This is a genomic window from Allorhodopirellula solitaria (genome assembly GCF_007859855.1).
Lineage (GTDB): Bacteria > Planctomycetota > Planctomycetia > Pirellulales > Pirellulaceae > Rhodopirellula > Rhodopirellula solitaria.
Map to the genome: position 1 here is coordinate 208,419 of NZ_SJPK01000007.1, position 57,671 is coordinate 266,089.

Sequence of the window (57,671 nt, forward strand, 5' to 3'; positions counted from 1 at the left end):
GGCACGTCCTCCTTGCTCCAGGTCTTGCCGCCGTCAGTGGAGTGTCGCGACATCAGTTCGGCGGGTGCGTGATCGCTGGTGCCGATAAACTTCGTGTAGATCAACAGAAGTCGCCCATCCTTGAGTTGGATAAAATCGCCTTCGCTATTGCGAGCGTTCTCAGGCCGGGGAGAAATCCGCAGTGGTTTTTCGATCCCCGGGACAACGCCCTGAGGGGCTCGTGGCTCCGCACCAGTGGCCGACACCGCGAAGCAAGCCGCTACGGTAAGAACGGGGATCAGAGAACAGCAGTTTCGAATTAGCATCGTGTCGACAACCTTTTCTAAAAGTGAAGTAAGGGACCTTATAGAACACCAAAGCGTTCATACGCCGCGGTGGCAGACATTCCACCCTGCACCGCGATTCGCATCTCGTTCTCTGCGGTGGCTTTGTCCCAGGCCGCCAGGATAACGTCGCTCTGGATCGCTCGGGGCACGATCGCGATCCCGTCATCATCGGCAGCGATCAGGTCACCGGGATGGACGGTAACACCGCCGAGATTGATGGGCACGTCGTAGGCACTCACACGCTGCCGATGCTGACTATCGTAGGGATTCGCTCCACGGGCGTAGACGGGGAATTTCAGCTGACGCATTTTGTGTTGATCCCGCACCGCACCGTCAACCACGGCGCCACAACAGCCTCGATTCACCGCGGCGCTGGAAAGCAGTTCGCCCCACACGCCCGATCGCATCGAGCCATCGGCGGCACAGACGATGACGTCATCGGGTTGGCAGGAGTCGATGGCCGCCAGCTCCAATTCATAAGGGTTCGGATCTTCGTGGCTGATGTCTTCCCAAAGCGTCGTCTTGGCGTTGCCGATCAGGAGCGTTCCGCTTGTCGTCAACGGCGTGATCGGCAAGCACGGCGACTGATCACGATAGCCAGCCGTATCCAGTGCATCGCACAACAGCGCCACTGTCAACTTTTGACGCAGCTCGTCGAGCGGTATCGGCAAAACCCCGATCGCTGGCGACGGCGGGTTGGTTTGGTTGGATTGCCGTTGCCCACTATCGTCCTTGGCATGGGATTGATCGGGATGCTGATTCGTCATGAATGAAAAGCGGCTAGTCCGCCTCCTTCTGTTGCGTTTGAAGCGATTTAGAAATTGATTGAGCCCCAGCAAGTAGCTGAGGCACCCATTTAGCTTGGATATTGTCGTCTTGGATCCGCACCGTCGGGACCGACAAGCTGATTGCGGCCGCAATCCCTTCGGAGTCGAAGACCGGCACACCGATGCAGGTTACCCCGATATCTGTTTCGTCCTCCTCGATTGCAAAACCGTCCTTCTTAACCTGTTTCAAAATCTTCCTAATCTCGGCTTCGTCGATCACGGTTTTGGGAGTTCGTCGTTCGATCGTTGCATGGCGAAGCAAAAACTCCTGCCGCGCCTCTGGCAGGAACGACACAATCGCCCGTCCGAGCGAGGTGCTGAAGCAGGGGTCGCTCATCTGCGGCGAAACCGCTCGTCGAAGCGTTTTGGTTGTTTCGATCACGTGCAGGTAAAAAATCTTTTCGAACCGCAAAATTCCCAAGTTGATTGTTTCGCCAGTCTCCTTGTTCAGTTTTCGCATGACCGGGTCGGCGACTGAGACCCAATACGGATCGTTTGCTGCCAACGCCAGCCGTTTCACCATGCCTGTTTGTCGGTACGTGCCACTACCACAGTTGGCGGTGTATCCGAGCGTGCAGAGCGTTTTGAGCAACCGGTGAGCTGTCGATTTAGGCAGGCCCACGAGGGCGGCCAGCTCGTTCAGCGAAACACCCTCCGGGCGACCGGCCGTTGCTTCCAGAATGGCGAATACTTTTACCAAGTGAGCGGATTCCATGACTGATCGTCTCCTAAAGTAGCGTTCCGCCATGCGGAACGATAGCCCTTGTCGCGGTGATTGGCGAACTGAACCAGAAATTGGCTTTAGCACAGTAGACATTTGAATGCATTTTCCGTCCCGTGCAACCTGTGTTCCTCTTGACGGAACGGACTTGGCTGATTCGAATGCAGCCACGACCGGAAGCTGAACGCCTCGTTCGGCCCAAACGACATCGTAATCCGGCCAGCAATTGAAGTCTCATGATTCCTACCGAAAGCGATTCGATGACGTACTACAAGCCCCGCGTGTTGATCGCCGGCTTGTTCCACGAATCGCATACTTTCATCGAGGGGCGTACGCGGTGGTCCGAGATGACGGTCCACCGCGATGATGAATTGCTGGATCTCTGCGGCGATTCATCACCGCTGGGAGGCGTGTTGGAGTTTGCCGCAATGGACGGTTGGGAAGTGCTGCCGTCGATCTCCGCCACTACCACGCCAGGACCGACACTCGATGATGACGTGTTGGAGAACTATTGGTCCGAATTCCAGCAGCGCGTGGAGCGGTTTCGTTCCGATTGGAGCGTTCCTGCAGCTCACGGGATCGATGGTATCTTTCTGGTGCTTCACGGCGCATCGGTAGCAAGCACGGTCACTGACGTCGAAGGGGAACTGCTGACCCGCATCCGCCGCATCGATGGCTTCGCGACGCTTCCGATCTTTGGCGTCTACGATCTTCACGCCAACTTTTCCGACGCGATGGCGAGGCACGCCAATTGCCTGCTCGGCTACCGAGAGAACCCGCACAGTGACGCACGGGCGACATCGGTTCGGGCGGCGAAGTTGCTTAGCCGGTCTCTGCGATCGGGCGTTCAGCCTCATCAGATCGTATCACGACCGGGCATCGTTTGGCCGCCGACGGGGACCGCCACGGCCAACGAACCGATGGCCGGGCTCATGGCGAGGGCACGCCAGCTCGAGCGAGCCCATCCCGATTTCTGGGCAATCAGTGTCAACGCTGGATTTTCGTTTGCCGATACGCCTGAGACCGGCGTTTCCTTCGTGGTTTCCACTGCGGGTGATCTGCCGGAGGCCAATGCAGCGATCGCAGCTCTCAATGATCTGGCACTCGAAAACGCAGCCTTAGGGAACGTCGTCGAACCGCCGCTACCAGTCGTGATGGAACAACTGGAGCAATTGAAAAGCCTCGGGCCACTCGAGGGTTTGACGTTGCTAATCGAACCGGCTGACAACATTGGTGGCGGTGCGCCGGGCAGCGGCATCACGACACTTCGCGTTTTGCTCGATGCGGGTTACACCGGAGTTGGTATCTGCTTGTGGGATCCGCCTGCGGTGGATGTCGTCTCGCAATCGAAAGTTGGCGACACCTTCACGCTCCCGCTCGGTGGTCGAGGCAGCGATCTACTCGACCCCTCTCTGAGGCTCCGCTGCGAACTACTGCGGGTCGGCGACGGTGTGTTCGAATTGGAAGACAAGAACAGTCATTTGGCCTCGCTGGTTGGCGATCACTTCGACATGGGTCGAATCGCCGTTGTTCGTGCAACTGATCCGCACCGCCCCGGTGGAGAGGCAACCGTGTTGCTGACCACTCGTCGCACTCCGCCAATGGATTTGGGCGGATGGAAGCTCGTCGGAATCAATCCAGAGTCATTTTCAATCATGGTGATCAAGGCGGCGGTTTCCCATCGTCAGGCCTACGACCCGATCGCGACCCGTCAGTTTTGGGTCGATACGCCGGGGCCGTGTTCTTCGCGGCTGGAGTCGTTGCCGTTCCAAAAGATAGCCCGTCCGATTTTTCCGCTCGACCCACTCGTCGAAAGCAAGCAGAAACCGTCGTGCGGTTAACAACCTAACCATTCTTAATATTTTCACTTCGAGATTCAACCGATGCCCAACCCTGAAGTCTCCTACCCTCGCGACGCTGACACACCGGTTTCCCACCTCCCATTCAGCCCCTGTGTTGTCGTCGGTAACCTCGTTTTCGTTTCGGGTCAAGCATCCGTCGACAAGACCGGCAAAATCATCTCGGGTGATATTGAAAGCGAATTTCGTCTGTCGATGCAGAACGTCGAGGCCGTTTTGAAAACGGCTGGCACCGACTTGGCTCACGTAGTCCAAACCCGCAACTATGTTCGCGACGAGAACGACCTACCGAAATACAACGAGTTGTATGCCGAGTACTTTACCGACGCCAAACCGGCACGCACGACGATCACTCAGTGCTTGCCTCAAACTCTGCGGTATGAGATCGAATGCATTGCCGTCCTACCGCAGTGAGCCCCCCCTTCGCACGACACACGGATGAAACCATTGCATGGCATCACGAAGTTCGAAACTTCGACATTACCTAAACGGATAACTCACCATGGCCACGATCGACTGGATTATCCTGTTCGCCTATGCGTTCTCGACAATTGGGCTGGGGTGGTATTTCGGTCGCAAGCAGGAGAGTGCGGACGAGTACTTCGTAGGCTCGGGAAAGATGAACCCGATCCTGATCGGTGTTTCACTGTTCGCGACTTTGCTGAGCACGATCAGCTATCTGGCGTTGCCGGGTGAAGTTGTCGGCAAGGGCCCGATTTTCTTAACGAACTATCTCGCCTATCCGTTGATCTACCTGTTCATCACAATGGTTTTACTGCCCGTTTACATGCGTCAACGGGTCACCAGCGCGTACGAATTGCTAGAGCATCGTCTGGGACTGAGCATCCGGCTGCTGGGCGCGACGATGTTCTTGCTGATGCGATTGGTTTGGATGTCGCTGCTGGTTTATTTAACCGCCAAGGCGATCGCGACGATGATCGGGGTAGGCGATGAGATGGTCCCCTGGATCGTCTTGGTCACTGGCGTCTTCGCGATCACGTACACATCGCTGGGTGGTTTGAGTGCAGTGGTGATCACAGACCTGATGCAGACGGTACTACTCTATGGCGGTGCGCTATTGGTCCTGGGAACCATCACCTGGAACATGGGCGGGTTTGGCTGGTTCCCGACGCAATGGCAATCAGAAGTTTGGGATCGCCAGCAAATTTTCAGCTTGGACCCAGCAACTCGTGTGACCGTGTTTGGATCGATGCTGTCGGTATTCCTGTGGACGGTTGCCACCGCTGCCGGAGATCAGGTTTCTGTTCAGCGATACATGGCGACCGAGGATGCAACAGCTGCGAAACGGGCGATCGCGATCCAGTTGACCGTTGCAGTGGTTGTGGGAATCACGCTGGGTTTGGTTGGGTTTGCATTGCTGGGATACTATCAGGCCAATCCGGATTTCCTGCCAAGAGCAACCACACTGCGATTGCAAGCTGACGAATTGTTTCCTTACTTCATTGCGAACCGCCTGCCCCCAATTGTTACCGGATTGGTGGTGTCGGGACTGTTTGCCGCCGCGATGTCCAGCATCGACTCGGGCGTCAACTCGATCACAGCCGTGGTGATGACCGATTTTTTGGAACGCTTTGGATTGAAACCACAATCCGAAGCAAAACACCTGATGTATGCGAGGTTGTTGGCAGTTGCCATCGGTGCCATCGTGGTTATGGCAAGCAGCCTGATAGAGCATATTCCGGGGAACTTCATGGCGATCACCAACAAAACCGCGAACCTACTCACAGTCCCGATTGCGTTGTTATTTTTCTTCGCTTTGTTTGTGCCGATCTCAAACGCAATCGGAGTTTGGATTGCCACCATCGCGAGCGTTGGCGTGGCCGTATTAATCGCCTTCTCAGGATTGTTCTTTGGAATGAATCCCGAGACGGGCAACGATCCCATCAGCTTTCAATGGATCGCGCCTTGCGCATTGTTGACCGGTGTCGTCGTCGGCCTCATCGCTTGTAAACTATTCCACCGAGCGGAGACCGCAGGATAACTTCGTCCACTGCCCTCGGTGCGTCACCCTATATCGTCGCTTCTTTTTTCGTCAGACATTCAGCTAACACCACCACACTTATTGATTGAGACAATGAGAAAAAGTAAATCGCTTGCAAAGATACGCAATGGCGAGATGATCCGCACTTGCGTCGTGGGGCATTACATTCCCGCTTATGTCTGCCACGCCGCACGGGCAGGATACGATTGCATCTGGCTCGACTTGGAGCATCGATCGATGACGATGCGCGAGGTAGAAGCGTTGCTGGCGTTCTCACATCTGTACGATATCGACATTCTGCTTCGCCCACCCACCCTGGAGAAGACCAAGCTGTACCGTTATCTCGAAGACGGTGCCGCTGGACTGATGATCCCGCATGTATCGACTGTCGAGAAGGCCGAGCTGCTCGTCGATGCTGTTAAGTTTCCTCCGCTGGGAGATCGTGGACTTGACAATGCCGGACTGGACGCTGATTTCCATATTCACGACGCGGATGAGTACATCGCCTGGGCGAACCGAGAGACGTTTTTGTGTGTGCAGATCGAAACACCGGAAGCAGTCAAAAACGTGGATGCGATAGCGGCCGTGGAAGGAGTCGACATGCTTTTCGTCGGTCCTGGGGACCTCGGTCTTCGACTTCGTCAAAGCGGAGAGATGTCGCTCGACGAAGCGTGGGAGATCATTGCCGCGGCATGTCGCAAACACAACAAAGCATTCGGCGGCCCGATGGTCGCTGAGGGTGAGATGCAAAAAAGAAAAGACCAGGGTGCCCAGCTGTTGGTCAACAACGGCGAATTCCACAGCTGGTCCACCGTTCTTCAACAAGATAGCCTGAAATTTGATGCGCTCCGATAAGATCGTTTGCCTCGACTCGAAACGCGCGCTCGTCACGGGGGCGGGCCAAGGTATCGGTCGAGGCTGTGCCATCGAACTCGCGCGGGCGGGTGCCGATTTGATTCTCAATGACCGCCCCGGCAGTCGAGATCTCGTGCAAACTGCCGAAGACGTTCGCGCCATGGGGCGTCAGTGTTGGACGGTGGAGGCCGACGTGTTTTCGCCCAGCGGTTGCGTCGGACTGATTGACTCAGCGATCCGACAGGCGAGCGAAATCGACATCCTGATCAGCAATCCGGCTTACGGTAGGCAGGATGGCTTTTTAGATTTTTCGGCAAGCGAGTTTGACAAGGTGATCGACGCGACGTTCAAGTCCGGCTTTCATATCGCCCAAGCGATGGCCCGCCACCGCGTGGAAGTAGGTGGCGGTGGAAAGATCCTGTTCATCACCAGCGTCATGGCAGAGATGCCGTTTGAAGGGAGTACGCCGTACTGTGCTGCCAAGGCGGCGATGAACCAGCTCACACAGAACATTGCCGTGGAGTTATTCGCTCACCGAATCAACGTCAACGCAATCGAACCGGGCTGGATCGATACGCCTAGTGAACGCGAAAAATTCTCCGATGAAGTCGTCGATTCGGGCGGAGCGGACCTTCCGTGGGGGCGGCTGGGCACACCGACAGATATCGGCCGCGCCGCCGCCTTTTTAGTGTCCGATGCTGCGGACTACATCACCGGCGTGGTCCTCCCGGTCGATGGCGGGTTTCGATTCAAGGACATGCGCAGCGTTTCTCAAGTAGCACCCCAGAAGTGATATGAATATGACTGATGTCTCGCTGTTTGAGTCTCGAGAGTTTGGCGGTGATCGTGAGGGGCCGCGCCTGTTGATCACCGCTGGAATTCATGGCGATGAGTATCTGCCGATGCTCGCGGTGAAGGAGTTGATCGATCGGTTTGATGCCAGCCTCACGCTCCGCGAGAACCTGCAAGGCACCGTCACGCTGATTCCGATTGCCAATCAGGCAGCGTACGAACGAGGTCATCGATGCGGTTTGGATAACATCGACCTGGCCCGCGTCTTCCCGGGTAAGCCCGACGGCAATCCGACACAGCAACTTGCGTGCGAGCTGAGCGATCAGATTCGCAAGTCCGATTTTTATATCGATCTGCATACCGGAGGTACCGAATTGTGCGTCCTCCCATTGGCAGGATACACCCTGCATCGGGAGCCGTCCGTGTTGGAACAACAACGTCAAATGGCGGTTGCGTTTGGGCTACCGTTTGTCTGGGGAACGTCGGCCGACTTGCCTGGGCGTTCGTTGTCGCTGGCTGGCGATTCGAAAGTCCCCGCGATCTATGTCGAGTACCTCGGAGCGCACCGTGAACTTGCTGAAGCCTTGTCGGGGGCCGCGCAATCGCAGACCCCCGATCATCCGCTGGTGTCCGGCTGTCTGAATGTCATGCGGCATCTAGGAATGTTGCCTGAAATCGCTGAGCTACCCCCTGTGGCCTGCGACGTTGTCGAGGACGAAAGACCAGAAGCGGGACACATGCAGGTTGCTCACCCAGCACCTACGACCGGGTTTTTGGTTTCGCATGTGGAACTCGGTCAATCCGTCGTGGAGGGAGGTTTGTTAGCGGAGATCGTTGACGCAACCACCCAAACTACCCGACAGGTCTTGTCACAGCAGAATGGCAGAGTAATAGTCATTCGCGATTATCCAAGGATTAACCAGGGCGACGCCGTGGCGGTGGTTGTCGAAAGCGGTAAAGCAGAATGAGCGTTTGGAACTGGAGTGATCGCTACTCACCCACCGTCGACCAAGACCTTCAGGTGACACTTGGCGAAGGACAGACGGCGTGCGTCCGATCCCGCCGGATTGGTCCCGCATTGGGAATCAAAAATCTGTACTTCAAGCTCGAATCGACCAACCCAAGCGGATCGTACAAAGACCGCTTTGCCGCGTTGGCGATCAGCCACATGTTGCAGCGTGAGCAAAACACCTGCCTGGCGACGTCGAGTGGAAACACCGGTGCAGCATTAGCCGCTTACTGTGCTGCTGCAGGTATCCGATGTCAGATCGCCGTTGTCGAAACGGCACCGTTGGCGAAGCTGCAACAGATGATGGCTTATGGAGCCGAGATTCAGAGAGTCCGAGGCTTTGGAACCGACTCGGCGATCACCAACCTGGTCTTCGATCGATTGCAGCAACTTGCCGCACAGCCACAATGCGAGTTGCAGATCAGCGCGTATCGCTACAGTCCGCTGGGGATGCAGGGGGTCGAAAGCATCGCGTTTGAAATCGAAGCACAGATTTCTGACTTGGGCCGTTCGGTCGACCACGTCTTTTGCCCGGCCGGCGGGGGCGGATTGACGCTAGCAACAGCTCGCGGCTTCCAAAAAACTTCCGCAAGACCCGCGGTGCATTGCGTTCAACCGGAAGGGAACGATACGATCGCCAGCCCACTTCGTAATCGCTGTGATCAAGCCACCGATGTGCAATGCACCACGTCGATCAGTGGCTTGCAAGTTGCGTCGGTAATCGATGGTCACGACGTGATCGCTTGCTGTAGCAAATCGAAAGGCACCGGATACACCGTCAGCGATGCTGAAACGTTTGAAGTCCAAAAGCGATTGGCGCAAGAAGAGGGCATCTTCTGCGAGCCTGCGGGGGCTGTCGCGATGGCAGGAGCACTGAACGCGTTCCGCAGTGGCCAGCTGGATCCCGAGGCAACTGTAGTCTGCATTGTTTCGGGCAGCGGATTCAAAGACGCGACCTCGATCCAACAGATGAACCAGCGTTCGAGATGTGAACTTGTTGATGTGGATGATCTTTTTCAACCTCTAACGATGAGAAGCTGAAACCGGTTCATCCGGGTGTATCGTAGATTGGTTCGCAAGATTCCTGGACATGTCTGCTGGCGTTCCTTCCCACCATCGCGGTAACACAGTCCTTAACGCAATCAAGCCTGCAAAGGACGAGAGAGCCTGCTCGCGTGGATGACTCAATTGAATAAGCTCACCCATGGCCACGTCGTTGCCATCATCGGAAAACACTCAGACAAAGCTATGATCGTGCCGCCGGCAAAGCGGCCATCTTATCCGGCCACGAACTGACTGTAGCATAGTTGTTCCGATTGGCCGATTCGAATCAGACTGACAGGCGAGATGGAACTGAATCGGAGCAGCCACAGGGAGCTGCCGCCATCCCAGTGATCCGCTAGGGGACCTTAATTCGCTTGGTGGCGTCCGCCGGTAGATGAAACAGCAACATGTCCGGACAAGGCTGCGCAAGTGGCGTTTTGTCCTGGAAGTAGCGGTTTCGCTGCAGCGTCATTTGATAAGATGAGATCAGATAGTAACCGGGCCGACTTGGCCAAGCGAACATCTCGTCGCGCTCTTGCCGCCATGCGGCGGAGGTGAAGACATCTTCCTGGTCCGCGAGCAATTGTTCTGGACTGCCGAGCGACGACCGGAACAACACGGTCATCGGTCGCTGCTCAGGGTGCTCTTTGACCCAATCGACCATCCGGTATGTGCTCTGCCCCCAATCAACGTTGCTGTAGCTCAAGTGCCGCCAACCGTTGTTCGGGCCGCCCGCGAGTGGATTGAAGAACGTATGCGCCAGGCCGAGATGCGTGGCATGGAACCAGATCGTTCCCGATAAACAGACTGCCACCAATGCGTAGGCGAATCGTTTGGGAAAAACGATCATCACACGTGAGGCGAGAACGAACAAAAAACCATAGGCGGGGAGGACGTAGCGAACGTGATGGGTGAACCCCGTTTGGGAACTGATCAGAATCCTGCGAAACCCAGTCGAGCGTGCCTACTCAAGTTTTCTGTATACGACCGCGCAGGGGTTTGAGCCGGAGACTTCGTTTGCGGCGGCACTCGATGCCGAGTCTCAACGGATCGAAGCGGGATGGCATCATATTTGGCATTACACCGAGATGGGGTACTACTGCCAACAACTCGCTCCTTTTCTCGAGGCCTTTGGGCGTGAGCGTGTGATGGTGCTAATCTACGAGCAGCTATGCCAATCCGATCCCGATTTGATTCGTAGTGTCGCTGAGTTTATCGGCGCGGCGCCAGAGCGGTGCCCCGACGATTGTTCCATCGTGAACACTTCGGGGGTACCGCGTCATGAAATGATCGGGCTATTGGGAACCGCGGTACACCGCTATCCGAAGATGAAGTCGATACTCAAGCGAGGTTTGCCCCACCGGTGGTTGGAACAAGCTCGTAGCGCGGGATTACGAAAGCCGCCGATGAGAATGCGGGACCGGCAACGTCTCAACGCCCTTTTTAAACGAGAAGTGACCGACTTGGAGCAACTGCTTGACATCCAGTTGCCGCAATGGCAAACGTAGGCGTTCAAGCAGGAACAAACCATTCGTTGTCGACACGATCAATTGTTGAACAGTTGACGAACGCCGTAGGTGAAGAAGGTTCCAAGACCGAAGTTGATGACTTCCTCTTCACACTTGTACTGCAGGATCAATGTATCGCCGGGCTGGACCAACGGTCGGCTGCGGGGATCATTGACCGCTTTGGCGAGGTCCACCTCGATGGCGACCTGGCCCTTGCAGGGGGTATTGCGAAGGATGTAGAGCATCCCTGGGGCGACGCCGAGGTTTCGGATGCCACCAAATCCACCGCCGCCGCCACTACCGCGGGCTTCTGAACCGATGCCTTGTCCGGCCAGAGCCATGGCTCCGAGGACGTCGAGGTCATAGTCACGCGGCAGCAGGTGCTGTCCTCCGGGCAACAATCCCCCAGTATAGAAAACCTCGGTTTCACGGCTTTCGATGTACACAATATCGCCGTCGTAGAGCGTGATGTCCTCTTCGGCGATGTTCGGCACGACACCCGGACTCACACGCAGTGGAATACGCAAAATCGAAGGATCATCGGGCATCTCGGGTGGACAGTAACATGGGTCGACCATCGCCGCACGCTGGGACGCCCAGTAGTTGCGAAGGAACTCGGTGCGTTTGCGTTTATCCGCTTCGGACGCCCGTAGCACCATGACTTCGTTCTTGGCCGTCAAACCCGGCAACCCGCCGGTTTCCACCAAGGCGTGCAAAACATCATTCTTGTAGGCGGGAAGTTTGACCAACCCACCGGCTGCCGAGCGGTCGCTACCGCGAATCGTCTCATCGCCGCCTCGGCCTCCGCCGCCCATGGCATCCTCTCGCACGACGATCACGTCGAACGTGCGTTCTTTGATCAGAGTCACGATCGGTCTCGCTTTCTCTTCTCGCAGAATCTCGTTGTCGATGTATGCCTGACGAATTTTCTCTCGGACCTGATCGAGGGTCAGACCACTGACCTCGAGCGGTTCAATCAGCGGCAGGGCGAGCGTCCCGTCATCTTGGACCGCGATCGGGTAACCGATCGATGGCGGCAGGGTGCTGTTCTCCTCGGGGAAGTTCACCGGCGGTGGCTGCGGCGGCGCATTGGGTGCATTGAATGGCAACACACCCTCAATGTAGACCCCCAAAATATCGTCCGGGCCGAGCTGGTAGTCGCGCGGCGGTTCACGCGACAGATTGGCAATGTCGACGGGAACGAGGTCGTTCTTGGGAGGCGGAAAGAATTCCGGCGACAATCGATTGGCGGGAATGCCATCGATCGGCTGCGTTAAACTGGTACAACCGGTTAGGGATGTGGCCACCGCAACGGCGAGACTGCACCCGATTGCCGAGCGAATCATTCGCCCAACGTGCGACTGAAAATCGTTGGTGTTCATCCGAGAACTCTCCAGAACTTGATATGTGTTTTTTCGGGTGCAGAACCGAGTGTTTAACGTGAACCGCTGTCTTGTTTACCGAAGATTTCTTCGATGACCGCGTCAATCTCGGCTTGGCTTGGCTCGCTCACTGCACTCGGCCGATCGCCGATCGAGTCGCTTGCAGGCGCGTTTCGTGAGGGTGACGTGACCGCGGTGGTATCGCGTGGCACTAACTCGAGTTCGTCAAACTCGGCCGTAGACTTCGCTGTCAACGTCGACCCCGTCCCACCGGATATCTCGTTCCAAAATTGCTTCTCCTGAGCAGTTAGCTTTGTCTCAGAGGATTCACTGGAACGGTTATCAACCCCGAAGTCGTTCGTGTAAGGATCGACTTGGATCTCTACTGGCGGGACTTCGGCAGGCTCGATCTCGAGCGGCTGGGGAGCTGCCGGTTTCGCATCGTCGAAGGCGCGATCGAGCTCGGAACGAGCTGGATCGGGAGACGGAATCTCCTCCGCTGCTTCTACTGGAGCGTTCTCAAGGCTGCGTTGGGCGGGTGGTTCGGCCAATGTCGGCTGCCCACCATGGCTGTCTTCGATGACAACGCCACCGGGAACCAAAGTTTCGCCTTCATCGAGCACCACACCGGGTGGCAAACCTCCCGATCCCGTGGGCGGAATCGGTGTGACCGCCGGAGTCGGCGAAGCCGTACCGGTCATGTTCATCGAGTTCGTATTGTTGGGCCGCATGCCGTTCAAGCGAACGGTGTTGTAGTTGCCAATGCCATCCTCTTCGGCCGCTTTGGCACCGAGCGGGAAGCCTTCGTACCAAGCATTGACTGCCGCTTGGCCGCTACCGCTTTGGTAACGCCAACCCCAGTACTCCGAGGAAATCACCGTCGGTGTGCAACCGGCCCCGCCATTGGCGACGTCGATGTAACCGGCGATAAAGCCGTTTCGGAAGTCCTTGAGATAACAGTGTCCGTGATAGTTGGGCTTCACCCGGAACCAAGCTCGGGTCGCCATCACCTTGTTGCGGTGACTGATCATGAAGTCGTCGATGCAGTCACAGTGCTGGATCTTCTTCTGCAGACCACCGAGCATCGTACAACCGGTCATCCCCGTGGCGGTCACCCCCAATGCGATCCCGAGGGCACAGCGTTGCCAGTAGCGGCGACGTGCTGTGACAGCGGCGACGGCGTCGGGTTGCGATGTCGATTTCTTCATCATGGGCATCATTGCCAGTTCCCCTTGCGGTGGAGTGGTCGACTCCGCGTGTCGATCACGCGATACGTCTCCTGCCACCATCTCGCCCCCCAAAGGCTGCAACGGCGTTCAGAATTGAGAACCTGACCCTTTTCGCTGCTCACGCGGCGATCAGAGTCTTCCTTGCCCTGTTTATCGCCCTTTCAATCACATCGGTTTAACCAAAAGCTCCGGAAATACGGCCCTCGATCGTTGTGCCGCCATTGGCGAGCGTGCCGGTTGGGGTGCATTCTTACCTGAAAATCGCACGCCAACGCCTGCTCACCTCCCCCGAAGCACCCCCTCAACCAGCTCCACTGAGGGGTCTCTCTATGAAGTCGATGACCAAAAGTCACGATTGGAGTGTCTCCGGCCGATGATCCTCAAATCTCCTAGTTTTCTTCTACCAATGCGGCCCCTGCGAGCTAAGTTGAATAGATCGCGGACCATTGGCAATCACAAACTAAGGAGGGTGCAGGTAATGTTTCGGTCCAGTTCATGCACTTTTGCTGGGTTGCTAACTCCAAGTTCATGGTTAGTTCATTGAGATGACATTCGCTCTCGTTTTCGCATTTTTGGCCGCGGCCCTTGCCGCGATCGCGCTGGTACCGCTCGTCCGGTTATTCGCGCTGCACATCGGATTGGTTGATCAACCCGATACGGAGCGGAAACTGCATGCTCGCCCGATTGCGTTGGCTGGAGGATTGGCCGTCTTCCTGAGCATGCTCGCCGGCATCTTTCTCGCGCTCGGTTTCCAAACCGGCTGGACCTATGAGATCCCGATCGGTTTTGATACCCAACCATGGCTGGTCTTGCTAGGAGCCTTGGTCGCCATCCTGGTGGTGGGTTTAATCGATGACAAATGGATACTCCGAGGGCGTCAGAAACTGTTGGCGCAGTGTTTAATCGCCTTGGTCGTCGTCGGCAGCGGCACGTCCCTCAATGAAATCAGCTTGCTCGGCACCGAGATCCCGCTGGGGATCTTCGCGCTCCCTGTCAGTGTGCTGTGGCTATTGATTTCCATCAATGCACTCAACTTGCTCGACGGCGCCGATGGCATGGCGACCACGGTAGGGGTCTTCATCTCGGGCGCGTTGGCGGTGATTAGCTTCCTGCACGATAGCCCGGCATTGAATTCCATCACGGCGTTTGCTCTGTGCGGTGCTCTGCTCGGGTTCCTCTTCTACAACCGGCCCCCGGCCTCCATTTTTCTCGGCGATGCGGGCAGCATGATGGTGGGTCTCCTCGTCGGAGTCCTGGCGATGTGGTGTCGTCAGAAAGAAACGACGGCATTCGCCGCAGCGCCGCTGGCAATCCTCGTCTTGCCGCTGTTCGACTCGGTCGCCGCCATCACCCGCCGCTGGCTCACCGGGCGCAGCCTCTACACGAGCGACCGCGGCCACATGCACCACTTGCTCAACGATAAGTTTGGCCGCGTGGGAACATTGTGGGTGGTCGCAGCGGCCTGCACGGTGAGCTCGACAACGGCAATCGCCTCGGTGTGGCTACAGCAATCGTGGCTCGCACCGGTGGGCGCTCTCCTCGTGCTGGCTGTTTTCGTCAGTACCCGCACATTCGGGCACTCTGAGTTCCGGCTGGTCGCGGGACGCGCCTGGCACCTCATCCACTCGTTCTTACTACGGCCTGCGGTTTGTGAGCAGCAGAAACATGAACGCGTGCTCAAGATCCAGGGTGATGGGCCCTGGCAATTCGTCTGGGAGCCACTGATCGACTTCGCCGTCCGCCAGGAACTCGCCAGCGTCAAGATTGACGTCAATATGGCGTGGTTGCATGAGAGCTATCACGCGACCTGGCGAAGCGTGCAGCTCCCCGAACCCGCCCTTCAAAGCGTGGTGCGAATTCCCCTGTTTGCGGCTCGCGGCAGTGGTGAGCATGCCGAACAAGTCCCCATTGGACGCCTGGAGATCATTGCTGCGTCCAATGCCGACTCCTTGAACCGCCTGTCCGACTTCCTCGAACACGCCGCTGAGTTGCAATTGCAAGTCAAACAGGTTGTCAGCCGGATTGAAGAAATCAAACGCGGCGACCCTATCTCGGATCTGCCGTTCCCCTGGTATCAGGAACACAACTCGGCGAGTGCCTAGATCAGCTCATCGAGTTGTTTGGTGAGATCGGCGAAGTGATCGAGCGTTGTCTTGACCGCATCGGGCTGTGTCATGTCGACCCCAGCCCCCTTGAGCAGATCAAGCGGATCCTGACTGCAGCCGCCACGCAGGAAACCCAAGTAGTCATCGAGTTCCTGTTGACCGCCGCCGAGTACCCGTCGACTCAGCGCCACCGCGGCACTCAACCCGGTCGCGTACTTGTAGACGTAGAATGCTCGATAGAAGTGAGGGATGCGAAAACACTCGAGTTCGAGCGAATCATCGATCACGAAGTCGGGACCAAAGTACGCATCGAGCAGTTCACGGTACACCGACCGCAACGACGCCACCGTCAGCGGCTCTCCCGCTTCAGCCATCTCATGGGTCCGCTTTTCAAATTCAGCGAACATCGTTTGCCGCACGACCGTGGCCCGCAATCCGTCGAGTTCATTGTTGATTAAATACGCTCGCTCGGTGTCGTCTTGAGCGTTTTCCAGCAAATGAGCGGTCAACAACTGCTCATTAAACGTGCTGGCGACTTCAGCGACAAAAATCGTGTAATTGTAGTACTGAAACGATTGGTTGGATGCGGAATACCAACTGTGCATCGAGTGTCCGGCCTCGTGGGCGAGCGTGAACACATCGTTGAGAACCTCCTCTTTGAAGTTCATCAAGATAAATGGATCGCCATCAAACGACCCACAGCTGAACGCACCACTCTGTTTGCCACGATTGGGATAGCGATCCGACCACCGCCCGCGCAAGCCAACTTCGAGGGCGCCGACGTACTCGCTGCCGAGCGGTGAAAGCGACTCCAAGATCACATCCACCGCCTGATCCCACGTGTGGTGTTTCTTCACGCCCGACAGAATCGGCACGTAGGTGTCGTAGTGATGGAGATCGGATAGTCCCATCTTCCGCCGCCGAACATCGAGATAATGATGTACGGCGGGCAAGGAATCTCGCACCGCCGAAATCAGATTGTCGTAGACGGTCGTCGGTACGTTGTCGGGAAACAGCGATGCCTCGAGACTGCTGGAGTAGTTGCGTGCTCGAGCATAGTAGACGTCGCGTTGGATACTGCCGCTGAGCGTGGCGGCGAGCGTGTTGCGGTGATCGTCGAACACCCCGTAGTACTGATCGAAGGCAGCTTGGCGGACCTCGCGATTGGGGCTGAGCAGGAACTGACTGAACGTCGCATGGGATAGCTCGATCGTCCGACCGCTGTCATCGGTCAGATCACCGAATTTCAAATCCGCGTCGTTCAGTTGCCGGAAGGCGTTACCCGCCGCACCGGACATCTCGCCCTGCATCGCCAACAATCGTTCTTCGCGGTCGCTCAGCGTGTGGGGGCGATATCGGACGACTCGTTCGAGCTGCAGACGAAAGGCGGCGAGTTTAGGATCGTTTAAAAACGAATCCATCTTCTCCGCCTCGATCGCGAGCAGTTCCGGGCGAACGAAACTCGCCGCCTGCGACGCTTTGACAACGAGATTCTGAAACCGCAGCTTGCGCGCCTGATGATCGCTATCGCCCTGGTCTTCGCTAGTCCGCAAAAAAGCGTAAGTCCCCAATCGCTCGGCGACGCGGTCGATCTCTAAATCGAAGGTGAGAAACTCGAGCAGCGTGTCGACACTCTCGCCCAAACGCCCCTCGTACTCGGCAAAACGATCCATCTGGCCAGCAATTTTGTCGAAATCCGCCTGCCAATCCGCCTCGGTTTCATACAGGCTGGCCAGATCCCAGCAATCTTCAGCGGACACATCGCTTCGCAGCGGCAGTTTGGTCGGGGCGGTAGTGGCGGTCATCTGGCAATCCGTTGGAAGTGAGAATTCAAATCGAAAGATGAATCATCGTCGACCAATCCGCCAGCGCGTTCAAGAGGCGTCTGTAAAAATGGCCGCCCCGCCGACCACCGAGCGCCACTCGAACTCAGTCCACGCTGCTTCCCCACCAGCTGGCGTTGGGTTGGTAATCGGGCTCGAGCATTTCGGCATGGGCGCGTTCCAAGCGTTGCTTGAAGGGCCCCGCGATCCGAGCCTGGTTCGCAGCAGCCTTCTCGGCGTCGTAGCGAGGATCGGGCGTCGGAAATTTGGCGTCGACGGACCGCAGATAGGTGAGCAGCGCGTCTCGCATGCGGCGAACGCGAACGGGCTGCTCGGCCGCGATATCGTGCTGCTCCGAAGCATCCTGGGCGAGATTGTATAATTCATCGCGACCATCGAGGTGATAGTGGATCAGTTTGTAGTCACCCAAACGCATCAACGACGAGGGCTCGCCACCTTGATTGTCGTAGTGTGGATAGTGCCAGAACAGCGGCCGTTCCCGCAGCATCGGATCCGGCTTATCCGCCAACAGATTCCCCAGCGATTTGCCGTCGGCGTGTTGTTCCGGCAGCAACGGTAGCCCTGCCAAGTCCAATAGGGTGGGATACAGGTCGGCGCCGCTCACGGGCACGTCACAGGTCATGCCGGGACGGGTGAGCTTGGGATAGCGGATATAGAGCGGTTCACGGATCCCGCCCTCCCATTGCCGGCCCTTGCCACCGCGTAGCGGCAGGTTGCAGGTCGAGTAGGCATCGCCGGAAGAGACGCCGCCATTGTCGCTGGTAAAAATCACGATCGTGTTGTCTCGCTGCCCCGACGCATCGATCGCCTCGAGCACGCGCCCGACCGCGTCATCGAGCAATTCCATCATGCCAGCATAGATCGGATGATCTTGAACCTGGCGCACCGGCAGCGTGCGGTCGATTTGGAAACGGTTACCGTCGGCGGGCGGTGCAGGAGCGGCATCGCGATACTTGCTCCACAACGGCTGGGAAGTTTGCACAGGACCGTGAACGGTATAGAAAGCCAACATGGCAAAGTACGGCTCGGGTGAGTCCTCGGGATCGGGATGCGAGATGAAATTGGCTGTCTCATCGGCGAGCCGCAGTGTTAGCGATTCACCTGCCGGCCCGTCGCTGAGCTTGGGGTTCTTGTAAGGCGAAAAGTAGCCGCCTGGAGGTGATCCCTTGGAATGGCCACCAAAATTGATCGCGAATCCATGGTCGGTGGGCAGGGACCCCTCTCCACCGAGATGCCACTTGCCCGCAAAGAATGTCCGGTAACCCGCTGCGCCGAGTGTTTCGGCCAAAGTCACATCGTCGCTGGGCAGTTGCCGGTCGTATTCAGGTTGCAGCAGAGGTTTATTGCGATTGAACTTGGTTCCCGCCGCCGCACCAATCCACTGGGTGATGCCATGCCGAGCGGGAAATTGGCCGAGCAGAATACTCGCCCGCGAGGGGCTGCAGACGCGGCAGTTCGCGTACCCCGAGGTGAACCGCATCCCACCCTTGGCGAGCCCATCGATGTGAGGAGTGCGGTAAAACGTACTGCCCTCCACGCCGAGATCATGCAGCCCCAGATCATCGACCAAAATCAATACGATATTCGGACGGTCCGGTGATGGTGCATGGCTTTGCTCCGCCGCGGACACCGAGTGGTTCGTGCGGACGACCACGATCATGGCGAGGAGCACGAGGATGAGGCCAACGCAACGCGGTTTGGTGGGCAAGTGAATCATGGCGATGCCAAGGGGGGAAGGAACGCGGGGACATTAAGTGACGCATTGCGGTGGTCTGAGTGTAGCGAACACCACCGGTTATTTTGGCTCATCCGACGGAAGCGTGCGCCCGAGGTTTTCAAGGCATGGCTCTCGTATCGAAGGATTTATTTGTGGGATGTGATTATCAATGTTAGACTGGCACTGCCGGGAGAGACGGAGCCGACTCTGCAGAGGTGCTGGCTTGGCAAGGGATATCTCGGTCGCCAGCGTTTCCCTGCAAAAGCGGTACGCCAATGGTGTTGTCGGTCCCTGGCGAGCGTTTGTTCGTCAGGGACGCATTTTTGAACGATCATTGGATACGAGAGCCAGGCCTCAAAAAACCTTCCGCTGTGCTCTGCGCACGCTTCCGTCGGATGAACCGTTATTTTCGAGAACGCCTTCGGCGAAGGGCGACCTAAGGATAACAAACAGCTTGCCTACCCTCACACCACTTTCATTCTTCAGCGCGACGGACCTGCAGGTTCCAACCGTGCAGCATACCGAAGCGTTCACTGCGGGTGCCCCGAATGACGAGCTGCCAAACACCTTGGATCGACTTGTCGTTGAAAGTGCTCAAGCCCGGCTCGTTTTTGCTCACGGCTTCAGGTAGATAGCTGCCTTCAAATGGTGGTCGCGCCTTCACGATCGGCTGCGACGCCTCGTCGTCAAAGACGGTGTTATCAAAATTGTCATCGTGCCCACCGACCTCAGTAAACAATTCGATTCGCTCGCCGCCCGGACCGTTCAGAAACGCATCCAATTGACCTGCATGCGTGTGCGTGATCGACAGCTGCACGTTCAAATCTGCAATCAAGAAATCCTCTTTGACATCGATCTCCGAGATGATCGTTTGCCCCGGAGGCAAGGCAATTCCCTCTTCGCTGCGAAAGGTACCGCCGACGGCAACTTGGGATCCAGCCAGTTCAGCGGCGGTCAATAGTCCGTCTTCATTGCGATCCCAGGCAAGGAACTCAGCAATCGTTTCAGGTGTGGGCTCGGGGGCAAACTCAGCCATCGAGACCTGACGGTCGCCGTTGACATCCCGCTCGTAAAACCATCCCGGGATACCATTGTCGATGCCACCGGATTCCTCCTGAAGCTCCAACACGTGGTGAAGCAGTTCGTCCCGGCTGATTTCTCCGTCGCGATCAATGTCGATTTCGCCCACGGGCATGCCCAGCTGCAAGGATTCGGATCGATCGAGCCGTCCATCTCGGTTCCGGTCGAAGCGTCCCATGATGCTCGATGCCAACCAGTGGCTCGTGCCGCCTCGTCGCCGTGATCGATCGCCTCGCGAATCGCGGTCACGATCAGAACGGGCCGGTTCGATCCCATTGCCCGTTCGCCGCACTTTCTGCAGTAGTTCGTCCGAATCATCCCGCAGCATCCGCCGGCGGGCGTAGCGTTGAGCGAGTTCGAGTCGGGTGAGTCGATCGTCTTGGTTGAGGTCATCGTCAAACGGGTCGCGATACGACCAATCACCTCGGCGGGCCTCGCGTCGATCGATGGATCCGTTGCGGTCTCGGTCCAAGCGGCGCAGCGTCCCCTCGGCTTCATCGAGATCCGATTCGGTGTACGGAAACTTCAACGCCCCGGTGCCGAACTCCGGTACCAAGGGCTCGTCGCGCGAGACACCAAAGGATCGCATTTCCCCCTCGCGCTCGGGACGGACGTCCTTGCGAGAGCTACCATTCTGCATCGCGTGATAGATCCTCGCGGCTTCCTGCAGCTTCTCGATATCGTTGGACCGCTCCAACGACATCCGCCGCGCCCGCGCGATCCGCTCGAGATAAGGGCGAGCGAGCGGTGTGATCTCATCCGGCTCTATCTCGCCGTCGCCGTCGGTATCGAGTCGCTCGAGCGATTCACGCAGCCCGGCTTGCGCAAACGCATGCTCGGCACAGCCCCCGAGTAGGATGGCGGTGCAAAACGCGATCAAGTGTATCCTGTTGACAACCATTCGCTCAGCGCTCCGATCGTGATCGACGTGAGGACGAACTGCTTCTCGATGTTTCGATCAACATGCCTTCGAGGGCCGCTTCGACCGCCAACACGTTGCTCGGCACGACCACCTCGATCGACTGCTCACCTCGAGTATCGATCAAACTGATCAGCGATTGAACTTCCTCAAACAGACTATCGGGGGCGGTCACGACCAACGAGTTGCTACCCTCGTGAACAGCCACGGTCATCGTGGGAGCGAGATCTTTGGTTTGCGATCCTCGCGATGACGGCTCGCGTCGCCGATCGCGGTCATCATCTCGATCACGCGAACGAGGGTCGCTGGAACGCCGACCATCGGATTGACCGCCGCCCGCACCCTCCTCGGAGGCCACCCGGCTCGCGAACGATTGCCGGATCACGTCGGCAGCTTCACTGGCCCGGATATTGTCAAGCTCGATCACGCGAGACTGACCGTGTGTCAAGACATCTGTGATGCCGTCCTGTTTATCGATAATCCGCAGATAGTCCTCCACGGTCGAAATGTCCGTGGTGGAACCCTGGGCGATCAGACGGTTCAGCCGCGTGTCAGCAACGACCGTCATCGACCCGCTCGTCAACGTCAACGTCCCTTCGGCCGTCGACAAATAACCGCCCGTTACAAACGAGGATTGAGCGGAGAGGTAACCGTTGACGAGTGTCCCTGCATCGGATTCCTTGGCAGACTCGCCACCGTCGATCAGCTTGGTCAGCATCCGCAGCGCATCGTCGGCTTTGATGTGTTGCAGGTAAAAGATGATCGGCTTGGTCGTCGTCATCTCGTTAGGCCCCGAGATACTCCTCACCAATTCCTCGAATCGATCGAGCGCCTCGGTATCGCTGGACTGCAACAGCAACCCGCGTGGAGTGACCTGGAACTGGATCGGCTCTTTGTCGAGCGAGACAGCACGATCGACTTGGTCTGCACTGAACCGTGGCTTGACAACCTTCGTGAACGATTCAGCGTGCGGCTGCGATTTCGAAGGGGATTGTCGGAACGGTGAGTCGTCCGAACTCCGCTCGAACTGTTGGGCTCGCGAGGGAGTGGGCTCCGATTGAGCCGGTACACGCTCCGTAGGCATCGACTCTTCGACGTCAGAAGGAATACGCGAAATCGGGTTTTCACCTCGCCAGAACCGCGATGCCGTCTGCAGCACCCGCTCGGCCTGGCTCGTCGTCAGCGGCAGCACACGGACGTTGCTACCGAAAGCGGGAGATTCCGATGCTTCGAGATCCGAGATTATCTTTTTGATCTGTTCGATCTGCGGCCGCTTGGCGCGGACGAACAAGCGGCGGTTCCCCGCATCGGCATCGATCTTGGGCAAGTTCTCCGCCGAATCGTCGTCGTCGTCATAAAAGCCCGATGGGGACAGATCGAGCATCTGTTCGAGCAAATTGATCGCGTAGTATGCGTCAATATTCTTCAGTGGGATCACTTCAAAGTCTGCTTCGGAAGCTTTCAGCTCCTCCACCGTCATCTCGATCTCCCGCTGCGTCTTCGCATCGGCGAGTGCGACAATGCTGCCGGCCGTCTCGTCGATCGACAGGCGAACCGATTTGCCCGATAACAGCGTCTGCAGCACGTCATAGACCATCTCCACGTTACCGCCTTCGACGACGTAGGACTTCAAGATGGAATCCGCCTGCATCTGCTCAGCGTCCGGATCGGGCTGATCGATCGCTTCGACCAAACCCTCTATCACTTTGACTTTGTCTTCGACGCCCGTCACGAACAAGTGCTTGCCGAGCACGTCCGAGGACAAACTCACGTCGATGCCGATCATCTCGCCGGTCGCCAGCCCCAGGTGGGGGCGAGCCACTTCCAACACGTCTTCGGCCGACACGTGATCCAACTGGAAACTCTTGACGACGGTACCGTTGGTCATCGCTGCAGGTTGAAACGAGTCCAAAATCTTTTGCACGCTTCGCAGCTTGGCCACCGTGTCGGTGATCAACAGCTGGTTGGTTTTCTCGAGCACCGAAGGGTCGGTCATCAACTGCAAAGACGAGAGTTCCTCCACGGCTTCCTCGGCGTCAAACTTCTGCAAGCGAAAGAGACACTTCACCACATCTTGGTCGCTACGCGAATCCAGCTCAGCGGGCGTGATCATCTCCGCGATCGCATCGAGCTGAGACAAACTCCGGGGATCGTTCAAATTGACCACTGACAGGAGATTCCCCGAGCGAACGAGCGCGAATCCTTCGGGAATCAAAAACAGGTTGACGCGGTTGATCGCCGCCTCGGGACTGAATGACCCCTGATCGTTGTAAGTGAAACTCCCTGGAGGCAATTCACCGAACTGCAGCGCCAAGCCAGCCTCCTCGGCCACCCACTCGATGACGTCTCGCCAGGGTGCCCCGTTGAAGGAGAACCGCAGCTCCGTTGTGACGGGCGCGGCCGTGTCCGCCTGCACGCCCTCGCCCGCATGGCTGAGCGTCGAGGCTGCCTCCAACGATGAAACTGTCGGCGTCGCCTCAACCGGTGTCTCGCCGCCCCGGGTCTCGGCCCCACCGGCGCAGGTTGCGCTCAACAAAATCAATGCGGGGGCGAGGCGACTCAGATGGCCACGAAGGGACACAACCATCTTGGAAGGTTGGAGTGTAATCATGGGATTCATTCAGGGTCTGCGACGGCGGTGCTCATCGCGAATCATGAGCGAGAGCGTCAACGCCAGTCTGGGGTGGGGCACGTGACAAAGCCGAATGCTCTGACGCGTGGAGGTGGGGATGGGGATGGGGATGGGGATGGGTTGCGGGAGACAGGCTGACCGCAGGCGGGAGCCATCATGATAGCCGTTAATCGCCCGCAGTGCGAGAAAGATCTCAAATTGATGCGATTTTCTGAACGCGCCGATTGTTCGTTTTGGCGAGATCAAGTCAACCCCAACGGCCAAAACTCTCCACCTCTGCCGCCCACCAAAGCGGAAAATAATCGTGCTGCCCTGCCCTGCCCTGCCCTGCCCTGCCCCAACAAGTACCCACAGCCGGCTTCACACCCGAGGGCTCGCAGAAAATAGCCGGCGCTCGAGCGGAGCGAACACCGCCGGTCAGCTTGAACGCGGAAGAAACCGACCCTAAATGGGGTGGCAGACCCGCCACGCCCTACCCAAGGCCAATGGAGCGGGAAAGAAGGTCGTGTGCAGCCCCCCTCACCCCCGCCCCCTCTCCCCCACGAAGCGTGGTGGAGAGGGGGCGGGGGTGGTTTAGGGAGTCCGCAGAGCGGAGTAGCACAGCGCACGAAAACCATCCTCATCGCCAATGATCCGGCAGCGTTGACTAAGCCCCGCTGTCAGTCACCCGCAAGTTTTCCTACGCCGAAAGGCGTTAGAGAAAATAGCCGGTGGTTTGAGCGCAAGCGAACACCACCGGATAGGTCGCCAAACGCAAACGCCAACCCCGAATGGGGTGGAAGATCATTCGTGACAAGATCTGCGACCCCCGTCGGGGTCGACGCGCCACGCTCAACGAAGCTCTGTAGGTGGCGCTAGCGCTGACCTACGGGTATTCTTTACAAACCTTTTCGGGAGACGTCTGGGTAACTGACAGACCAGTGGCCTGGGACAGCTAAAAATTAGGGTTGGCTGTAGTGGACGAGGCAACGAGCTGGTCATTACCCACAAAACCGGATCCCCTGTCAGCTTGTCTGACAGGAATCTCCGTTTTGTGATTAGATCAAGATGGAGCAGTCACGCCGCTCCCATGCGGGCTTGCCCCGCATGACAGCAAAGTTGATCAACTTGGTTTCCTGTCAGACAAGCTGACAGGGAACTTGTGTCGATGGCGAGGTTCTCTAATTTGAAAACGTCGCTTCGGCGTGTGACAAGCACACGGGGGAGCAAACCTGTGGGTTACCCACAAGTCTTCGTACGCCGAAGGCGTTTTAGAAAATAGCCGGTGGTTTGAGCGCAAGCGAACACCACCGGATACGACGCGAAACGCAAGAGCCAACCCCGAATGGGGTTGAAGATCATGAATGACGAGGTCTGCGACCCACTTCGGGGTCGACGTTCCACGGCCAACGAACCACCGTAGGTGGCGCTGCGCTGACCTGCGGCTATTCTCTCTAATCCCTAACGGGATACTTGTGGGTAACTGACAGCTCGTCGCCTCGTCCACTACCCTGAGATCAAGGCGTCACAGACCACTAGGCCCCGATCGGCTCAGTCTTCCTGAAGGCCGCAAGAGAGTGCTTGGTGGCGTAATCTGCCGGGGCGTTCACGAACGGCTGGATCCCCCTGCCATCCATCGACGACTCGATGGATTCGAGACTATCCAACTGCTACGGATTTAACAAACCCTAGCAAGCCGCAGCGCGGTTCTTACGGCGGCGACGATAGGCACCCGCGGCGCCAATGGTCAGCAGTGAGAACATTGCCAAGGTCGCGGGCTCAGGAACGGTGTTGACGATGATTGTCGAGCGAGCAACTTCGTCACCTGAGATATTCGTTGCTACCAACGAGAAAGTATACTCGCCACGGACATTGGGGTCGAATGGAGCGTACGCGGGAACAGTATTCAACGGTGGAGCGTTTATCGTCAAATAACCAAATCCAACGTTCTCTGAGCCCTGAAAAGGATTTTGCCCCAGAGCAAAAGCCGTCAGATCGAAGCGCCCCAAATCATCCTCATCCGTGTCTGCAGCTGGGTCGAAATCGTATAGAAGTTGATAACCATACAGCTCCGGAAAGAAGCGTGCTTCTTGGCTGATATAAAAGGATACGTTCCAGCGAGCCGTATTGGGTTCCGATGGAGAATACGCGCCTGTGACTGCGGAAAACGTCCCGGCTCCGTCATTGGAAAGAGCAGGTTGGCTGAACCGTGGAGTCGCGCTCAAACCCAAGGTAACTCTCGAGTTCTCAATATTGAAATAACTGCTGGCGTATCTATCGACCGCGACCGAGCTGTTGTCGATTCCGCTGCCACCAAAAGTCGCCGCAGGGAGTGCACCAAATTCCTCAAACTCAGGGTTAATCACCCCTGCATGCCCCACACCGGTCAGCGCAACCACACACAAACCTGCCAACACAACGGCTGGGCCGTTGAAACTCAAAAACGTCTTCATAGTCAAAAATCTTCCTAAAAGTCTTCTATCGTAGAGCTGGGATGATGTTCGTTTCCGATCGCGGAAAACCATCCCTATTAAAAATCGAATCGAGGTGTCGATTCGGCCCTACGAAGGCTTGAGAAGACCATCTAAATCGGGCGGAGGCGGTAGATGGAAATTTCCCCACTCCACGCGCCACAGCAGCGGTCCTTTGCTTCCAATGGCAATCCCGCTGGGCAACGTCGCTGACGGAGCGACGCTGGACTCGCTCATTGTCGCCAGCCCCTCCATCGAATCGGGGCCGCGATGGTCGATCTCAAGCGGCGGCGATACCGGGTCGTCGGCGCTGCTGACGATCACCAAGACCGGCTCCCCATCGCCAGCCACCTGCTCACGTTCCACTGGCATGTCGACGATCACACCGGCGCCGGCGCTGCGGCCAACGATCACCAGCGAGAACACGACAAGCAGAATGGGGAGACGCATGGACGAGATGTATACCTTCAGGAGAATGTTTAAAAAAGCCCAGCACGGATTTTCCGAGGGCTTTCCAACCTTTCACAACTCCAAACGGCATTCGGGGGGGAATGTACTCGCAGAATCTTCTTATTCTTTCAAGGCGGCTATCCGCTGCGATCTAGCTCGCGATTTACCGAGCAATCGAGGGCGACAAAACGCAGCAAAAGACGCGAATTGCCGGGAAAAACGCCGCTCAACGGGAAAGCATCGAAAACCGTTCGATCGGAGATGTGGAGCAGAGCCAACTCACTTCGACTTCGACTTGCCCGCTTTGCCTGGGGCGGGGATCGGACTCTCGAAACCGGCGTAATCCTGCGGATGGACGCCACGGAGGTGGGTCTGGTTACCGAAGGTGCTGGGATGGAACGGGCCGACGATCTCGACATTGTGCTCCGGCGTGATCTCATCCTCCATCGAAATCGCCCACAAAATGCCGTTGATGACCAACCGCCGATAGCCCGAGTTGGTCAAATCCTCTGGCGTTCCATAGAGCGTTGTGAAGACGCGTCCCTCGGCTCCGGATTCACCTTGATAGGTCCGGGTCCATTCCGACGGCATCGGTGGCTGGGTTTTCGAAGCGGGCGAGTCCGCTGTCATCCCATCGAGCGGCTGGGCCATGGTCAGAACGTCACCGTCGGTGGGTTTGCCGACATAACCACCTGCTTGCACCCACACGTCCTTGACGCCTCTGAGGATCGGATGCTCCTGCATCGCATCGACGACTTCGATACGCGTGCTCTGCACATGGTTCTTGCCATAATGCCCCACCCAGGTCTGACCGAGGACCTGGTGTCCGAATCCGAGTTCGTACCCATCGACTTTGGAGTTGAACGAGTATTTGGCGAATTCCTCATCGGCGGGAATCCGAAATGCATGCGTCGCCGTTCGCATGCCAACGACGGGGCCGCCCCGTTGCAGGTAATCCTCGAGGTGCTGCATCTGCTCAGCGGGCAGGTCCTGAAACCGCAAAAAGATGACTGCCAAGTCAGCCGAATCAAGCGCCTCCATGCCCGGGATATTCGACGGGGTTCCCGCTACGATCTCGCCCGTCTCCGGATCGATGTTGAACAATACTGTGCAGCGGAATCCGAAGCGGTGGGCGAGAATCCGGGCGAGTGCGGGCAGAGATTCCTCCGAGCGATACTCGTGATCTCCGGCCACGAACACGATGTGTTTGCCCTCACCAATTCCCGAACTGCCCTCATAGACGAGTGGTTCATAATCAACGACTTCAGCGGAGACGGTGCCGAGACCGAAACACATGGCGACAGCGAGCAGGGCAAATTTCATTGGGGATTGGGTTGGGTTGGAGGGGTGCTAGTCAAACAATCACCAGCGGTGTTCGCGTCGTTCGACCGCTGGCAAATGCCTTCCACACCGGCGGCGGGAAGACATTGGTGGGAAAACAACAGGCCCACGGCCTGTCAGCCACCCACACAGCATAGCCCATCCCGACTCACGCGACCTTCTTGCCACCAGGGGCGCGGAGATCAAATAGCCCAAAGATCTCATCGCGGCTGAGCCCACCGGTCCGCGCCAAAGGACTGTTGCTCGCCGGCGCGGTGACGCGTTCGTCCTCACCGTGCTGGGTGGCGAAGAGGGCGTCAAACATCTCGCGTTTTTGGTCGAGCACCGCCGCGATGCGTTGCTCGATGGTCCCGGCGGCCATCATCCGCGTGACCGTCACACTGCCAGCCGCACCGATACGGTGGGCCCGGTTGATGGCTTGGTCCTCGATGGCCGGATTCCACCAACGATCGAACAGAAATACGTAGCGGCAGAACTGTAAATTCAATCCCACGCTGCCCGCACCGTAGCTCATCAGAATGATCCGTGAATTGGGATCGTTCTTGAACTGGTCGATGACGGTCTCGCGTTTCTTGTGCGGGATCTTGCCGTGGTATTCCAACGCCCCGAACCGCTCCATCGCCGGCCGCATCTTCTCAATCGTTTTCGTCCACTGACTGAACAAAATCGCTTTCTGACCACTGGCGGCCACCTCTTCCATATCGGCTTCGAGTCGCTGCAACTTGGCGCTGGCGCCGGTGACGGGATCGAAGTTGCAGATCTGTTTGAGCCGCAGGACCAGCTCAAAGACATGCTGGATCGTGAGTGATTCTTCGAGTTCTTCCAAGTGAATGATGCCGTCGGATTCGGCAGCTTCGTAGCGCGACCACTGCTCCGGTGTCAGGTCGATGTCGGCATCGCGAAACAGCTTCGGCGGCATGTCCTCGAGCACCATGTCTTTGGTGCGGCGGAGGATGTAGTCACCGGCCGCCTTGGCCATCTGCGGCATCGGCATCCCGGCGGTCAAGTAACCGGGCGAGAGGAAGTCGAAGATGCCTACGAGATCATCGGGAGAGTTCTCTACCGGCGTGCCCGTCAGCGCCCACGACCGGGTGCGGGGAATGGCGCGAACCACCTCGCTCGTCGTGTTGTTGCTATTCTTGATCCGCTGTGCTTCATCGAGAGCCACGAGATCAAAGTGCAAACCACCTTCGAGCACGATGTCTTTGTCCCGCATCAACAATTCATAGTTGGCGATCTTGACCGGGGCATTGGTTGCCCGCCATTGAAACTCGCGTTTGGCAGCATTGCCTTCGATCGCGGTGACGGGGATCTCCGGCGCCCAAACACCGAACTCGCGCAACCAATTGCTGACCAGGGGTTTGGGGCAAATCAACAGGATGCTACGCATCTCTCCGCTGCAGAGCAGCATCCGCATCGTGCTGATCGCTTGCATCGTCTTGCCCAACCCCATCTCATCGGCCAGCACGCAGGCGTAGCGGGGAAACAGGAACGCGATCCCATCGAGCTGGTAGGGAAAGGGTTCGAAGGGAAAGTTCAGCTGACCGCTGCCGACGAGCAGATCGAGTGGCGGTTGGAGCAGGTAGTACAGCCGGTCCTGCAATTTGACGATATCGTTAGGCGGTTTGATCCGTGTGTGTTTGCCAGTTTTGCGTTTGCGATTCTTTAGACCGCCCTCCTCCGCTTTCCCCTCGGGACCGATCTGACCCGCGACAGCAGCCTTTTCGTTCGGTGGCGTCGCTGGGATCCAGGACGCCGCCTCGGGAAAGAGAAACCCATTGGTCTTGGCACGCAACCGAGGCAACTTGATCGGCACCCGTGTCGTCTGCAGCGGTGGCAGAGCCAGCGTCTGGGTTTGGACCTCCATGCCACCGCAGTAGAATGTTTCGGTCGCTCCGGCGAGATCCTCGCGAACCTGCGGCCCCGCCAACAGGCTGGACCAACTGAGCGATTCGTCAATCTCGCAGCTCAGTTCCGGGCGTGCCGACGGCGACGCCGCCAACGGACCGGAGGCGGCAGGACTGGATGGGCTGGCAAGATCCTGTTCGGGTGAGCCAACGGGCTGCTTTTTGGCCGAGAACCACATTCAGGCGGCCCTCGCCATCTGGCTCTGGGCCTCCCGGATCGCCTCGGTGATCCGCTCAAACGGCTCGACTGTATCGACGATATCACGCAGATTGGCGATCGTTCCCTCGGCCGCCTCGAGCTGCTCGACTGCCACCAACAGAGTCGCATTTCCCAGCGTCACTGGACCATGGCCGGCGAAACGTCGTGAGTCCGTTGGATGGGCCGAACCGTTCTTTTCCTCGCTGACGATCGCCACGACTGTGGCGGCCTGATCGGAAGCCGGAGTGCGGGCGGGCAGATTCTCCTGCAGCGAAGCCGCCTCGGGCTGGGCACAGCACAACAGCGAGATTGGCGTGCGACATTTCTGCAGCAACGTCGGGCCGATGACTTCGCTGATAAGATGCTCGCCGAGCGTCGTCCCAAACAGAATCTCGTGCGCCCGCGAGGGCCGGATCGGCAGCGTACACTGGAACTCCAGCGGCCGGCCGGAACCATTGAGTACAAGCAACCCCCCTGTCCAGCCGGTGCGGTCGGAATGCACAGTGGTGAAATATCCAATCGTCGTGGCCGCCGCAGCGTCCTTGCTTGATCCCATACTTGGTTGTCGTCGCCGTGGGGTGAGGGGGTGCGCCAGCGAGGTTCCCTCCTCGCTGCTCATGGGCACCGGCAGGCGTTCCCTCCTCACCGGTACAGCTTCCTCCATCGGCACGGGTTTCGGTCGGACTTGAGCCACCGATTCAAGTTTCGCCAGGTCCATAAAAACTCGGAAAATTCACAGTTTTTGCGGGGCCATTGACTGCCGAGCCACGTATTCACCCCCTTCGCCTCAACCGTCAAACTCACGGCCAGCGTCTGTAGCTGGCGCGATCGCCCCTGTAGAATGGATACGGGGAAAATCTAATCATTGAACAGAATGCGGAAAATTTGAAAGGAATGCCTATGAATCGCTCGCCAGACTCGAATTCGGACCATGATCGCGACGCTAGCGAGAAGCAGGGGCAAAATCCGTCGGAGAACGCGGCCAGCGGGGGAAGCCGTCGGTCGCGAAGGGACCGTCAAGACATCGATTCCCAGAAGGAGATCGATCGCTTGCCGAGCGAAGCGATCGGTGAGGATGAACTCAATCGCCCCCAGCCCGCGGACGAACCGATAACGACGGTTGATTCGCAGGACTTGTTCAAGTTGATGCGGCGTTCGATCGACCGGCTCGAGGAGGACAATTCGGCCCGAGGCGATGTCAAAATTCTCTCGCGGACCCTGCGTGAGTTGCGTTACGCATTCCAAGTATTCCGGCCCTACCGCCGCCGCCGCAAAGTCACAGTGTTTGGCTCGGCACGGACCCCACCGGATCACCCGGGCTACCAATCGGCCGTCGATCTCGGTCGCCGCATGGCTGCTCACGGTTGGATGATCATCACCGGTGCCGGTGGTGGCATCATGGAAGCGGGCCATAAAGGCGCCGGACGCGACGCGTCGATGGGGCTGAACATCATGTTGCCGTTCGAACAGGGAGCGAACCCCTACATCGACAACGACCCGAAACTTGTGACGATGAAGTACTTCTTCACTCGCAAGTTGATGTTCGTCAAGGAATGCAGCGCAGTGGTCTGTTTGCCCGGTGGTTTCGGGACTCTGGACGAAGCCTGTGAAACGCTCACCCTCCTGCAAACCGGCAAACAAACGATGATCCCCCTGGTGCTGCTGGATCATCCCGAAGGCAGCTACTGGAGCGACGTCGGCGACTTTTTTGAGAAACAGCTCCTGGGCAACGGGATGATCAGTCCCGACGACCGAGCTCTGTACCTGGTTACCAACTCAGTCGACGAAGCGGTGGAAGAGCTGATGGCGTTCTACCGCGTTTATCACTCGATGCGGTATGTCCGCGATAAGCTCGTTCTCCGCTTGCGAACGCAACTCAGCGACGAACACATCGAGCGTATCCAGGACGAGTTTGCTGATATTCTCGTATCGGGTCAATTTGAACTCCGCGGGCCGCTGCCTGAGGAGTCCGGGGAGAAGGAGCTCGCTGCCTACCCGCGATTGGTCTTCCGCTTCAATCGCCGCTCACTCGGCCGATTGAGAATGTTGATCAATGACATCAACGGTCAACCCGTGACGAGCCCCGCGATAATTTCCTCACGTTGATTCCTATGAGTGCAGATGTGGATACTTCCATTTTCTTATTGCGACTGCCTACCGTCAGCGTGCTCGATCTCGTTGGCAAAGATGCTGCTGCCATTTTGCACAATTTGACAACCAACGAGGTCAAATCGTTGTCTGTCGATGGGCCGGGCGTGGAATCGTTCATCACCAATGTCAAAGGCAAGTGCATCGGGCATGGGATGATCTTCCGCACCGACCGCGGGTACCGTCTGATCGGAGCGGCCGGGCAATCCGATGCCATCGCCACTCAGATGGACCGGTACACCATTCGCGAAGACGCCGAGCCCGATGTGATCGACGATCAGGTGCATCCCTACCTGCTCGTCGGGCCGCTGCCCGATGAGCCACGAACGTTCCGGGAACTCAGTGACGGAGGTGATGCGTGCGTGCCGAGCTATGGCGTGCCCTGGATCGACACGCCCCAAGGCAGGCGCGGTCGGTTGATCCTAGCGGACCCGACGTCGCAGTGGTCCCCAGACCAGATCGCTCTCGCCGCGCTGGCCGGCCACGACGTCGCCGCCGCCGATTCGCTGCAGTGCCTCGAGGGTGATCACGCTCGAGATGCATTTCATGCCCTCCGCGTCACGGCGGGCTATCCGTGGTATGGAACGGATTTCAACGACTCGCATCTGCCCCAAGAAGTCAACCGCGAACCCGAAACCATTTCCTTCACCAAGGGTTGTTACCTTGGGCAAGAAACCATCGCGCGATTGGACGCCCTCGGCCAGGTCCAGAAAAAGCTGGTGCTGTGGTCGATTGCGGATTTCACCGGTGGACCACTCCCAGCGGTGGACACCAAGCTTTTCGCCGGTGGTGAGAAACCCGTGGGTCGATTGACCAGCATCGCTCGCGAAGTTTCCGCGGATGGCCTAAGTAGGGACGGCCTGAAAGCGGACGGCTCGAGTACGGATAGCGCCGAGCAACGCGTCGCTGCCATTGGGTTTGCCCGACGCAGCCATTTTGAGGTGGGCGGCGAAGCGACCGGCACCCTCGATAACAAGTCATTCCTTGCCAAAGTCGAGCGCGCCTGATGTCAACGGATCTTTCTCTGGAACAGCTCGCCGAGTTACTCGATGAAGTTCGCGACGGGGACGAACAAGCGACCACGCTGTTGTGGGAACGCTATTTTCAGCCATTGGTGCGGTTAGCGGGCACGCGGCTACCTCGAAATCTGCGCCGCACGAGCGATGAGGAAGACATTGCCCTGTCGGCGTTCCACAGTTTTATCGCTGGCGTGCGCCGCGACCAATTCCCCGATCTGGCGGGACCGGACAATCTTTGGGGATTGTTGATCACCCTGACCAGCCGCAAGGTGCACGCGCACCTGCGCCGGCAAACACGGCAGAAACGCGGCGGCGGCAATGTCAGAGGCGAGTCTATTTTTCTGGATTCGACGGGAGAAATTGCCGCCGGGGGACTGGAGCAACTGGGGCGCGGCGGTGGTGGAGAAGATGCCCTGCGACCCGACGTGCGGGCCGAACTGGCCGAAGCCTGCGAGAAACTTCTCGATGACCTCCCCGACAGCCAACTCCGAGAAATTGCGGTGATGCGAATGGACGGGTATCTCGTCGATGAAATCGCCGAACGCTTGGAACTCAGCAAACGAGCCGTGGAACGGCGACTGCAGCTGATTCGCAAGACTTGGTCCGAACAACGTGAAGCGGGAGAGGACGGCGATGGAACTCAGTGATCTGCCGGCACGCGAACTGGCGAGAATCGACGCGATCTGCTTAGAGTTTGAATCGCGATTGCGGGAATCACTCCACGAGGGTGCCGATGCGCTGCAGGTGAGCGATCGTGTCGATGCACTCGTTGAGAACTACGGCGGTGAGCATGGGGCGATTTTACGCCGCGAACTCGAAGCGATCTCCCACGAGCTGCAACGCCAACACGACACCCATTTGACAACACCGAGTCCTAACAAGAGCACTGTCCCGCTCGACGAAGGCGATATCGCGACGCATGCTGCGCCCACTCCGCCGCTCGACCCGGGCTCCTCATCGGAAACCACTGCTGTCAAATTACCGACACTCGCTGATCGAATTGGTCCCTACTCCATCATCAGCGTGCTCGGCCGGGGCGGCATGGGCATCGTCTACCGCGCTACCGACACTCGCTTGGACCGCAGTGTCGCAATCAAAATGCTGTCACTGCACGGCCGGCAATCGCAATCTCTCATCGAACGTTTTCAGCGGGAAGCCAAAGCGGTCGCCGGATTGACCCACCCCCATATCGTCGAGCTGTTCGATGTGGGCATCTACGACGGCATGCCCTACGTCGTGATGGAACATCTGCGTGGTGAGACCCTGCTCGAGAGAATGCGACCGGCGCGGATCTCGAAAGATCCCATCTCCATCGCTCAGGTTCGCAATTGGGGGATTCAACTCTCCGATGCACTCGCAACGGCACACTCTCAGGGCGTCATCCACCGTGACATCAAACCCGAAAATGTGATGGTGATGGATCGTCCCGGGCCGCCCGGGAACGATGCAGGTAATCCATCGGCCTCTCCACGAAGCGCGACCGAACATGGAGCCAGCCTCAAACTGTTTGATTTCGGACTCTCACGCGTCGGTTCAAGCCGCTTTGAAAGTGAAACGGAACAATCCGATGTTGATATCGCCGAACTTCTAGCCGATGGAGACACATCGACTCGCATTGGCATGATTCTGGGCACGCCGGGATACATGGCCCCCGAACAGGCCCAAGGAGGCGTGATCACTCCAGCGGCAGACATCTTCGCGCTCGGCTGCGTGCTGTTCGAAGCCTTGTTCGGACGGCCCGCATTCTCCGGTGAGACGGCAACCAAACGGTTCGCGGCGGTATTGGAAAAAGAACCGCATGCCGAACCGCTGCGCAGTCGTGAAGAGACCGAACTGGCGGATCTCATTCTCGCCATGCTGCAGAAAGACCCAGCCGATCGGCCAACCGCTGACGAAGTGCTTGCACGACTACAGGACAAACCGGCCCGCGACGGCGTCTCTAGCCCCGACAAACGTGACACCCTTGTCATCAGCCGCCGGCGTCTGATCGAGGCGGTGGGCGGAGCCATCGCCGGGGGTGCAATCGGTGCCACTCTCCTAGCACCCGAACCGGTCAGCGAGCTGCAAGCGATTGAGTCGATCGGTGTGCTGCGTTTTCAAACAATCGGATCGCTCACTGACTCATCGGAAGATCTGCCGATAGGCGACCCCGTCATCGACCGAGCCGATTTACTCGCCGGATTGCTCGCCAATGAACTGGCCCGACTCAACGGCATCACCGTACCCAAGTACGAATCACTATCGGCTACCGAACCGCAGGATTTTCGCGAGGTGGCCAAACGCCTCGAGGTGGACGCATTGATTACAGGCGTGTTCACGCTAGAGAACGGGCCGGAAGTCCTCTCCCTGAGCGAGAAACCACCGCAACCCAAACTGCTCGTCAATATTGATATCGTTTCAGGAAAGACGGGCAAACTCATCGAGGGAACCTTGATCTCGATAGCTCCGGGCAAAAATTTGATCGAGCAAACCGGCGTTGCTAGAAAAATCGCCGCTCGCATCGGACACGAACTGGCCCAGGGTTCCGAACATGAAAATCTAAAGGATCCAGAGGCGTTCAACTGCCTCATCAAAGGACGCACCGTTTCAAGCCCCGATACCACCCATGCGATGGAAAGAGCGCTGCGTTGCTTCCAGCACGCCGCCTCGATCGACGATACCTACCCCGATGCCCAGGCGGGCATCGCTTTGACAGCGATTAGTTTGGCCTCGCGAGTCGACGAACCGAGAGCGATCGAACTGATCGATCTCAGCCAGAACGCGACAGACTTGGCGCTCTCTCTGGACCCCGAGAACAGCGTCGCATTATTAGCCCGAGCGATGCTCGATTACCAAGTCCTCGCCGACTTCCATAGTGCTGCGAGAATTCTCCGCACGCTCAAGCTCCCGACGCCCAACCAATGGCAAGTGTACCAGCAATCGGCATGGCTGAATTTCATCCTCGGCAACGAAGAACTCTCGCTCAATGACATGCTTCGCGCCGTGAAGCTGCACGGGACCTCGTGGTTTTTAAGGACCGAACATGCCCGGGCGGAGTGGTTCCGGGGCAACACCGATCGCGCGATCGACGCGTCCAAGGCACTGCTCGAGAGCGATCATAAAACCAGCGAAGATGAGCTGTCTCCTCGCGGATTGCTGATCGATATTTATGAACATACAGGTCGCTTCGCCCAAGCCGCCCAAGCGGATCCGAATCTGTCCTGGGAACCCAATCAGGGAGTGGCCGCTTACTATGCTGCCCGCGAGCAGCGGATTGAGGCTCTGCCGTATGGCCCGTTTGGTCCCACCATCAATGCGGCGATCCTACAACTTCGCCGCGCCGAGGCGGTTGCCCAAGCCGCTAACGAGAAACCTGCTAGGGATTCGAATGGCGGGTCCGCCGGAGAACCGGGCAACGAATCAGACGCAGAAACGTCGGAACAGTTGCTCGCTCGATTGATCACGACCCAGTTGCCGATGCTGCCACTTGTCCTCTGCAAACACCCGGCAATGAATTCGCTCTCGCAGCTCGAACAAGCCCGGGAGACGTATCGGGTATTGCGATATCAGTGAGCCGCTAAAACGTCTCAGGATAAATGACCAGCTCGATCCGCCGATTGGCTGCCCGCCCCGCCGGTGTGGCATTGTCACCGCGTGGGTTGTTAGCGCCTTGAGACACGATGAATAGCTGAGCGGTTGGCATGCCGGCCCGCCGCGTCAGGAGATCGAGCACGGCGGAGGTTTGGGCCGAGGTGAGCTGGTGCGGGCTACCGACAGCACCACCATACATCGGTGAATTGTCGGTATAGCCCTCGATCGCAATCCGCTGCCGTGGGAACGTCGATCGCAGCTGGGCAGCCACCGGATCGAGCACCGCGGTGGATTGAGGCTGCAACTGAGCCGTCCCCGGTGCGAACAATTGGTCCGATGGCACGATGACGCGGATGACTTCACCATCCTGCTGGACCTGCAGATTGCCGAGCTGCAGACGACCGGCGAGCTGGGTCAGATTCGTATTGGCTCGAATGGTCGCACCACCTCGGAGCTGGGCCGAGGCTTGAAAGGACTTCGCTGAGCTCTGCGCATTGCTCGCTGCGATTCGTGCGGCTTCATATTGTTGTGCGGTGTCGGCGAGCTGACTGCGAACGAGATTCAGCTCGTCACGGTAGACCTGAGCCTGCTGTTCACTTTGAGCCAACTGAGTCGTCAATTGCCGATTGTTATCGTCGAGCAACTGCACGCGCCGGTTCAGTTCCGCGACTTGTGTCTGCACCGCTGTCAATTGGTTGCCCGTCGGTGGGGGCTGCCACACCGATCCACTACCATTGGCCAAATAGGGATTTTGGCTGCAGCCGGTGAGCATAGACGCCACGACCATCGAGACGCCCATCACGACACCAACCATCGTCCAACGGCGCACGCATTGCGACCGATCGATCGAGGGAGAATTCGTGGTGCACGGACGATTCAAACGCATGACTGCGAGCCGGCGGGAGGGGAAAAATTCGAACACGATCGAACTTTAGACATAATTTGGATTTCGTCACAATAGCGATATGGGGCACCCGCTCGTGTCTTTAAGCGGCTTTTTCTTCTGCCCGGTCTGTTCCGCCCACACGTGGGAACTCGATCGTCTCCGCGACCTCGCCGCCATGGGTCTGTTCCCAGATTCGCTCGCGACGGCATGTGGCGAGCCAACTCACCGACCATCCGGCAGCCACCCCCAATGTTGTCACGACTGCAACTTTGAAGAGCGGTGAGGCACCCGGCATCGCATACTTGGCGGCAGTACTCGCTAAGCCGACGATGGGGTGATGCAGCAAATAGATGAGAAAGGAGGCGGCCGCCAAAGATGCGAGACCCCGGCCCAGAGGCCGCTGGCGAGTTGCCGCGATACCGAGCAAACCAAACGTCAGCAACGATGCCGCACCCACGCTGAGCGTTGCCAGCCCGCCGCGCATCCACACACTACCAATCGGAAATCCACCTGCCTGAGCAAGGGATCCATTCATCGCCGGAGCATTGGCCCAGCCGCCGCTTAACCAGGTCGCAGGATCACCTGCAGCATTCAGCCACCAGATCCCCATGCTCACCGCAGCGGCGCTCAACAGCACCCCCGGGCCGAGCAATCGCTGCCCGCGTTTGCCTAATTCGGAAAGCTGCGGGTCCAGCGAATACCAAAACACGCCCGCCGTGAAAAAGGCTCCGCTATAAACCCATTTCGACAGCACCGGCAGGAACGAATGCTGGAACCCCCAGACCACCTCAGGACGCATCGTCAAGGAAATAACCGCTGCTGCAAAAGTGCACGGCAGTCCAAATCGAACGAGCGTCGTCGTCGAACAGCGACTCAGACGCGGCCAAACCGAAGCCAAAATGACGGTGTAAATCATCAGGTACTGCAGAAACCATAGATGACTCAGCCCCCACAAATTGCGATCGATGCCTTCGGCAAATTTAATTCGGCGAACCTCCCGGATGCTGACAGATCCATCAGCCACCCAGCCCAACATCCAAATGTAGAACTCCAGCGGCAGCATCAAGACCAACGCCCAGGCCAGTGGTTTGCCCAGACGCTGTAGCCGCTGCATCGTCACCGACCAACCGCCACGTGACGACACGCTGCGAGCGGCGAAGAATCCCGCGATCACCAAAAAAATCGGCATGATCACCAGTTCGATCGCCCAGAACAGCGCAGTCACGATATCGCTCGGAGTATCGTGGACACTCCAGCTCAATCCAGCCATCGATGGACGCGCGTAGGGGACGCAAGCATGCAGAAGCACCACGGCGACCGCCGCATAACCGCGCAGCGCATCAATCCCAGCAAAATGCTGGCCCGCCACCATAGTCGCCCGACGGCTCCGCCCGTCGGAAGGATCGATTGTCGACCGACGGCTCCGCCCGTCGGAAACTTCAACAGCCGACCGACGGCTCCGCCCGTCGGGAACCTCCACCCCAGCCATCTCTGCATGGGACGAAGACGCGGCAACCTGAATCGAAACAGTAGAAGGCATATCCGTTGCCAAACTGAGGTGAGTAGCCGAGTCTCTCCGAGCCCGGGAATAAGCGCCTATCTAGAAAAAGGTCTGCTCCTCTCTGGCAAAGCCGTTGACAACCATGCCAAATGATTCGCTTCGAAAGTGTCAGACACCGTTTCAGATAGGCTCAAAGCTGGCCTGCAGTTCTACCGAATGCAGGTCGGCGACTACCAGAGAGAAACGACGATGCTCACCAGTCACCGAGGCCCTATGCCCGATGCAGCCCCTGCATCTGCTGCCGAAAATCGTATTGCAAATCGGGGTGCACCTTCTCCAAAGCCTTCTCGATCTTTTTCCGCTGGGCGAGATACATGTTCTCGCTCACTCGGCACCGTCCCCACTGCAGACCACGTTCGCTGATTTGACAGCAAAAGTGAATACGGATCTGCAACTCCGTTTCCTTGTCTCCTGAGAAACGGATGCACTTCTCCATCATGCGAATGATTCGGCGCAGGGTCTTCTTGTGAATCATTCCGCGGGCAGGAAGTTCCTCGTCGATGTCGGCGCAGACCTCATCGACATAGCCCGCTTCATCGCCTGATTTCAGCGTCAGGTAGGTCAACAACAACTTGTTGTCGACCTTGAACTTGGCCAAACGCACACAAGCATCTAGTAATTCATCATGAGACAACGGTGCCAGCGCACGTTTGAGCTCGCTGATCGTTGCTGGTTTCATGCTGAACCTATTTGGACCCGTCCGCTTTGATTTCACCCGCTTCGGTGATCTTGATCAGACTCCGAGTGCGTCCGCTGCCGGATCCTTGAGCCTCGACCTTTTTGACAACATCCATGCCCTCGAGCACACGACCGAAAACGACGTGGTGACCGTCGAGGTGAGGCGTCGGTACGGTGGTGATGAAGAACTGCGACCCGTTTGTGTTCTTGCCCGCGTTAGCCATGCTCAGCAAACCGGGAACGGAATGCTTCAACTGGAAGTTCTCGTCGGGAAAAGTACGGCCATAGATACTCTCACCACCGGAACCGTTACCGGCGGTGAAGTCACCTCCCTGCAACATGAACCCAGGGATCACACGGTGAAAGGCGCTGCCTTCATAGTCCAGCGGCACACCCGACTGTCCAGTTCCCTTCTCGCCCGTGGACAACGCGCGAAAGTTCTCGGCGGTCTTGGGCACGTTCTTGCCAAAGAGCCCGATCACGACCCGGCCGGCTGGCTTGCCACCGATCGAGATATCAAAATAGACCTTGCTGGTCACTTCCGCCTTGGTGGCATCGGAAGCTGCAGAGGTAGCCCCCGGCTGGGCGACGGGCACCTGAGCCGAGCTAATCGACGATACGGATGCCAACAACGCGACCAACATGAGCGTGAAATTACGGTAAACCATCTTGGATTCTGTCTCCGGAGGGGTGAAATCAGCGGCCCCCAAAAATCGGAACCGCTCAGTGCTATCACGCCCTATTTACCAGATCGTCCGCATCGCTTCCAACCCAACTGGTGACTTGGCCGGAGCTCCGAAAATTCACCGTACACCTTGTCCTGCGTGAGGCCAACGAGTCCACTCAAAGAAAAAGTACGCTTCCGTCGGATGAGCCCAAAATGGCTCGTTTCGATGACTGAGCGACCAGCGAAGTCTCACATACTCACCATCTAGCCCAAACGGGCTGATTGTCAGGGCTGGAAAGTGTCGCGTCCCCAGGGTTGTGATAATACTGCTCGAGGCTGGACTTGATCGCCCCAATCGGGTACTACGCCTGCAGCTTGACACCTCTCCGAGGAGGTGGTAGCGTCATTTCCATGCGTAGCCGAAAGCATGGGATAAGCCCCATTTTCGCAAAAACCACCCTGCAGGCAAAAACCACCCTGCAGGCAAAAACCACCCTGCAGGCAAAAACCACCCTGCAGGGAGAAAGCTCGATGCATCTTCAAGAGAAGACATTCAGCAAACGGAAGAACATACTGGCATGGCTCCGTAATTTCATGCCAGTCGTAAGCGGCGTCCGGAAAGCAGAGCAAAGTTTTAGAAGTAGTCGCACAGTAATTCGCCACTGCAGCGGTGAATCACTGAACCCTCGGATGCTCATGGCAGCTGATGTTCCCGAGGTTGTGCCAGCCATTGTGGCGACTCAACTGCCGTGGTCGGCGTATGAAATGCCGAAGTCGGGTCAGGCCCATTTCGTCGAAGGCGCCGCTGACCCCGCCGCCTTGGGCGACCCAACTGATTATTGCCCCAGCCCCCGTTCACTCGGCGAGTACTCGATACAGGAGCCCGAGACCAACCGCATTCTCGATCCGCAGTCAGCTCGACTCGGCCCTGCTGGTCCCGACGATTTATTCGTGGGTCCGATAGCGATGTCGGGACCGTCCGGAGGAAGTGGCACAACAGGTGGCAGTGGTTCCACTGGTGGTTCGGGACCAACCAATTCGGCTCCCTCTGCTTCGGGAACATTCTATTCAAGCGCGCATCGAAATAGTTCGCGGTATTATCCCATCAGCGGAACGCTTTGGGGTTACGACCCCGACAATGATCCGCTGACACTCGCATCGCTCACTGATGTCGCAAACGGAACATTGACCGTCAACGCCGATCGAACGTTCACCTATGAGCCGGACGTTGGATTCGTGGGCTCTGACTCATTTACGTTTGAGCTAAGCGACGGCTCCCTAACGAGCAATGAAGCTGAAGTCACGATCGAGATATTCAACGCAACTCCCACGGCGTCTGGCACCAACTACAGCGTTCAGCATCGGGATGATCCAGAGTATTCAGCACTCGAGCATACCCTATACTCCAACGATGTTGACGGCGACGACTTAATCTATTCGCTCGTGACGGACGTCGGCGATGGCGACCTGACCATCAATCCTGATGGCAGTTTTTTTTATGAACCCGACGTAGGATTTGTCGGAACCGACTCATTCGAGTTCGAGGTGTCGGACGGGTTCGACACCAGCGAAGTTGCAACGATCACGATTGACGTGAAGAAAACGCAACTGACTTATCAGGTTTATCGGGTTCAAGACGGCTCAGAGGAAGGCACTCAATCGGTCAAATACGTCGTCAGCTTGGACAAAACCGTTGGCGATGAAGTCACATTCACTTGGGATGTTGTATCGCCTGGGATCTTGGAGCACGAAGCGACGGCGGCTGACGTGGAGCAGTCCAGCGGCAGCGTCACGATTGACGCCGGATTCCCGGACGAATTCATTGAGATCGATGTGACGGATGATACTGAGACCGAGCTCAATGAGATGCTGTATATCACGGTCGAAGCAGATGCTCCTGATACCTATCAGATCGATCCTGCACTGGTGCATTCAACAGGCAGCCCGTGGGAATACCCAAGCGGCATCACCGATAATGAATGGCGTTGGGAAAAACTGGGGAACGAAACCACTACGTTGGTCGACGAGTCCGATTCCATCTTTGGACCCAGCATGGGCGCGTTGCACGAAATTTCGGCTAACTTTCTGGTCAGGGCAACGGGGAACGAAGAGGACCCTGTTCAAGGCCCCAACACGATCCTCTCAGGTGTTACGGGTACTTTCGACGGCTTACAAGCAACCGTGTATCGGGAAAGAAGCTTCAACGTCGACTCGCAGACTGGCAACATTACTCAGATTACTGGAGAAGTAGGGGTTGACAGTGATGATGATGACGGTATCTGGCATAGGCTTACTGTTGCAAGCAATGATGGAAATATGCAGGTACTGCCGGTAAACTCAACACGAAACGTAGTTCAGTTGGAGGTCGCCGCCGCGGTCGCGTTGGATGGAGGGATTCCGGTGTCAGTAGGTGCTGGCCCGATTTCGGTGTCATTCCCAGACCCCTCATTTGAAATTCAGTTCAGCACATTTGTTGTTGAATTGGCGACAGTTAGAGGTGCGTCTAACTCGTTTGGATATGAATGATTAACGTCATGCGATCCCGGAAACGGTTTTCTGCAAAAAAATATGATTTGGATGACGTTTCGAGAACTCGAGATCCTCCGATTGCGCGAACACTGCAGGCAGAATAGGATCCTCTAGAGCCTGTACGATCGAAAATTTCGATTTGCCGCAAGCTGCCTGAAAATTCTCACCTCGTAAACACGATCGTTCTATTCTTAATGCAAGTTCCCCAATTTTCATTGCGCGCCTTGCTCTGCGTCGTCCTTGTGTCGGCTACCTTGCCTTGGTTCGTCAAGAGGCTCAAGAGGCCTCTGCTGTCTGGTTGGGGTAGCAGTGGTATCTTGACTTCACCCCGCGAGCTTCCCAATGGAATCATCCGTTGGGAACCGAGTGTACCGTCAATTGGGCTATACAGCCGCGGATTTGAATCGGATGAGCCGAGGGCTGCAATTGGTTTCATTCGGATCCAGTCGAACCCGGCGATTGTACCTGAACCGGGAGTCGAAGCCGTCGATCGAAACACCTTTCGATTTGGAGGCAAATCCTGGGTTTCCACCGATGGTCAGTTTAAACTCGTGGTGATAATCGATGATGTGATCGAATTTGTCGGACCTGTCGATGCACCTTGGGTAGAGAGAAAGTTTCGCTTGCATGCTAAGGTCACGCACGATGACGTGTGGAAGATTGTCGATTTTGTTGGCGCGCGATGAGATCAGACGGAATTCGGAGACGGCCTGTGAAAATTGTTGCCACCATACTCAGCGGGAATTCGCAGTCACTGGTCTCCGATGCGATCGTATCGGTTCGCGACTATATGGATCAGTTGCTGTTGATCGATACGGGGATCACTGACGAAACGGTCGCACGCGCCGAAGCGGCGGCAGGTGAGAAACTCAAGGTGCTCACTTTTCCCTGGTGCGATGATTTTGCGGCAGCTCGCAATTTTGCATTGAACGCTGCGTCAGAGTTCAACGCAAATTGGGCGCTCACAATCGATACGGACGAACGAGTGAATTTCTCTTCATTGCGTACCCGGGACGCATTGATTGCGAGGTTGAACCAACGTGACGACACGATGGCATGGATGGTCGCTGCCGCTGACCACAGCTACGCGAAGGAGCGATTCATTCGTGTCCCAACGTCCCTGACATGGGTGGGCCGAACACACGAGGCTCTCATCGGAGCAAGCGACCAGGCACGCGAGCTGCTCGATGACGTTCATTTCTGGGAAACGCCCAAATCGGCTGAGCAGTATCGCCACAAACTCGAACGAGACCTAAGGATTTTGGAGACCGAAACGGCGAAAGATCCCGGCGATGCTCGTTGGTGGTACTATCTTGGCCAAACGCTTGATGGAATGGGAGAGACTGAACGGGCTCTCGAGGCGTACCAGAGTTGCGCAAGGAACGAGGGCTGGAATGAGCAGTTGGCATGGTCCAGTTATTGTGCCGCGAAATGCTTGACTCGAATGCACCGTTTTCGCGACGCTGAGGAAGCAGCGGCATATGGCTTGACAATCGATGCAGGATTTGCGGAACTTCCTTGGATTGCTGGCTGGGCATGCTATCAACGTGATGCACTGGAGCAAGCAGTTGCTTGGTCCAATATGGCCGCGAACATGGGAGAATTCGCGGCACGTTCACTACGGCGTCCCAGAGTCGGATTTCGATTTTTGCCTGCCTGGTACGAGGCTCCTTACGACACGCTCCGTCATGCTTTGCGTAAGCTAGGTGAATTTCAAGCCGCAGACCGAGCCGAGAAGTGTTTTCGACGGGCCAAGCAATTGCGTCTCGGCGGGAATATAACCGTTTGAGTTCTATCGAAAATCAGAGGGACATGGGAGTGCCCGGATAAACCCGGTTTTGGAAAGCGTGGACCTAATCAACAATCCGATCGAGGTCACCGAGCAACGCTGATCGGTACCAAGAGTTGCTCGATGCGCTTTCTCAACGGCTGCGTGAAGATTAATTTCATTTCATCACTGATCCACAGATCGGTCGGACCAACCAACTTGGCCGAGCAATCGATTCGGCTTTCCCGGCAGAAAGCAATCCACTCTGGAGCGGATGTCCCGCTCCAGAAATTACCTCGAATAGTTAAATGACGAGTACGGAAGCTAGCCGTCCCGCTGAACCGTTACAGCCCCCCCCTTTTCGGGTGAACCCGTCTTTTTCCCCGCGTTTCTAGGTTTTCACCGAGACCGTCCGCAGCTGCAGCTCGTTGAGCTGGGCCGCATCGACCTCTCCGGGTGCCTCGGTCATCAAATCGGCAGCCTTTTGCGTTTTCGGGAATGCGATCACTTCGCGGATATTGTCCAGTCCCGCGAACAACATGACCCAGCGATCGACACCCAGTGCGATCCCGCCGTGCGGAGGAGCGCCAAAGCGGAGTGCATCGAGCAGGAATCCGAACCGATCCTGCGCCGTCTCCTCGTCCATGCCGAGCAACTCGAACACTTGCGACTGGGTTTCACTGTCGTGGATCCGGATCGTGCCCCCACCCGCTTCGCTGCCGTTGATCACGAGATCGTAGGCCTGCGCCCGGCACTTCTCAGGAGATTCCTTCAAATGGGGCAAGTCCTCGGCCAACGGCGCCGTAAACGGATGGTGCATCGCCACGTAGCGACCGCTCTCCTCATCACGCTCAAACATCGGAAACTCCGTCACCCAGCTGCAATTCAACTCGTCTGGGGAGTAAAGCTTCAGTTCCCCCGCGAGCCGCTTGCGAAGTCCCGACAACCCTTTGCAGGTGACTTCCCAGGAATCGGCCAAGAACATCAACAGATCGCCAGGCTCACCACCCATCAGATCGCGAATCTCGGCCAAGTGCTCGGGTGTGAAATTCTTCGCGATCGGACTCCACAGGGTTTGGTCGTCTTCGACGCGGAACCAAGCCAAGCCCTTGGCACCAAAATCCTGCTGCACATAACCGGTCAGCTCGTCGATCTGGCGCCGCGAGTACAACGTCGCCGCCCCGGGGACCCGAATGCCGCGAACGAAATTTCCGGCATCGGCGGTTCCGCGGAAGACCCGAAACTCGGTCTTGGCCGCTACCGACGTGACGTCCACGATCTCCAAACCGAAACGTAGGTCAGGTGCGTCACTGCCGAACCGCCGCATCGCTTCCTCGTACGTCATCCGAGGCAGAGGCAACGTGATGTCTTTGCCGAGTACCTGTTTCGCCGTTTTGGCAACCAAACCATCGATCAGCCCGATAATGTCATCGGAGTCGACGAAGGACATCTCAATGTCGAGCTGGGTAAATTCGGGCTGGCGGTCGGCCCGCAAATCTTCGTCGCGAAAACACTTGGCAACCTGCACGTAGCGGTCGAAACCCGCCACCATCAGGATCTGCTTGTACAACTGCGGCGACTGAGGCAGTGCATAAAAATCGCCTGGGTGCACCCGGCTGGGGACGAGGTAATCGCGAGCTCCCTCGGGCGTACTGCGGCCCAAAATCGGGGTTTCCACATCGATAAAGTCCTCCTCCGCAAAGTAATCTCGCATGCATTTGATAATCTCGCTGCGGCGGATCAAAGCGGCCTGCATTTCTTTGCGGCGCAGATCGAGATAGCGATACTTCAGCCGCAGGTCTTCGCCCGGCAGCACGGGCTGTCCGGGGGTGAAGGGAGGAGTCTTCGATGCCGAGAGGACCTCGAAATGCTCCGTTCGGACTTCGATATCGCCGGTGGGGAGCTTGGCGTTCGTCTTCCCCTCGAGCCGATCGGCAACCTGGCCGCGGATCAGCACCACGGACTCGTTGGGCACGTGACCCGCCGCATCGATCATCGCCTCACCCGCTTCGGGCGGCCCGATGACGACCTGGGTCAGGCCATAGCGGTCTCGCAAATCAATGAACACAGCGCCGCCGTGATCGCGTTTGCTCTCGACCCAGCCACAGAGAGTGACAGGCGAACCGACATCGGATTTGCGGAGTTGGCCGCAGGTATGGGTACGAAGCACGACGGAGAAACCGAAAAAACAGAGGGAATTTGAACCAGAAAATCAACGCGTAAGATAAACGCTCACCATAAATCCGCAAGCGTCGGGCTTGCCGGGAACGAAGATAGCAACCGCTGATCGGTAGTCCTGAGATTCTCGACACGCGGGCTGTCGATCTATTCGATGTTGGCGAGGCTAATTTTGAGCCGAGTGCCGGTAAGGCACCGGGTAGCATTGAATGTCGTGGTGGACGAAGCAACGAGCAGTTGATTACCCACAAAATCAGATCCCCTGTCAGCTTGTCTGACAGGAATCCCCGTTTTGTGATTAGAAAAATGGAGCGTCCCCCCCGCTGCCATGTGGGCTTGCCCTGGGCTGTTCAATCTTTGGGGTTGACGCTCGATTGGTCTTGCACAATTTCTTGACTTCACCCTCTCCAAACGAAGTTTGGGGAGGGTCGACGGGCGAAGCCTCGTCGGGGAGGGGCCCAGCACTGGGAAAACGCCTCAATCGCTGCAAAACCCTGACCGAGCCCTCCCCGAGAAACTCGCTGAAGGCTCGTTTCTCGACCCTCCCCAGCTTCGCTCGGGAGGGTGAAATCAGGACAGAAATCACCTCCATGAAAATCAACCGAAAGGGGTCGCAACCCCAAAGATTGAACAGCCCAGGCTTGCCCCGCATGACAGCAAAGTTCGTCGGCTTGGTTTGCTGTCAGACAAGCTGTCAGGGGAACGCGTGTCGAGGCCGCGGTTTTCTAATTTCGGCACCGGGTAGCGCCGCCCGGCCGCTTACGCGTCTCACTCAATCGACAGCCCGCACGCGCCGACTTTTTCAACTCTTCTCCGAAGCGAAAACCGTCTCGAAGTAGAAAACGAGTGAACAGGTGGCTACTCTTATGGGAAAAGACCGCGTCGCTGTCGACGCGTGATGCGACGCTTTGATCCCTACGAGAACGATCTGATGAATCCACGAGAGCAACAATGGCTTGAGGAACTTGCCGAGTCAGCACAGGACGGGCGTCTACGTCGCCGATCCTTCCTACGCATCGCTGGGGCAGCGGGACTGAGCTTGAGCGCCGCCTCCTCCCTGCTCGGGGTATCTCCCGAAGACGCCGCTGCCGCAGGCACTGCGACGGACCTGCATCTCGATGAACCACCTGGGTTCGAATTTCCCAAGCACAACTATCTGCTGGATAAGGAAAGTCCCTTTGAAGTGAAGAACGTCTTGATCGAAAAGGCGAAGACGGCGGCCCAACGCAACGACACCTCGGTGATCAACGTCGGCCGCGGCAACCCTGACTTCCTCAACACGACCGTCCGCCACGCGTTCGCACAAATGGTCCACTTCGCGGCAGACCAAGCCGATCAGTTGGATCCGGCGGACGATTTCGGTTATCGCGTCGAACAAGAAGGTCTGGCCGATCGCTTGAAAACCTGGCTCGACGACCACGCTGACCAACCGGGCACGCCACTCTTGTCCGCCGCGATCGACCACCTGCACGAGCTGCATGGGGGTGATCGTGATGAGTTGGTCTACCAAGTGACCGACGCGGCCAACGGTGATTTCTATCCCGACCCCGGCCGGATCTTGCCATTCGCCGAAACCGCCGTCCGGGCGTATCTCGAGAAAGTCCTGTTCCGAGGCAAGCCGCCCGAAGGACAGTTCCATCTGTTCGCGACCGAAGGTGCGACGGCCTCGATGATCTATGTCTTCGGGGCACTCAAGACGCTGCATATCCTCCAACCGGGTGACAAGGTCGCGATCTTCACACCGATCTTCTCGCCTTATCTGGAATTGCCGCGACTTGCCGAGTTTGGATTGGAGGAAGTGCATATCCCAGCGGATCCAGACAATAACTGGCACGTCGATCCCGACCTGGTTCGCAAAACCCTTCAAGACCCCAAGATCAAGGCGTTGTACTTGATCAATCCGGCCAACCCGGGAGCCGTCGCGCTGACGCCCGATACCATTTCGGCCGTCGCCGATACGGTTCGTCAACACAATCCGGACCTGATGGTGATCAACGACACCGTCTATGCCAATTTCGCCGAAGAGTTCCACACGCTGTCGGAATTGATTCCTGAAAACACCATCGGCTGCTACTCGTTTTCGAAGTACTTCGGTGTCACGGGTTGGCGGCTCGGGGTGATTTCCACCTACGAGACCTGTGTCGTCGATCGGCTGCTGGCGGAGTTGCCCGAGGACAAGAAGAAGCAATTGCGGGAACGCTATTCCATCGTCAGCCCCACGCCCGACGATGTCCCCTTCCGCGAGCGTTTAGAGATTGAATCACGGGACGTCGCCCTGGCACACACAGGCGGACTGAGCTGCCCCCAACAAGTGATCATGTCTCTGTTCAGCCTGTTTGAGGTGTTGGACACCGAGAATACATATAACCAGACGGTCACCGGCACGATCGCTGAGCGTTGGAACGCCTTCTATGACGGACTCGGGACCCCGGCTCGAGTCGGCAACGACCTCACGCGGTACTACGCCATCGTCGAACTCGACAAACTCGCCGCATCCATGCACGGCGACGACTTCGCTCAGTGGCTGACCCAACAGTGGGACTTGGGATTCCTATTCCATCTCGCTGAAGACCACAGCACCGTTTGTCTCCCCGGCGACGGGTTCGCTGGCCCCGATTGGTCCATTCGCATCGCGGTGGCCAATCAAACCAAGCAGGATTGTCAGGCGGTGGGCAACCACATCGTCAGCGTCCTCGGTGCTTACCATTCCTATTGGCAACAAAACCAAGAAACCCCCAAGGTGAATTCATGATCCGTCTGCAAAACATTCTGCTCCTCACTCTGCTATGCGTGTCGGTTCCGGCATTGGCGAAGGAGCACGTCGTGATCCTCGCCACCGGCGGCACGATCGCTGGGAAACAAGCCAGTAAAAACGATCCCGGATACAAGGCCGGTTCGTTCAAGGTCCAGGACCTCGTTGACGCCGTTCCCGAACTCAAAGAGGTCGCGGAGCTCTCCGGCCAACAGGTGGCCAATATCGGCAGCCAAGACATGAACAACGAAGTCTGGTTGAAATTGGCCCGCCGCGTCAATGAAGTCGCCTCCCAACCGGACGTCGACGGCATCGTGATCACCCACGGTACCGACACGCTCGAGGAAACCGCCTATTTCTTGAACTTGGTCGTCGATACGAAGAAACCCGTCGTCTTGACCGCTTCGATGCGACCGGCGACTTCGATCAGCGCCGATGGGCCGATGAATCTGTATCAATCCGTGGTCGTAGCCACGCGGCCCGAAGCGGTTGGACGCGGGGTGCTGTGCGTGCTCAATGATGAAATCCACTATGCAGCGGAAATCACCAAAACACACACCGTCAATCCCGGCACGATGCAGTCGCCCAACCGCGGCTTGGCGGGCAAGTGCGATGCGGAGGTCTGCACCTTCTTCTCACCGACCATCCGCCGCCACACCACCGATAGCGAATTTAAGATCCCTGCAGATCTCGACGACCTGCCAGCGGTGGAGATCGTCTACGCGCATGTCGACATGAAACGGAACATGATCGATGCGGCGGTCAAGTCGGGCGCCAAAGGAATCGTGATCGCGGGCGTTGGCGATGGCAATATGTCCCAGGAAGCACTCGAAGCCGCTGCCGAGCACGCTAAGAACGGCGTCATCATCGTTCGCAGCAGCCACGTCGGGGCCGGCATCGTGAAACGAAACGTGGAAGTCAACGACGACGAGAATGGGTTTGTCGCCTCCCGCGAACTCAATCCGCAAAAGGCGCGGATCTTGGTCCAGTTGGCTCTGCTGCAGGATGCGGATGTCGACGACATCCAGGAAATGTTCCTGAAGTACTAACGCGTCCCGCCTCGCGCTCGAGGCCCAAGCAAGCTCAAGGATGGCCGGTTCCACCGGCCACCTTGAGTTCATCGGTAGCTCTTCACGGAATTCAGCGGCACGCGGCAGATCTCCCACAAGTTTTCCTACGCCGAAGGCGTGGAAGAAAATAGCCGGTGGTTTGAGCGTAAGCGAACACCACCGGATAGGTCGCCAAACGCAAACGCCAACCCCGAATGGGGTGGAAGATCATTCACGACGGGATACTTCTGGGTATCCAACAGCTCGTTGCCTCGTCCAATACGACATTGATTACTCCCGCGTTGCTTACTGTACCTTAGGCTCGGTCGATGACCTGATGGCGCGACCGGCGAGGAAATCGCCGCCGCGTGTGGCCATGATGGCAGGCAGCAATGTGGAGACTCCAATCCACGCCAGCGACAGCAACCCCATCATGAAGAAGGCAAAGCGCCGGGTCGGAACGAACTCGGATAGTCCGTAGACCATCAGGGAAAAACTGCACACGACAGTCGTTTGCAGCATCGCCCAACCACAATGTTGCAGGGCGGTCAGAGCGGCTGATCGACCGTCGGGCGCAGTTTGCCGGGCCAGACGGTACTGAGCCAGTAGATGGACGGAATCATCCACTGCGATTCCCAAGGCCACCGAGGCGGTCATGACCGAGCCGATATCCAGCGGCCACCGCAGCCATCCCATCGTGCCAAATAGGAATAGGGTAGGAATGAGGTTCGGAATCATCGCCAATACGCCTCCGATCACACTGCGAAGGTAGATCGCAACGAATACGGCGATGACCCCAAAGGCGGTCAGGAAACTCGTGAACAAGTCCTTCAATAGCAGTTTTTGGGTCCCCTCGACGATCACGAGATGCCCGGTCATGGTGACGCGTCCGGTCGGTCCCTGAGCCGATTCTAACAACGTTGTTTTCGCTGTTTTTACGATCTCGTTCATCGTGCTACTGAAGTCGTGGTTGCCGGTTTGATACAACCGCAGGGACAGTCGCCACGTCCGTTCGCCTTTCGACTGATCGACATAACCGAGCGTATAGATATCGGATTCCCGGTTGGCTATTTGCGACTCGATGGCCGCGCGTGAAATAGTCGCCGCGATGCTGCTGCGATGAGTGGGGACGGGTAAGAAATTCGCAGCCGATAAGATCCCACCGACCTCCGGCAAACCGTTGACAGCAGCTTGGACTTTCAGGAGCTTTCGAAGTTGAGCGATTTCGTCGCCAGCGGATGGGTCACCATTCTCTGGAGTCGCAAACGACAGCAGGATCTCCGCTGTCATGGTCGCACCGACGTGCTCTTCGTACCAATCGTATTGTTGCCTCAATTCGCTCTCAGGCAAAAACATGTCTGGGACGCTCACCGATGTGGTTAGCCGGCCCAGGCCCATGACCGCGAAACAGGATAACAATCCGAAAACAAGCAGAATGCTGATCGGACGCAGCCAACGCACCGGTCTCCCGCGATTGAATTTCGTTGACGCGGTCTCGGGTACCACCACGCCGCGACGAGCGAACAGCATGGCCCCCGGCAGCATCAAGATGAGCAGACCGAGGGTCAGCAGAACACCGACTGAGCCGATCACTCCAAACAGTCGTACGGGTTCCAGACGCACGATCGATAAAGACAACAAGCCGACAACCGTCGTTGTGGTCGCCGCCAAACAGGGCGGAACCCCGATCTTCATTGCCCGCTCAGCGGCCGCCACTACGGAGACTCCCGGAGTGCGGACAAAGTCAAAGTAGTAATTGCTGAGATGAATTCCCGCTGACACAGTCAGAACGAACACCAGTGGCGGCAGCACGATCAAGATCGCATTCATCGGTGTACCCATGTAATACACCGCGGCAAGAACCATGCCCTGGCCGACCGTGGCAATCCCCAAGATCGTGAAGGTCAATGGGATCGACCGCAAGCATATCCAGCACAACAGCGCCGCGATGATCGAGGAAGGTACTGTGTACTTTTGAATGGAATTGATCGCTTCGCCATCGACGGCAGCACCGTCGACCGGCCCACCGACGAACACAATCCCGTCGCGCGGCCGGTGAATCAAATCCGCGATCGCTTGCCGTATCAGTGGCAGGAGGATTCGCTGATGCGAGCCCGAGGCTGCGGTGAAGCATACACACACACAGGTCCGTTTCCCGTCGGGGCCGACAAAGGTTCCGTGCAATCGGCGGTCGGCCGATGCCTCCGGCGCGTTCAACGGCATTCCCGTCAATGAGTCGCGAATCTCGGTACCACTACGAACCCACTGGAAGGGACGCTCACCGTCGCAGATCTCCATGGCCTGCTTCCAAAACGATCGGGCGGATTCCGGTACCGCGGTCTGATCGAAGCGATCCAAAGTGTCATCATCGTTCTCTTCGGAGAGTTCGCGAAGCAACATGGTCACCTCACGAACATCCGCGTCCCCCAACTCCGCGCCGGACCACGAGATGAACATGACATCGATGAGCCCGAAACGCTCATAGAAATCCATGAATTGTTGCTTCAGCGGAAGAGTTGAGGGCAACCACGTGTCCGGCACATTCCGCATCGTCGCGATCGCCGCCGCGGAATGGATCGTCGCAGGGACTGCCAACAGGATCAACACGATCAGGCCAACGAACCAGCGTACCCGGTAACGGCGCCGACGACGCTCGGTAGTTTCCCAGCGAGGCGGGCTCGCGGAATTCTCGCTGGCGGACGTGGAGCCGGGCGTGGAGTCGGACGGCGGGTTCGGAGAAGGGTTGAACATTCCGGCAAATCTAGTCGTTAAGGACTTGCCGTTGTAGATGCCGATACCGAAAGTCTCCCACGCGACTCGAGTGGCACCTCAACATCCGTTGTCCGAAACCCCCTATTGTATTATCTTGAGGATCAAGTTGGTGATGGCAATCGGAACCCAGATGTGTTGGCCTTCAAGAACGGCTGCGAAAGTAGGTAAACGCAATGGGAATTGAACTTGGCAGCGTGCAGGAAACGCTACTGATCCCGTTGTATTATCGGGCGACCGAAAGCATGCAGGAACAGCCATTGTTCTATGATCAAGCGGCGGTCGAGATCCTTCCCGAATTGGACTATGACTTTTCTAGCTTCGATTCTGCCTGGTCGCTTCGCAATGATGTGGTTGTGCGAACCGTCATATTCGACGAACTCGTGACCGACTTCATTCGTCGTCATCCCGATGGGCGGGTTATCAATCTGGGTGCTGGTCTGGATGCGCGGTTTGGGCGTTTGGACAATGGTCGAATCCGTTGGTATGACTTGGACATGCCCGATTCGATCTCGCTGCGGCAGCGTTTTCTGATGCCGACGGATCGAAACGCTTTCATTTCCAAATCAATGTTCGATACCTCCTGGTTTGACGATGTAGGTGCCGACGCGCCGACACTCATCGTGGCGGAAGCACTGTTTTTCTATTTTGACGAAGCATCGATCAAGAACCTGCTTTCAAAAATGCTGAATCGGTTTCCTGGCGCCGAGCTAGTCTTTCAATCGATCTGTCCTGAGATCGTCGGCCGTACGAAGACCGTGCCGATTCTACGCCGAACGCGAGCCGAACTTCGTTGGGGGATTCACTCCGGACGCGAACTCTCTCACTGGGATCCAGGTTATCAGTTTCTAGGCGAGTGGTCGCTTGTGGATCGGTTCGTCGAGCGATGGCGATGGTACCGATTGGTCAAAGTGCTACCGTACTATGGTCGTTTTCTTCGCGAGGTCATGAAGATCTCGCATATCCGTTTTGCCACCGAAAGCACTTGATCGCCGGTTTGGCTGAGCGACGGTGCTCAAGGGTTCGCCGTTTACTCTTCAGCGGTGCGACTGGTCGAGTGCCTGGGCGGTGAATCGATCGTCCGATCACACCTTGGTCAGGAAGCCCTGTGAGATCAGGAAGCCTTGTGAGACTCGGTGAGCTCTTCGTCCGCGGGTTGGGAATCAGGCTCGGATGCTTCGACGGACGATCCGTCACCAGGCGACGTTGACGGCGACTGATCGACGGGCTCACCCTCCATCGCGATGGCTGACTGACGGGCCAAGGTCGCCACCGTCGGGTTTTCGATGAATATTGACATCGGCAAGGCAACTTGAAGCGTCAACTGTAGCTGATTCGCCAATTCGATCGCCATCAGGGAATCCAAACCCATCGTATTGAGCGATTGATTGACATCCAGGTCAGAAGGTTCCAGCCCCATGATCTGGGCAATCTGGTTGGTCAGGTAGGAGCGTAGTTCCTCTTCCCGCTGCGTCACCGCCAGGGCCATCAATTTGGCATGGAACAACTTTGCTTCGGCGCGGGCATTCTCGTCGACGTCCTTGGCCGATTTGAATTGGTCGAACATCGGTGGCGCAATGCCGCTGCGGCGGAGCGCTTCATAGGCGCGAATCAATTTCGGCCAATCGGCGATCATCACTGTGGCTTGGCGACACCCGTCGGCTACCAATTCTCCCATCAAGTCCAATGATGGTTCGGCGGGCAAGCTGAGCATGCCGCGAGATGCTAAATCGGATCCCGATTCCGCAGCCATTCCGATGTCCGCCCAAGGCCCCCAGTTCACCGCCGTCACCGGCAGTCCAACAGAGCGACGGTGATGCGCCAGTCCATCCAAGAATGCGTTGGCGGCACCATAGGCGGATTGTTGGATGGTGCCCACGATCGTGCTGACGGAAGAGAAAAGAACAAAGAAGTCCAACGGAAGGTCTAACGTCGCTTGATGGAGATTCCAACCACCGCGAATCTTAGCGAGCGTGTTGCGATCGTAAGTCGGCATGTCCATTTCGATCATGAATTGGTTTTCGACGACGCCGGCCGCATGAATCACACCACGCAGTGGAGGCAGATCCGACTCGATCCGCCGCATCATGTCTGCGAGCGAATCCGCGTCGGAGACATCGGTCGACAACGGGACGAACTTGGTCTCGGGGAACTGGCTCGACCAAACCGCCATCTCGTCGATGACGTCCTCCGAAGGCTCGCGGCGCGACGTCAAAACGACGCATCCGGCGCCCAAGCCCGCTAGCCACACGGCCACTTTTCGCCCTAACGCTCCGAGGCCGCCGGTGACGAGGTATGCGCCGTCGGAACGGACGACTGCTTCGATACCACCTTCTTCCGCAGTCGCATCGAGCACATCCACGGGCGGCATCGATACGACAATCTTCCCGATGTTCTGACGCCGCGACATATAACGAAATGCATCAACCACCTGCTCGGCATCAAAGACGGTCAGGTTGGGCGGTTGGTACGTTCCACTGTCCAGCTTCCGCATGACGCTGGCCAGTAGTTCTTGCGATTGTTCAGGTCTCTGGCGGAACATGCGGTCGAGATCGACTGCGGTATAGGACAGGTTCCGCTGAAAGGGTAGCAATCCGATCATCTTGTTCTGATAGATGTCCACCTTGCCGATCTCTACAAATCGACCGTACTCGGCCAACACCGCCAAACTGTGGTCGATCGCATCGCCAGGCAGCGAGTTGAGCACCACATCCACCCCTTCTCCCTGAGTGATTTCCATGATTTCGTCGGCGAACTCAATGGTTCGCGAATTCATCACATGGTCCGCTCCGATCGCCTCAATGTATTCGCGTTTGGAGTCGCTACCAGCCGTCGCGAAGACTTCTGCGCCGATCGATTTGGCGATTTGAATCGCAGCGAGACCGACGCCCCCTGCCCCGGCGTGAATGAGCACGCGCTCGCCTTTTTGAAGCCGCGCGACATCGATCAAGCAGTGGTGAGCCGTCATGAACGCGATAGGAATGACCGCTGCTTCCTCAAAATCCAGCGAATCGGGTTTGCGGACCACCGCGTGCCGGGAGGTGAGGCAGTGCGAACCGAAGCCATAGGGAACGATACCCATGACTTCGTCACCGACACTCAAATCGTGCACGTCGTCGCCGATCGCGCAAACGACGCCGGAGCACTCGATACCGATCGGTACAACGTCATCGGTGATACCGGGGTAGAGTCCCAGGGATTTGAGAATGTCGCTGAAATTCAGTCCCGTCGCCGCCACTTGAATCTCGACCTGATCACCAACCGGCTTGGTCCGCCGAAACGGTTTATATCGCAATCCCTCGATGGTGTTGTCACCACCAATCGTCAAGTGAAAGGGGGTTCCTGTGGGAATCGATGAAGAATCGTCGGCAGTTGCCGAGCGATCAAAACGCTCGATGCGACCACATAAACGCTTGTGATCTCGCCAAGCGACCTGGGTCTCCTCACTGTCCAGAAATAGCTCACGCAGCAGTTGCTGAGCCGCATCGGCGGGCGAACTCTTCGGGTCCAGATCAATCAAGCGGGTACTGAATCCACCGTACTCGAGCGTTGCCGCCCGCCCGATCCCGATCATCTCTTGCTGCAAGAAATTGACAGGATGTTCGTCGTCGATGATCTGGCCACCGAGGGTAACGATCAAGACGCTCGGGTTGATGCCTAATGAGGCCTTCGAAAGATAGCGGTATAAGGACAGACACGAAGACGCCGACAACTCGCGAGATCGTGCGAGCTGTTTATTACCATCGCCGACGGGATTTTCGACATCGATACTCCATGCATGAACCACCCGCAATCGTCTTTTTGGCTTGAGCTCTAGCTCTTCGATCAATCTCTCAAAGTGTTCCTCGACGCCCGCATTGACTTGATACCTCTCAATGCAATCCTCGCCATTGGAATCG

General features: G+C 57.4%; 40 protein-coding genes (2 of these 40 cut by a window edge). 18 read left to right on the plus strand and 22 right to left on the minus strand.

The genetic code is table 11. The features are described 5' to 3' along the window. The 3 genes in view from CA85_RS15110 to CA85_RS15120 are tightly spaced (at most 38 nt apart) and all read right to left on the minus strand, a layout consistent with a single transcriptional unit that may run on beyond the window. Nucleotides 1-305, minus strand: partial view of a sialidase family protein gene (locus CA85_RS15110; RefSeq protein WP_146392158.1) — the 5' end (the start) only. Its footprint begins 862 nt before the window's first position; 305 of the gene's 1,167 nt are visible here — the first part of the coding sequence; it begins with the start codon at nt 303-305; its stop codon lies beyond the left edge, outside the window. A gap of 38 nt (nt 306-343) precedes the next feature. Continuing rightward, entirely contained in the window at nt 344-1,093 is a 750-nt protein-coding gene (locus tag CA85_RS15115; protein ID WP_146392159.1) for an RraA family protein, read from the minus strand. Between the two features lie 13 nt (nt 1,094-1,106). Beyond that, the gene (locus tag CA85_RS15120) at nt 1,107-1,868 is read right to left on the minus strand and encodes an IclR family transcriptional regulator (protein ID WP_186774964.1); all 762 of its coding nucleotides are present in this window, start codon (nt 1,866-1,868) and stop codon (nt 1,107-1,109) included. A 242-nt stretch (nt 1,869-2,110) separates the two neighbouring features. Here CA85_RS15120 and CA85_RS15125 point away from each other — a divergent pair, with 242 nt between their 5' ends. The 7 genes from CA85_RS15125 (at nt 2,111) to CA85_RS15155 (ending at nt 9,432) form a co-directional block, all read left to right on the plus strand. Further along, complete coding sequence (locus CA85_RS15125) at nt 2,111-3,715, plus strand: M81 family metallopeptidase (RefSeq protein WP_222435452.1); 1,605 nt, start codon at nt 2,111-2,113, stop codon at nt 3,713-3,715. 42 nt (nt 3,716-3,757) lie between these two features. Beyond that, nucleotides 3,758-4,147, plus strand: coding sequence for a RidA family protein (locus tag CA85_RS15130; RefSeq protein WP_146392161.1), 390 nt, complete (start codon nt 3,758-3,760; stop codon nt 4,145-4,147). An 88-nt stretch (nt 4,148-4,235) separates the two neighbouring features. Further along, on the plus strand, nt 4,236-5,735 hold the full coding sequence (locus CA85_RS15135; RefSeq protein ID WP_146392162.1) for a sodium:solute symporter family transporter: 1,500 nt from the start codon (nt 4,236-4,238) through the stop codon (nt 5,733-5,735). Nucleotides 5,736-5,870: 135 nt separating this feature from the next. Continuing rightward, nucleotides 5,871-6,590, plus strand: a complete 720-nt coding sequence (locus tag CA85_RS15140; RefSeq protein WP_222435453.1) for an HpcH/HpaI aldolase family protein — start codon at nt 5,871-5,873, stop codon at nt 6,588-6,590. Beyond that, nucleotides 6,577-7,383 carry an SDR family NAD(P)-dependent oxidoreductase gene (locus tag CA85_RS15145; RefSeq protein ID WP_146392164.1) on the plus strand — a complete coding sequence of 269 codons (807 nt, stop codon included), beginning with the start codon at nt 6,577-6,579 and terminating at the stop codon, nt 7,381-7,383. The genes CA85_RS15140 and CA85_RS15145 overlap by 14 nt, the downstream gene beginning before the upstream one ends. A gap of 1 nt (nt 7,384) precedes the next feature. Next, entirely contained in the window at nt 7,385-8,350 is a 966-nt protein-coding gene (locus tag CA85_RS15150; protein ID WP_146392165.1) for a succinylglutamate desuccinylase/aspartoacylase family protein, read from the plus strand. Next, nucleotides 8,347-9,432 (plus strand): PLP-dependent lyase/thiolase, encoded by a 1,086-nt coding sequence (locus CA85_RS15155; RefSeq protein WP_146392166.1) that lies wholly within the window; start codon nt 8,347-8,349, stop codon nt 9,430-9,432. The genes CA85_RS15150 and CA85_RS15155 overlap by 4 nt, the downstream gene beginning before the upstream one ends. A 358-nt stretch (nt 9,433-9,790) precedes the next feature. Here the strand turns inward: CA85_RS15155 and CA85_RS15160 are convergent, their stop codons facing one another. Continuing rightward, on the minus strand, nt 9,791-10,285 hold the full coding sequence (locus CA85_RS15160; protein ID WP_146392167.1) for a hypothetical protein: 495 nt from the start codon (nt 10,283-10,285) through the stop codon (nt 9,791-9,793). Between the two features lie 61 nt (nt 10,286-10,346). Between CA85_RS15160 and CA85_RS15165 the strand changes: the two genes are divergently transcribed. Then, nucleotides 10,347-10,943, plus strand: a complete 597-nt coding sequence (locus tag CA85_RS15165; protein WP_146392168.1) for a sulfotransferase domain-containing protein — start codon at nt 10,347-10,349, stop codon at nt 10,941-10,943. A 38-nt stretch (nt 10,944-10,981) separates the two neighbouring features. On the opposite strand, the gene CA85_RS15170 is transcribed toward CA85_RS15165, so the two are convergent. After that, nucleotides 10,982-12,325: a polysaccharide biosynthesis/export family protein gene (locus tag CA85_RS15170; RefSeq protein WP_146392169.1), complete on the minus strand. Its 1,344-nt coding sequence runs from the start codon at nt 12,323-12,325 to the stop codon at nt 10,982-10,984. Nucleotides 12,326-12,378: 53 nt separating this feature from the next. Beyond that, nucleotides 12,379-13,536: a hypothetical protein gene (locus CA85_RS15175; RefSeq protein WP_246112832.1), complete on the minus strand. Its 1,158-nt coding sequence runs from the start codon at nt 13,534-13,536 to the stop codon at nt 12,379-12,381. Nucleotides 13,537-14,099: 563 nt separating this feature from the next. Here CA85_RS15175 and CA85_RS15180 point away from each other — a divergent pair. Beyond that, nucleotides 14,100-15,656, plus strand: a complete 1,557-nt coding sequence (locus CA85_RS15180) for an MraY family glycosyltransferase (protein WP_146392170.1) — start codon at nt 14,100-14,102, stop codon at nt 15,654-15,656. Here the strand turns inward: CA85_RS15180 and pepF are convergent. The 9 genes from pepF to CA85_RS15225 all read right to left on the minus strand — a co-directional run bounded on the left by pepF (nt 15,653) and on the right by CA85_RS15225 (nt 30,754). Further along, the gene (pepF, locus tag CA85_RS15185; RefSeq protein WP_146392171.1) at nt 15,653-17,464 is read right to left on the minus strand and encodes an oligoendopeptidase F; all 1,812 of its coding nucleotides are present in this window, start codon (nt 17,462-17,464) and stop codon (nt 15,653-15,655) included. The two genes, CA85_RS15180 and pepF, sit on opposite strands and share 4 nt — an antisense overlap. A 124-nt stretch (nt 17,465-17,588) precedes the next feature. After that, nucleotides 17,589-19,220, minus strand: a complete 1,632-nt coding sequence (locus CA85_RS15190) for a sulfatase (protein WP_146392172.1) — start codon at nt 19,218-19,220, stop codon at nt 17,589-17,591. A 475-nt stretch (nt 19,221-19,695) separates the two neighbouring features. Then, a complete protein-coding gene (locus CA85_RS15195) occupies nt 19,696-21,180 on the minus strand; it encodes a proprotein convertase P-domain-containing protein (RefSeq protein ID WP_246112833.1) in 1,485 nt (494 codons plus the stop codon). A 25-nt stretch (nt 21,181-21,205) separates the two neighbouring features. Continuing rightward, nucleotides 21,206-23,830: a secretin N-terminal domain-containing protein gene (locus CA85_RS15200; protein ID WP_246112834.1), complete on the minus strand. Its 2,625-nt coding sequence runs from the start codon at nt 23,828-23,830 to the stop codon at nt 21,206-21,208. A 1,688-nt stretch (nt 23,831-25,518) separates the two neighbouring features. Further along, a complete protein-coding gene (locus CA85_RS15205) occupies nt 25,519-26,283 on the minus strand; it encodes a PEP-CTERM sorting domain-containing protein (protein WP_186774965.1) in 765 nt (254 codons plus the stop codon). A 108-nt stretch (nt 26,284-26,391) separates the two neighbouring features. After that, complete coding sequence (locus tag CA85_RS15210; protein ID WP_146392176.1) at nt 26,392-26,751, minus strand: hypothetical protein; 360 nt, start codon at nt 26,749-26,751, stop codon at nt 26,392-26,394. A gap of 279 nt (nt 26,752-27,030) precedes the next feature. Next, nucleotides 27,031-28,074: a ThuA domain-containing protein gene (locus CA85_RS15215; RefSeq protein ID WP_246112835.1), complete on the minus strand. Its 1,044-nt coding sequence runs from the start codon at nt 28,072-28,074 to the stop codon at nt 27,031-27,033. 166 nt (nt 28,075-28,240) lie between these two features. Continuing rightward, nucleotides 28,241-29,959 (minus strand): DEAD/DEAH box helicase, encoded by a 1,719-nt coding sequence (locus tag CA85_RS15220; RefSeq protein ID WP_391564876.1) that lies wholly within the window; start codon nt 29,957-29,959, stop codon nt 28,241-28,243. Nucleotides 29,960-30,178: 219 nt separating this feature from the next. After that, nucleotides 30,179-30,754 (minus strand): hypothetical protein, encoded by a 576-nt coding sequence (locus CA85_RS15225; RefSeq protein ID WP_146392178.1) that lies wholly within the window; start codon nt 30,752-30,754, stop codon nt 30,179-30,181. Nucleotides 30,755-31,098: 344 nt separating this feature from the next. Here CA85_RS15225 and CA85_RS15230 point away from each other — a divergent pair, with 344 nt between their 5' ends. Genes CA85_RS15230 through CA85_RS15245 form a run of 4 tightly spaced genes read left to right on the plus strand, consistent with a single transcriptional unit; the run spans nt 31,099 to nt 36,917 of the window. Beyond that, the gene (locus CA85_RS15230) at nt 31,099-32,304 is read left to right on the plus strand and encodes an LOG family protein (protein WP_146392179.1); all 1,206 of its coding nucleotides are present in this window, start codon (nt 31,099-31,101) and stop codon (nt 32,302-32,304) included. Between the two features lie 17 nt (nt 32,305-32,321). After that, entirely contained in the window at nt 32,322-33,353 is a 1,032-nt protein-coding gene (gene ygfZ, locus CA85_RS15235; RefSeq protein WP_246112836.1) for a CAF17-like 4Fe-4S cluster assembly/insertion protein YgfZ, read from the plus strand. Further along, nucleotides 33,353-34,012, plus strand: a complete 660-nt coding sequence (locus CA85_RS15240) for an ECF-type sigma factor (protein ID WP_146392180.1) — start codon at nt 33,353-33,355, stop codon at nt 34,010-34,012. The genes ygfZ and CA85_RS15240 overlap by 1 nt, the downstream gene beginning before the upstream one ends. Beyond that, a complete protein-coding gene (locus CA85_RS15245) occupies nt 33,999-36,917 on the plus strand; it encodes a protein kinase domain-containing protein (protein WP_146392181.1) in 2,919 nt (972 codons plus the stop codon). Before CA85_RS15240 ends, CA85_RS15245 begins: the two co-directional genes overlap by 14 nt. A gap of 4 nt (nt 36,918-36,921) precedes the next feature. On the opposite strand, the gene CA85_RS15250 is transcribed toward CA85_RS15245, so the two are convergent. From CA85_RS15250 to CA85_RS15265, 4 genes are all read right to left on the minus strand, one after another. Next, nucleotides 36,922-37,722: an OmpA/MotB family protein gene (locus CA85_RS15250; protein WP_391564877.1), complete on the minus strand. Its 801-nt coding sequence runs from the start codon at nt 37,720-37,722 to the stop codon at nt 36,922-36,924. Nucleotides 37,723-37,921: 199 nt separating this feature from the next. Then, the gene (locus tag CA85_RS15255) at nt 37,922-39,361 is read right to left on the minus strand and encodes an acyltransferase family protein (protein ID WP_246112837.1); all 1,440 of its coding nucleotides are present in this window, start codon (nt 39,359-39,361) and stop codon (nt 37,922-37,924) included. A 232-nt stretch (nt 39,362-39,593) separates the two neighbouring features. Beyond that, nucleotides 39,594-40,061: a hypothetical protein gene (locus CA85_RS15260; protein ID WP_146392182.1), complete on the minus strand. Its 468-nt coding sequence runs from the start codon at nt 40,059-40,061 to the stop codon at nt 39,594-39,596. A gap of 7 nt (nt 40,062-40,068) precedes the next feature. Next, entirely contained in the window at nt 40,069-40,728 is a 660-nt protein-coding gene (locus tag CA85_RS15265) for a peptidylprolyl isomerase (protein ID WP_222435454.1), read from the minus strand. 410 nt (nt 40,729-41,138) lie between these two features. On the opposite strand from CA85_RS15265, the gene CA85_RS15270 reads away from it, so the two are divergent. Together CA85_RS15270 and CA85_RS15275 are read left to right on the plus strand one after the other, a co-directional pair. Further along, nucleotides 41,139-43,253: an Ig-like domain-containing protein gene (locus tag CA85_RS15270; RefSeq protein WP_146392183.1), complete on the plus strand. Its 2,115-nt coding sequence runs from the start codon at nt 41,139-41,141 to the stop codon at nt 43,251-43,253. Between the two features lie 715 nt (nt 43,254-43,968). Continuing rightward, complete coding sequence (locus CA85_RS15275) at nt 43,969-45,045, plus strand: glycosyltransferase (protein ID WP_186774967.1); 1,077 nt, start codon at nt 43,969-43,971, stop codon at nt 45,043-45,045. Nucleotides 45,046-45,415: 370 nt separating this feature from the next. Here CA85_RS15275 and aspS read toward each other — a convergent pair whose 3' ends face one another. After that, nucleotides 45,416-47,194, minus strand: coding sequence for an aspartate--tRNA ligase (gene aspS, locus CA85_RS15280; RefSeq protein WP_146392185.1), 1,779 nt, complete (start codon nt 47,192-47,194; stop codon nt 45,416-45,418). 906 nt (nt 47,195-48,100) lie between these two features. Here aspS and CA85_RS15285 point away from each other — a divergent pair. Next, nucleotides 48,101-49,954, plus strand: a complete 1,854-nt coding sequence (locus CA85_RS15285; protein ID WP_222435455.1) for a bifunctional aspartate transaminase/aspartate 4-decarboxylase — start codon at nt 48,101-48,103, stop codon at nt 49,952-49,954. Continuing rightward, nucleotides 49,951-51,003 (plus strand): type II asparaginase, encoded by a 1,053-nt coding sequence (locus tag CA85_RS15290; protein ID WP_146392187.1) that lies wholly within the window; start codon nt 49,951-49,953, stop codon nt 51,001-51,003. Before CA85_RS15285 ends, CA85_RS15290 begins: the two co-directional genes overlap by 4 nt. Nucleotides 51,004-51,309: 306 nt before the next feature. Here the strand turns inward: CA85_RS15290 and CA85_RS15295 are convergent, their stop codons facing one another. After that, the gene (locus CA85_RS15295) at nt 51,310-53,754 is read right to left on the minus strand and encodes an efflux RND transporter permease subunit (RefSeq protein WP_146392188.1); all 2,445 of its coding nucleotides are present in this window, start codon (nt 53,752-53,754) and stop codon (nt 51,310-51,312) included. 194 nt (nt 53,755-53,948) lie between these two features. On the opposite strand from CA85_RS15295, the gene CA85_RS15300 reads away from it, so the two are divergent. After that, nucleotides 53,949-54,761 (plus strand): class I SAM-dependent methyltransferase, encoded by an 813-nt coding sequence (locus CA85_RS15300; RefSeq protein ID WP_146392189.1) that lies wholly within the window; start codon nt 53,949-53,951, stop codon nt 54,759-54,761. Nucleotides 54,762-54,886: 125 nt separating this feature from the next. On the opposite strand, the gene CA85_RS15305 is transcribed toward CA85_RS15300, so the two are convergent. Continuing rightward, nucleotides 54,887-57,671: the end of a type I polyketide synthase gene (locus tag CA85_RS15305; protein WP_146392190.1), read on the minus strand. The gene runs 3,911 nt beyond the window's last position; only the last 2,785 of its 6,696 coding nucleotides appear in the window; the start codon falls outside the window, past its right edge; its stop codon occupies nt 54,887-54,889.

Coding starts and splice junctions, on each gene's coding strand:
- CA85_RS15115 (WP_146392159.1), bottom strand. CDS start 1,093: ATGACGAATCAGCATCCCGATCAATCCCATGCCAAGGACGATAGTGGG.
- CA85_RS15120 (WP_186774964.1), bottom strand. CDS start 1,868: ATGGAATCCGCTCACTTGGTAAAAGTATTCGCCATTCTGGAAGCAACG.
- CA85_RS15125 (WP_222435452.1), top strand. CDS start 2,111: ATGATTCCTACCGAAAGCGATTCGATGACGTACTACAAGCCCCGCGTG.
- CA85_RS15130 (WP_146392161.1), top strand. CDS start 3,758: ATGCCCAACCCTGAAGTCTCCTACCCTCGCGACGCTGACACACCGGTT.
- CA85_RS15135 (WP_146392162.1), top strand. CDS start 4,236: ATGGCCACGATCGACTGGATTATCCTGTTCGCCTATGCGTTCTCGACA.
- CA85_RS15140 (WP_222435453.1), top strand. CDS start 5,871: ATGATCCGCACTTGCGTCGTGGGGCATTACATTCCCGCTTATGTCTGC.
- CA85_RS15145 (WP_146392164.1), top strand. CDS start 6,577: ATGCGCTCCGATAAGATCGTTTGCCTCGACTCGAAACGCGCGCTCGTC.
- CA85_RS15150 (WP_146392165.1), top strand. CDS start 7,385: ATGAATATGACTGATGTCTCGCTGTTTGAGTCTCGAGAGTTTGGCGGT.
- CA85_RS15155 (WP_146392166.1), top strand. CDS start 8,347: ATGAGCGTTTGGAACTGGAGTGATCGCTACTCACCCACCGTCGACCAA.
- CA85_RS15160 (WP_146392167.1), bottom strand. CDS start 10,285: ATGATCGTTTTTCCCAAACGATTCGCCTACGCATTGGTGGCAGTCTGT.
- CA85_RS15170 (WP_146392169.1), bottom strand. CDS start 12,325: ATGAACACCAACGATTTTCAGTCGCACGTTGGGCGAATGATTCGCTCG.
- CA85_RS15175 (WP_246112832.1), bottom strand. CDS start 13,536: ATGATGAAGAAATCGACATCGCAACCCGACGCCGTCGCCGCTGTCACA.
- CA85_RS15180 (WP_146392170.1), top strand. CDS start 14,100: ATGACATTCGCTCTCGTTTTCGCATTTTTGGCCGCGGCCCTTGCCGCG.
- pepF (WP_146392171.1), bottom strand. CDS start 17,464: ATGACCGCCACTACCGCCCCGACCAAACTGCCGCTGCGAAGCGATGTG.
- CA85_RS15190 (WP_146392172.1), bottom strand. CDS start 19,220: ATGATTCACTTGCCCACCAAACCGCGTTGCGTTGGCCTCATCCTCGTG.
- CA85_RS15200 (WP_246112834.1), bottom strand. CDS start 23,830: ATGATTACACTCCAACCTTCCAAGATGGTTGTGTCCCTTCGTGGCCAT.
- CA85_RS15205 (WP_186774965.1), bottom strand. CDS start 26,283: ATGAAGACGTTTTTGAGTTTCAACGGCCCAGCCGTTGTGTTGGCAGGT.
- CA85_RS15210 (WP_146392176.1), bottom strand. CDS start 26,751: ATGCGTCTCCCCATTCTGCTTGTCGTGTTCTCGCTGGTGATCGTTGGC.
- CA85_RS15215 (WP_246112835.1), bottom strand. CDS start 28,074: ATGAAATTTGCCCTGCTCGCTGTCGCCATGTGTTTCGGTCTCGGCACC.
- CA85_RS15220 (WP_391564876.1), bottom strand. CDS start 29,959: ATGGAGGTCCAAACCCAGACGCTGGCTCTGCCACCGCTGCAGACGACA.
- CA85_RS15225 (WP_146392178.1), bottom strand. CDS start 30,754: ATGGGATCAAGCAAGGACGCTGCGGCGGCCACGACGATTGGATATTTC.
- CA85_RS15230 (WP_146392179.1), top strand. CDS start 31,099: ATGAATCGCTCGCCAGACTCGAATTCGGACCATGATCGCGACGCTAGC.
- CA85_RS15240 (WP_146392180.1), top strand. CDS start 33,353: ATGTCAACGGATCTTTCTCTGGAACAGCTCGCCGAGTTACTCGATGAA.
- CA85_RS15245 (WP_146392181.1), top strand. CDS start 33,999: ATGGAACTCAGTGATCTGCCGGCACGCGAACTGGCGAGAATCGACGCG.
- CA85_RS15250 (WP_391564877.1), bottom strand. CDS start 37,722: ATGGTCGTGGCGTCTATGCTCACCGGCTGCAGCCAAAATCCCTATTTG.
- CA85_RS15255 (WP_246112837.1), bottom strand. CDS start 39,361: ATGCCTTCTACTGTTTCGATTCAGGTTGCCGCGTCTTCGTCCCATGCA.
- CA85_RS15260 (WP_146392182.1), bottom strand. CDS start 40,061: ATGAAACCAGCAACGATCAGCGAGCTCAAACGTGCGCTGGCACCGTTG.
- CA85_RS15265 (WP_222435454.1), bottom strand. CDS start 40,728: ATGGTTTACCGTAATTTCACGCTCATGTTGGTCGCGTTGTTGGCATCC.
- CA85_RS15270 (WP_146392183.1), top strand. CDS start 41,139: ATGCGTAGCCGAAAGCATGGGATAAGCCCCATTTTCGCAAAAACCACC.
- CA85_RS15285 (WP_222435455.1), top strand. CDS start 48,101: ATGCGACGCTTTGATCCCTACGAGAACGATCTGATGAATCCACGAGAG.
- CA85_RS15290 (WP_146392187.1), top strand. CDS start 49,951: ATGATCCGTCTGCAAAACATTCTGCTCCTCACTCTGCTATGCGTGTCG.
- CA85_RS15295 (WP_146392188.1), bottom strand. CDS start 53,754: ATGTTCAACCCTTCTCCGAACCCGCCGTCCGACTCCACGCCCGGCTCC.
- CA85_RS15300 (WP_146392189.1), top strand. CDS start 53,949: ATGGGAATTGAACTTGGCAGCGTGCAGGAAACGCTACTGATCCCGTTG.